This is a genomic window from Niabella hirudinis (assembly GCF_051201075.1).
In the GTDB taxonomy this organism is placed as follows: domain Bacteria; phylum Bacteroidota; class Bacteroidia; order Chitinophagales; family Chitinophagaceae; genus Niabella; species Niabella hirudinis.
The window spans coordinates 1-57,671 of record NZ_JBPEHJ010000005.1 but is presented as its reverse complement, the minus strand read 5'-3'; the positions used below and the strand labels follow the sequence as shown (position 1 = coordinate 57,671).

Here is a 57,671-nt window from a genome sequence, read left to right as displayed (position 1 = left end):
AAAGCTGTTGACGCCTAAACGTTTTTCAATATTGTACTGCTGCTCCGTATCTAAATTATAATGAAAAACATTCTTGCCTTCCAGGTTTTTTTGTTTTATAAAGTTCTCCCAGGCCTTCCCGGGGGTATTGTTGGCGAAGTAAATGAACACCATATTCTTTCCCTCCAACGCTTTTCTGGCGGTGGGTACATGCGCCATTTCGGCCACACAGGGGCCGCACCAGGTTCCCCAAAAATCAATATATACCACTTTGCCCTTGTGGGGGGCTAATATTTCGGCAAGCAGTTTGTCCGCGTCCTGCGAGCCTTTTAAGTGTTCGGTTCTTTTTAAATTTTCCCTGTATTTTAAGGGGCTCCCGGTTAGCGTTTTCAATTGATTATTGGCGGCAATAGTCTGTTGTTTTAAAAAGATGTTTTTTAGGGGCTTTAATGCAATGGCTAAATTTCCTTCGCTTATGGGTACCGGCCGGCTTTTGAACACAACCCCATTGAGCGCGGCCAGGGTAAACAGGTCGGTCATGGTTTGGGGCAGGTATTGGGAATACGCGCGCTGTTGTCTTATAACCCAAAGTTCCAGCAATGTTCGTTCCTCAATCAATGACTGGTTTTCTTTTTGGAGTTTATTGTAATTACCTGCAATGGCTGAATCCGCAGCAACAAGCAGTTCCATTTTTATTGAATCCCCGGGAGTAAGTGTTCCCAGGCTTTTCATGGCTTTAAATGCGGCGTAGCTTTTTACGTTCCCGCTTGCGTGTATTTGTCCTTCCTGTATCAGGATATTAACCACATCAGTATTGTAAACGGATCTTGACCTGCCAGGGAAATAGTCATCCAAGGTATAGTCGATATAATCTCTCAAAAAAAATGCATTGTGCTGTATTAAGCTAAGGGGGGCTACATTGTTATAAAAAAAGCGGTTTTTAACGGTTGCCATATACGCTGCCGGAAATCGTTCATGGTGTTTCCGGTCTAACTGAAAACGTTTTTGCATCAGGTCAAACGCAATACTCATATCCGTGCTTTTATTGGCAAAGTATTTCAGCTTTTGTGATGCCGCAGGATAGGCTGCCAGGTAGCGCTTGTTGATCTCCTGGAGGCTATCCAGCTGTGCCAGCTTCAGGTGCAGATAATCATTACCCTTTAAGGAGTTTTCATAATTGTATTTTGCATTCCAGCCTGCCGTTGTTTTAGGGTTGATGTTGTTTTTAGAAATAAAGTGCCGGTACTTTTCCAGTTCGTTTTGTATCCGTGCCGAGCCGTAATATACCGTTTCTTTTTTTTGCAGATCATGAAACAAAAAATACCTTCTGCCCGGCTCCAGTACCGTTGCAATATAACTTCGCTCCCAGTCTAAATATACCTCCGAAGTATTTAACAGCGGCACTTTCAATGTAAACCTTCCCAGGCTATCCACATCGCCAAAAAATTCTTCAGTTTCCCCTTTTGCCCAGTTTTGAACGCTCGCCGAAAAAGGCTTTTCCATACTGTTATTTCTAAGGTACCCGGTAATGAATGCCGTATCGGTTTTCTTAAATTCCGGGTTGTAAAAAGCAGTATGATCGGCTGTGGTATAATCCGGCAGGAACTGGTCCACTTTTTTATACCGGATATACTGGTTCCCGTCTGCTGACTTTATCATAATCCCCGCACTATCCCTTTTTATGGTTAACTTCCGCAAGGCGCCTGTTTGGTTTTGAAGCGTCAGAACAATATCGTTTTTTTTCTTTTTAACCGATTGGTAATTCCAGAAAGCACCTTTGATAATTGAGAAGTCTTCAAAAAAACCATAGCTCCATTCGTTCGTCTGCGGATGATACCAGTTGCCAAGAAAGGAATATACCTCAGGGTGTTTTGCCAGTGGCGCATAATAAAATGTTTTAAGGTCATACACCAGTTTCAGGCTTCTGCTCCCCGGTGTAAGGTAAAAGATCCGGTGCTGTTTGCCGTTGTGTGCCAGTATCCAATACTGCTCCTTAAATACCTGGTAATGACCCAGCTGATCAATGTCCCATTTCTGTTCATGAATGGTGATACTGTTTTGACCAAAAGCAAGGCGCTCGTCCGTATTGTTTGCACCTGCCCATTTTTTATGCAGCCATCCGGGCCCCGGGCTTTCTACAGCCGCCAGGTCGGGGTTCGAGGCAAATCTTTTGCAGGTTAATGTATCCTTGCGGGCGCTGAACTGAAATTTTCCTGCTTGCGGGTCTGGGTTTAATACCAATAGCTCCAGTTTTTTGTCATCGGCGGAGCGCAGGAAAAGTGTAAGATGATTTCCGGTCTGCCCCATACTATCCAAAGCGTAGGCCTGGTAATAATACTCCACGTAATCACTGGCAATTTGAAACCCGTTCCAGTTACCCGGTTTGTTTACAGAAAACTGCCAGTAGCCGTGTAGCGATGGTGGAATTTGTGCTTTTAAAACAGCAAAATGGCAGATAAGCAGCAAGGTTAGTATTTTGTATTTCATGTTGGTTTTTTGTTTTATTTCCGTGATGCTAAAAATTCTTCCGGCGTATAACAGGGCCGTTTTTTTGTCTGATGTTTGGCAAAATCCTTTTTATCAAATCAAAAACATAATATCACCTTCATTATTATGTATATATTATTAAATGAATATACGCAGAAACAGCGTCATTTCAAAATCGTGTTTTTAGGAGTGTGCAGGATAGGAAGGCGGCCTATTTTACAATCGCAACGGTAATTTCCCCGCTTTCTGTTAGTTTTGCGGCTATGGTTTCCAGACTGCTGATTATAATACCCTGCTTTAACGAAGAAACAACACTGCCCCAGCTTTTGGAAAAGTTGAAAAATACGGCTGTTCCCGAAGGATATGAATATGTGCCGGTGGTGGTGAACGACTGCTCTTCCGACAGGACGGCTGCCGTGGCAAAACAACACAATGTACGGGTACTCAACCTGGTCAATAACCTGGGAATCGGTGGGGCGGTGCAAACCGGCATCCGCTATGCGCTGGAGCAGGGCTTTGACCTGGCGATACAGATGGATGGCGATGGGCAGCATCCACCGGGGGAAATCGTGAAACACCTGGCGGCCATGAGCCGGTACAATGCAGATGTGGTGATCGGCTCCCGATTCCTTACCAGGGAAGGGTTTCAAACTTCTTTTCTCAGAAGAATCGGCATCCGGTATTTTTATGGCCTCAACCGGATCCTGACTGGCAAAAATATCCACGACAGTACTTCCGGTTTCCGGTTGCTTGGTAAAAAAGCCATTGCACTGGCTGCCCGGCATTATCCGGATGATTACCCGGAACCGGAGTCCCTGGTCTTTTTTTCAAGAGCCGGACTTTCCATTAAAGAAATTCCGGTGGTCATGAGCCCGCGGCTCGGAGGAAAATCATCCATCAACAGCTTTGCGTCCCTCTATTATTTTATAAAAGTGACCTTAAGCATGTTCTTTTCCTATATTAGAAAACTCTAAAGCCTGTTTTTATGAGCAGAATTCAGATTATAGCTATTGTACTTAATTGTTTATTCCTGGTTTATACTTCCCGGCTGATCATCAGGGGAAAGCTGAGAGAAGAGTATGCGCTGGTTTGGTGGATCTGCGGCGGACTTTTATTAATATTCTCTATATGGGCAGGGGGGCTTGAGGCGGTGGCGCATCTGCTGGGGGTATATGAACCGGTGAACCTCGGTTTTGCAACGATTATTTTTATTATTCTCATCTACCTGTTGCACCTTTCTATAGCTAACTCAAAACTGCAGCGTCATATAACCCGGCTTACGCAGGAAATAGCATTAATGAAGGCGGGCGCAGCTGAAAAAAAAGATCAACATAACATTCAGAATCCATCAACAACCGTCGAAAATGAAGCCTGATAAAAAATTACGGATAACCGGGTTTGTCTTACTGGGAATATTAATCCTTGTTTATGCCAATCATTTTAATAATGGTTTTCATTTTGACGATAGCCACACCGTTGAAGACAACGTAGCCATTCGCAAAATAAGCAATATTCCTGCTTTTTTTACCAATCCGGATATGTTCAGCAACAGCCCCAATCATAAATGGCTGCGACCGGTTGTGACCACTTCACTGGCGGTAGATTACTGGCTGGCCGGGGGACTTTATCCCTTTGCGTTCCAACTATCTACCTTTCTTTGGCATATCCTTCTTTGCGTCCTTCTTTTTTTAACCTATAGAAAGCTGCTGGCTGCTTCGATGCAGCACAAATGGGTGCCTTATATTGCATTGTTTGCCGCAGCCTGGTTCGGATTTCATACGGCCATAGCGGAAACGGTTAACTATATTATTTCCAGGTCCGATGTGTTGTCAACCACATTTATTGCGGCCTCTTTTTATATCTATATAGCTTTTCCTCAAAAACGGAAGTGGTTTCTTTACATGGTGCCCGCCATCCTGGCGGTGCTTACCAAGGAAACCGTGATTTCGCTTCTTGCCATTTTGTTTTTTTATATTCTTTTCTTTGAGAAGAACCTTTCTGTCCGGGCTGTTTTTCAAAAGCGGAATTTTCGGACCGTGCTGCGGATTTTTTATACGCTCCTTCCCATGATCCTCATCCTGGCGGCATTGCAGGTCTATACGCTTTCAAAAATATCTGCTGCATCAAGGGATTATGGGATGTCGAACCCGGCGGGCTATTACTGGCTTACCCAAACCTATGTATGGTTCCTGTATTTTAAATCGTTTTTTCTGCCGCTGCACTTAAGCGCAGATACGGATCTGCCCGTTATTACCAGCATATTTGATGGGCGTATTTTAACCGGTTTGGCTTTTGTGGTACTCCTGGTTATAGCCATTTTCAGATGCTCCAAAAAAAAGGAAACGAGGCCGGTGGCGCTGGGTCTCATCTGGTTTGCCGCTTCTTTATTGCCAACCTCAGTTAGCCCCATGGCCGAGGTGATGAACGATCACCGGATGTATTTTGCCTTTACCGGTTTATCGCTGAGCGTGGTAACGGCGCTGGCATTGCTGGTTCTAAAAGGGGCAAAGCAGGGCAGCAGCGTACGCATAAGTCCGCGTGTAGCAGGAGTCCTTTGCTGTCTGATTCTGGGTCTGAATGCCTATGGAGTTTATAAACGAAACCAGGTATGGAAAACGGAGGAATCCCTGTGGAAAGATGTTACGGAAAAGAGCCCTGGCAATGGAAGAGGCTGGATGAACTATGGTCTTGCACTTATGGGCAGGGGGAACTATGAGGAAGCGATGCGCAACTTTAAAAAAGCGCAGGAACTGACACCTGCTTACAGCACACTGTTTATCAACATGGGTATTGCAAGTGGGGGAATGAGCAGGGATGCCGATGCCCGCAATTACTTCAACACCGCCATTCAATTGGCGCCTGCCGAATTTACCCCCTACGCTTTTTATGCGCGTTATCTGCTGCAAATAGGAGCGCTGCAGGAGGCAAAGGCGAATGCAGAAAAGGCTTTGTCTTTAAATGCTAATTCTATGATTGCATTGGATGCGGCCATGGGCGCCTATCAGGCCCTGGGTTTGTGGAGCGATTTGGGCCGGACGGCTGCACATGTATTGTTGGTGAATCCCGGTGACCCGGAGGCGCAGCTTTTTTTAGAGGCTTCCAAAACAAAAAAAACAGTATCCCCCGCCAGTAGCGCGATGCCTGCAACATTAGAATCGGCTGAAGATTATCTCAACCTGAGTCTTGTGTACTACAATGCAGGCGCATTTGATCAATGCATTGAAACTTGTAAAAAAGCGCTGGCGCTGAAACCTGCGTACGCAGACGCCTATAGCAATATGGGGGCTGCTTATAACAGCCTGGGGCAGTGGGATAAAGGGAAGGCAGCCTGTGAGCAGGCTTTAGCGATAGATCCGCATCATAAGCTTGCGGCAGGCAACCTGCAATGGTCTATCAACAAACACCAATAAATTAAATTCTTTGTTGTTAAAAATAGGGTGCAATTTTGCCATTCAATTTTTATTATTGAATACGCTATGCGCATCCTGCTACAATACATAAAACCCTATCGCTGGCTGGTGGTGCTGGCATTGTTCCTCGCAGCGGTAAACCAGGTCTTTTCGCTTTTTGCCCCCATGATCAGCGGAAAACTGCTAGATCTTTTTGCCACCAACCCGCATTATTTCGATGCGGAAAAAACGGTGCCGCGCACGGAGCATCAATATCTTTTTGGAGGCAATGGCCGCCAGGGCTTGTTTTTTTTCCTGATGCTGCTGATTGGCACCGCCATGGTAAGCCGTATTGCAAAGGCCTTCCAGGACTATTTTGTAAACGTGATTATCCAGAAGTTTGGGGCTACTATTTTTACCGATGGTTTAAAACATTCCATGCGGCTCCCCTATCAGGATTTTGAAGACCAGCGAAGCGGGGAAACGCTTTCGATCCTGACAAAAGTGCGTACCGATACGGAAAAATTTATCACCAGCTTTATTAATGTTTTCTTTGTCATCATCGTAAGTATTGTATTTGTTTCTGTGTATGCATTCCAGCTGCACTGGTCCATTATGCCCGTGTATGCCATCGGCATTTTTGCCATTGCCTATGTTACCAGTTTGCTAAGCCGGAGGATCAAAGTGATCCAGAAAAACATTGTAAAGGAAACCACTGCATTGGCAGGAACCACAACCGAAAGTTTGCGCAATATCGAAATTGTAAAAAGCCTGGGGTTAACAGAACAGGAAGTGCAGCGGCTCAATAATAATACCTTTAAGATACTGGGGCTGGAACTAAAAAAGGTAAAAAGCATCCGCGCGCTGAGTTTTATACAGGGTACCATGGTGAACTTTTTACAGCAGGTGATTGCATTTACCCTGCTATGGCTCATTTTTAAGGACGCCATTACCCCGGGGCAGTATTTATCGCTTTCCTTTTATGGTTTTTTCATCTTTGGCCCCATGCAGGAAATCGGCAATATCATTATTTCTTATCGTGAAGCCGAAGCTTCTTTGAATAACTTTCATCAGCTGATGCAGCGAAAGGCAGAGCCAAGGCCGGCCAATCCGCGGGAGATCGGGATGATTGAAACCCTCGATTTCAACCACGTGGTGTTCCGGCACCAGACGGCGCATTTCAATGCATTAAATGACATTTCTTTTACGGTGCAGAAGGGAGAAACGATTGCCTTTGTAGGGCCCAGCGGGTCCGGGAAAAGCACGTTGGTAAAATTGCTTGTGGGGCTGTACCGTCCGGCAAAAGGCAAGATCCTTTATGACCATGTAGATGGCGATGCCATCGATTTTGAGCAGCTGCGGGTGCAGATCGGTTTTGTAACACAGGATACCCAGCTTTTTGCCGGTACCATCCGGGAAAACCTGTTGTTCGTGAACCCCCGCGCAACGGTTGCCGAGCTGGATGATGCATTGGAAAAGGCGAGCTGCACCGGTTTGCTGCAGCGTGCCGAAAAGGGGCTTGATACGGTGATTGGAGAGGGAGGGCTCAAATTAAGCGGTGGCGAAAAACAGCGCATTGCCATTGCCCGCGCGTTGCTGCGGCACCCGCATCTGCTGATTTTTGATGAAGCCACCTCCGCTCTGGATTCGATTACGGAAGAAGAGATTACCCGGACCATCAAGCTGGTATCTTCAAAAAAGAACCAGATCACGGTGCTGATTGCCCACCGGTTAAGTACCATTCTGCATGCAGACCGGATCTACGTGCTGGAAAAAGGCGAAATTGTGGAAACCGGAAACCATGCGGGGCTGCTGGAACAAAAGGGGCTTTATTATGCAATGTGGCGCCAGCAGATCGGAGAACGTAAAAAAGAAGCGACATTGACGTAGTGAATAGGCAATTTGAAAATTTGAAAATGTGGAGATGTGGAAATCCCGCAGAGCGGGACAGGTCTTGAAACGAAGCTGCGACCGGAAAGAACTATTTTGGGGGATGAATTTTTGCCTTTTAAATGGTGACATTGCGCTCTGATAGTCAATAGTCAATAGTTAATAGTCAATAGTATACAATCCGTTGTAACCTTCAACGATCTTCAACCACATTAAACCACCCTTCCGCAATCTTGAAACCGGAACGAAATAGCCAACAATCAATTATGTATTAAGAATCAACTATTTAAGAAAGGGAGGAAAAAAACATAGGGAAAAGTTAATATTTTTTTAAAAGTTGATATATATTGCACCTACCAATACGTTTTTTTCTGTTATGGGGTAAAGGTAGTGGGCTCGTTGGCATTTGTAAAACATAACTGCGAAAAACAATCATTTAAACAAGCTGTGATTATCTATGAGTTTTAAAATTCAGATTGTTGAAGAGGATAGGGTTTCATGGAACTTGCTGAAATTTAAAATGGAAACTGTAACCGATAGCCAATTGCAATTCCTGGAGTATTGCTCCTCTATGGAACAGGCTATTGGCGCTATTTTCATGCATCGCCCGGATATCCTGATCTTCGACCTCAGGCTTTTGAAGAACAAAGAATTTGAGATTATTGAAAACCTGGTCAACCAGAAGATTCTCCGGGTTAAGATCATGGTAACCGCATCCCCCAACCAGCTCAACCAGCTTCAGAATATCATCGACATGGGCGTTACCTCATTGATCATGAAGCCTATCAATTCCAATGATCTCCGGAAATCCATGGGCCGGGTAATTGGTTTGTTGCATGAGGAAGCAAAGGAAGTGATCGAGGATCATTTTATTACTTTAAAGGCTAATCGCTCCCTGCTGTATGTAAATCAGCGGGATATTCTTTTTGTGGAGTCCAACCGGAATATCTGCGAGATCACTTTTAAAGACGGAACTCAAAAAACCGTAAATGAAAACATCACGTTTATCGACCAGCGGATTCACCTCAAAGAATTGGTTCGGATTGATAAAAGCACCATTATTAACATTTCAAAAATCGTATACCTTGACAGTGATGTGTTTAACAAAGAATGTAAGTTAAAATTGAGCAATGGGGGTGAAATTAACAAATCGCTTAGCAAAATTGGCATGAGCCGTTTGTATAAAATCGTATCCCACAATCGTAAAAACGAAGGACGAATTGTTTTTTAATGTTGTTTCGTCCTTTAAAAATCACTTTATGTCCTTTGTTATTAAAAGTAAAAACAGAACATCGTATTCTTGTGCGATAATAAAAAAATCAACCCTGCGTAAGCCGAAAAGCAGTTTTTAGAGTAGGCATTATTTAATCATTAACTAGTCAATAAAATTAAATTAAACTTTTATGAGACGTACATTCTTATCCGTCCTAGTTCTGGCCTCCCTGCTTACAGGTCTGGATGCCTGTAAAAAAGGAGACACCGGTCCTGCGGGTCCTACAGGTCCTACCGGCGCTAAAGGCGACCAAGGCGCTGCTGGCGCGGTTGGCGCTGCTGGTGCTAAAGGTGCTGATGGAACAAAAATTTTTAACGGCACGACTGACCCAGGTGGTAACGTAGGCGACTATTGGTTCAACGCAACTACCAGAACGCTTTATGGCCCTAAAACTGCTACAGGTTGGGGTACCGGTACTGCTTTAAACGGCCTTGATGGTGCTAAAGGCGCTACCGGCGCAACTGGTGCTACCGGTGCAACTGGCGCAACTGGTGCTACCGGCGCAACTGGTGCTACTGGTGCTACCGGCGCAACTGGTGCTACCGGCGCAACTGGTGCTACTGGTGCAAAAGGTGCTTCCTTCTATTATGGCGCTGGCGCTCCTGTAGCCATGAGCTATGCCGAAGGTGATTTCTATTTTGACACGAATACTTCTACTTTCTACGGTCCCCGCTCTTCCAATGCTACAGGCGGTACATGGTCTGCAAACCAGGTTCCTCTGGGAACTGCTTATGCAGCCCGTACTTACTACCTGACCCGTGGTCTGGAAAATGTTAACGAAGTAGCTAATACAAGAAAGAACGGTCAAAGGACTTCTTATGTATGGGGTGATGTAAAAATCAGTTCCAGCTATTTCCTGAATGCTGACGATCTGAATCGCATCAGCAAATACCCGGGATGGGGTCTGAACCGTGAGATGATTTTCCAATCAAATCCTGTTGGCGCTCCTGGTGTTTATGATTATATCGTATCCAATGCAACAAGTGGATTATATGGATTTGGTGGGTTCCTTTCTCCTGCTAAAGTTGGTGCTAAGTTCCGTTATACTCAAAACTTCACTAATCCTTACCAGGAATTTACTTTAACACAGGATGACATCGATCGTCTGACTGTAGATAATGGTAATGCATTTACTTACCTTACGTATGCTGCTGTAGATCAGTCTGTAAATCTGGCTGCTGCTGCTGTTGGTGATCGTCTGGAGTTCCACAGAACTAAGAAAGTGGTAATTACTTCCCTGACTGATGCTCAGGCGAATGCAACCGGCGAGTATCATGTTAAGTATACGGCGCAAACGAAGATCAACATCAACACCATCCCTGGTTTGATGAATAAGATCGAATCTTACAAACAAGATGGTAAAGTATTCCTGAAATACCGTTATGTAGATGCAACTACAGGTACTCCTCGTTGGGAGTCTGGTGCAAATTCTCAAATCGGTTGGGTAGATCTTACTTCTAACTACCTCTATCAGTATACTGTTGGTGGAGCATGGTATGGTCCTAACATGAACAGCTACCAGACAGCAAACGTTCCAGGATTTGGCGGTTCTTATCCTTCTGGCGGTTTCGGAGCTAATCCGTTTACCTTAGGTGGTGCAAATGTTCACCCCAACAGTACCAATGGTAAAGCTTTGGGTGAAGTAGGTAATATCCTGAGCCTTGGTACTGACCAAGTTGTTACTGCCAATGCCACTCAGCAATTCAGAAGCGGTGAAATCGTTCTGAACTGGGATATCGCTTCTGGTTCTAACTGGTCCAATACTGCAACCCTGGTTCCTTACGGTCCGCTTACACTGGTTAACCCCAACAATTCACTGAATGTTGTAGGAGATAGCTATTATGGCGGAAGCCTTGGAAACTGGGCTTACAACACTACAAATACAGCCATTCCTCATTGGATCGCCGGTATTGCTAATAACGTATACTACCGTGCTCCAAACGAGTTAACAGCTACAATTGACGGTGTTACTTATGCAATCCCCACCAGCGGTGTAAATGCGAACACAGTTCCAAGAATTGATATCGTAAACGGTAAGCCTAAAGAATGGTTTAACCAGCCTTTGGTTCAGGTTCAGGTTCTGGCGGTTCCCGGAGAAATTGTAAAAAGCGCTGCTGCTAAAGGCATCAACGTAAATGATGGTGCTGCTATGGCTCGCTTCGCTGAGTCTCAGAAATAAGATTCATTCCAATCAGCAATCTCCGGATTGTTGACGAAAGAATAAGACTTAAAATAGAAAAGCTGTCTCTGTATAGAGGCAGCTTTTCTATTTTTGGTATAGTGCGACAGCCCTGAATGTCCGGGAATTCGCAACGCATGGAGTTACCGGTTTTTGTTATGAGCGGACCGGAACAAAAACAAAAAGATGGCTGAACGCTGAATGCTGAACGCAAAATGGGAAACGCTGAATGCAAAATGCCGTTTCCCTGAGGCCATTGATGCATAGATCCGGGGGAATTTTAACAGTGACCAAAAATACCTCAGGGACGGTGCCGCAGGCGCTATCAGTGGCAATCGCAAAAGTTATAACACAAGGAAGCAGTGTTTCAGTGGCAACCATGAAAATTGCTAAGGAACCGACATTGAATGCTCATAAGTCATCACATCTTGCGCAGTTCTGCGGCAGGGCACTGCACAGGAGCAGACCTGTGCAGTGCTGTTACTTTTTGCTATGCTGCGGTTTAATGACGGCTCCGCACAGACCGGGAGGTCTGCGCGAGATAAAACATAAAACATTCAGTGCTTCTGAGGCTCGGTGGTATAAGCATCATATTAACGCTGTCAGCGTCTCAATTGTGTGGTCGATCTCTTCCTTTGTATTATGCTTGCTGAATGAAAAGCGTACCGGGACCAGGTCCGCAGCAGTGTCTAAAGCTGCTATTACATGTGAGCCCTGGGCGGCACCGCTGCTGCAGGCACTGCCCCCGGAAACACAGATATTGTGAATATCCAGGTTGAATAACAGCATTTCCGAACGTTCGGTTTGGGGGAAGGAAACGGAGAGCACCGTATACAAACAACTGCCCAAAGCATCACCGTTAAAAATAACCGTAGGAATCTTTTCCTGCAGGCGCGTGGCCATATATTGCTTCAGCTCTTTAATATAGGCGGCCTCTTTTTCATAGTGGAGCATAGCCAGGTCCAGCGCTTTTGCAAAGCCCACAATACCATATACATTTTCGGTACCGGCGCGCATATTACGTTCCTGCCCGCCGCCGAAAATAAAGGGCTTTATCTGAAGCTTGCCGTTTACATATAAGATGCCCGCTCCTTTTGGCCCGTGAAATTTGTGGCCGGAGGCGGAAATAAAATCAACATCGATCCGCTGCAGGTCAATCGGGTAGTGACCCACGGTTTGCACGCAATCCGAGTGAAAAATGGCGCCATATTTCCGGCAGAGCGCACTTACGGCATTCATGGCCAGCAGGTTCCCGATTTCGTTGTTGGCATGCATCAGGGTTACCAGGCACTTGCGTTCCTGCAACGCCAGCTGTTGCTCCAGGTCCTTCAGGTCGATATGTCCGTCCGCCAACAGGTTTACCAGGCTGTGGGTAATGGTTTGGCCATCACAGTAGTGTTCTACGGTATGCAGCACCGCGTGGTGCTCGATGGCCGAAGTGATGATATGGGTACAGCCCAGGTCGTTGATGGCAGCGCTGATGGCGGTATTGTTACTTTCGGTTCCGCCGGAGGTGAAAAAAATCTCACCGGGCTTTACATTCAGATGACGGGCTACTGTTTTTCGCGCGGTTTCCACGGCAAGGCGGGTTTCTCTGCCATAAGAATAAACCGATGAAGGGTTACCAAAATAAGTAGTCATGTAGGGGAGCATCGCATCCAGTACTTCCTTGTCAAGGCAAGTGGTTGCGGCATTGTCTAAATATATCTTTTCCATTGAATTTTCCTTCCTTTTACCCGGTGGCAAAACGATCTGCAAAGTTAAGGAAGCTATGGCATATTGATTTTGTAGACTACACGGGTTGGAGTTTCAAGTTTTACGTTCCAGGTTTCAGGTTGGTTCCAACGTGAAACTTTAAACCTGGAACATGAAACGGCTTAAACGCTCCGTGTTACATGCATTCCTTAATATCCTGCATCAGTTTCTGTGCAATATTGCGGGCTTTTACCTCAAAATCACTTTCGGAATAAATACGGATGATGGGCTCGGTGTTCGACATTCTTAAATGCACCCAATCCTCGTTAAATTCAATCTTCAGGCCGTCCTCGTCATTCAGGGGGAGCTTGCTGTATTTCTCTTTAATCCGGGCAAAAATCGATGGGAGATCGGTGTCTTTGTCCAGCTCAATTTTGTTTTTGCTGATAAAGTAATCGGGGTACATGCCGCGGAGCGATTTGATGCCGCCCTTTTGGTTGGCCAGATGGCTCAGGAATAAGGCAATCCCGATCAGGGCATCGCGGCCGTAATGAAAATCGGGTACAATAATACCCCCGTTACCTTCACCGCCAATAACGGCATCCATAGATTTCATTTTGGCAACCACATTCACTTCCCCAACGGCAGAAGGATAATAAGCGCCACCGTGCTTAAGCGTGATCTCCTTTAATGCCTTGGTGCTGCTCATATTGCTTACGGTATTGCCCTTGCGTTGGGTGAGGACATAGTCTGCTACGGCCACCAGTGTGTATTCTTCTCCAAACATGCTGCCATCTTCATTTACAAAACAAAGACGGTCCACATCCGGATCTACGGCAATACCCAAATCTGCTTTTTCTTTCACTACCACACTTGATAGCTCTGTTAAATGATCGGGCAGCGGCTCGGGGTTGTGGGCAAAATTACCGGTAACGTCCCCGTTCAGGACAATCACTTCCGCTACACCCAGGGCTTTCAGCAAGGCCGGAACAAAGATGGCCCCGGTAGAGTTAATGGCGTCTACCACCACTTTAAAATGCTTCTTTGCAATGGCTTCTTTTTGCACGAGCGGGTAGGCCAGTATGGCGTCAATATGCTTTTGCATATAGGTGTCGTTCTGCTCAATTTTTCCCAGCTTGTCAACAGGGGCAAATTCAAAGTTTTCGGCTGCGGCAATCTCCAGCAACTCCCTGCCCAGTTCGGCCGAAATAAATTCGCCATCGCTATTCAGCAATTTAAGTGCATTCCATTCCTTCGGATTATGGCTTGCGGTTAAAATAATACCGCCATCGGCTTTTTCCAGGGGTACAGCAATCTCCACTGTGGGGGTAGTGCTGGGCCCAAGGTCTACTACGTCAATTCCCAAACCGCTAAGCGTTGCCGTAACCAGGCTGCTGATCATGGGGCCGCTGATGCGCCCATCGCGTCCCAGCACCACTTTTATTTTTTTTGACCCGTTCGCTGCTTTTTTAAGGATCGTTCCATAAGCTGCTGTAAACTTAACCACATCAACGGGAGATAGCGTTTCTCCAGTTTTGCCTCCAATTGTTCCGCGGATTCCGGATATACTCTTTATAAGCGACACGTTGTAGCGTTTTAATTTTTTGAATGGGGTTCTGTGCCGAACCCGGCCTTATTGCGGCTGCAAAAGTACGCCCCTTCCGCGAGATTATTTTAGTTATAACATTACTTTTATGGAAAATGTGCAACCCAGGGGGCAAAACATTGATTCTGGATTCTCGATTCTGGATTCTTGATTCAATGCCGTTTTCTTCAAGGTATGACTGGGAAAGCTGACCAGGCCCCCAGGTTTCCGCTGCCTGCCGCTTTCTGTGAAAATCTGAGTCCCCATCGATATCGCATAGGCGTCAGGTTAATTTTGCTAAAAGGAAAGCTGCAGCGCAGCGTTGCTCTTATTAGCAACGAACACAAAAAAAAATGGAGGTGCAGCGCACCGGTAATAACGCCCTCTGCATGCCATTACCGCCGCGCTGCGGCTGGGAATATCCGTTGTGTTACTTCAAACTACAGATACTATCGGCGCTCTGCGCCTCTGGCCATAACCTGTATAGCCGGGTGCTAAAAGTTGGTTAAGGCATTCGTTTATTATTGAGCAGCAGGTATTGTGCGGTTTGGTAATAAGCGTTAGTAAGGGCGCTCATTTTTTTGCGGACGGAGTCCAGTATCCGGCGGGGATAGCGGATTGTGGTATCAATAGGGGTCAGGTCTTCTTCGGCAAAATCAAGGCTTTTTACATAGTAAAACTGGTCGTTTACGATACCGATTTTTCCGGCGGTATTAGTAATAAAGGCGATATTTCCCTTTTTGTCCGGTGCCAGAAGATCGCGGCCCAATGTAAAATTTTCATAAGGACGTTGCAGCAGTCCTGCAATCGTAGGCAACACATCAATTTGGGAAACTGTTTCCTTTCGTAGTTGGGGCGCCACCAGGTAGGGCGCATAAATCAAGAAGGGGACGTGTTCGTCCGAAAGACGGTGGGTGGTCCAAACCGCGGGATATACGCTGGTGGCATTGCCGGCAACTCCGTGATCGCCTATAAAAACAAAGATCGTATTGTGGAAGTAATCTTCTTTGGTTGCGGCTTCAATAAACTTTTTAATGGCATAATCGGCATACCGGAAGGTATTGTATTCTTCGATGGATTCAAACCCATTCGTCAGAAGGCTGTCTTTTGAAATGTTTTTCTTCTCAAAATCCTGGTCGGTTTCGGGAATGGTGTAGGGCCGGTGATTATCAGAGGTTTGTATAATAGCAAAAAAAGGATTTTTTTCTGTTTTAAAAACATTGTTTGCTGCCAGGAAAAGATCCTTATCGCTGATACCCCAAACATTGATCCGGGGTGCCGGGATGGTTTGTTCCGTATGCAGCCGGAGGTTGTTGATATTCATCAGCAGGCCTTCAAAATTATTGAACCCCGGATCGCCTCCTAAAAAGTAATGCTTGGAATAATCGGTAAAATTATTGATGATCGTATTTTGGTCAATGGCTTCGGGGTTGCGGGTAGAAAACTTAAACAGCTGAACATCCGGCGTGCCTGTAAGAATTGCGAAAAGCCCTCTTGCGGTGGAAAAATGAGGAGTGAAACAACGTTCAAAGAAAACGCCCCTCCGGCTCAATGAATCAAAATAGGGAGAGGCATTGAGCCGGTTACCGCTCATACTGCTTTTGTACATGCTGTACGACTCACAAACGACCAGCACAACGTTTGGCTTGCTTTCCAGGCTTGAGCTATGAGGCGCTACCGTTCGTTTAAAACCAAATGGTGCTTTGGGCGGAAACTGCAAAAATTCAGCCATAAGCGGAAAAGCCTCGCGGGCACCTTTTTCGTTGATCACCGGCTTGCGGAACCGCATGGTTGAAAAAAAGTTTTGCAGGGGGTTAAGGGCAAGATAGGTTTTAAAACTGTCTTTAAGCGCAAAGGAATCCTTCCATTTTAAAGGAGTATCGTCAACTTTGCCATAAACAAAAAGACCCAGTAAAACCGCGGTAATCACAAAAGGATACCTGCGATGGGGGATGGCCTTGCCGTCTGTGAGGTTGATGACCTGCCAGTGACTTTTGTTGAGCGCCCATTTGAAGCATACAACTGCCGCAGCCAGGCCTACCAGTATCCAGATCAGCGGGTAGGTTTGCCAGATCATGTTGAGCGAAATGCCGGGATCTTCCACAAAATTCATGGCGCCCGCATCCAGCCGCGTCCGGTTATAAGAAAAACTCACCATATCGGCAATAAAGAACAGGAATAGCAGGAAGGTGATCGCGGCCAGGTACCAGGTCCAGATGCGTTTATTACGGGCGGAGTAAAACGGGGAAAAGCCGCGTTTGTAGCTAAACAGGACCACCGGCAGTAGGAAAATTGAAATCCACCGGAGATCATATTGAATACCCAGGGCAAAGGAAGGAATGCAATCTTCAAAGGAAATGCCGGGGGGCTTGAAGGCAAAAAAAGTAACAAACCGGAAAATAAAAAACAGGGCAAAAAGTACCAGCCCGGTGTTAATGACCCACAGGATCGTTTTTGGTATTTTCAGCCTCGATAACATAGAGCTGCAAACTTAGTTAAAGTTTCACGTTTAAAATTCAAGGTTTCATGGTTTCCCCGATGCCCGGTTTTTATTCCCGTGTTTTTACCCGCGATAATCATCGAAACATCGGGTTGCGGGTTGCAATGGGTGAAATGCTGCTGAATATGATTGAATGTGGTTGAATGTTGAGGTTTGCTGATCAGCCTCCGATTTTCACTCCCGATAGGAGCCATCGGGATCCACATTTTCACATTTTCAAATCTTCAAATTAACACATTGCCTAAATTTGCTCCATGACCCGTTTTTTGTATATCCCCTTCCCGGACTGGCTGGTAAAGGCCGACCGCTGGCTGTTTGAACAGATCAATATCAAAGCCGCCAATCCCTTCCTGGATGCATTGCTGCCGCTATTTCGCAACCCCTATTTATGGGCGCCACTTTACCTGTTTGTGGTGGTCTTTGTGCTCCTGAACTTTAAAAAGCACCGATGGCTTTGGTTATTGCTGTTTTTGTGCACCGCGGCCAGTACCGACCTGGTAGGATCGCACCTGTTTAAACATGTTTTTGAGCGGCTACGGCCCTGTAATGACCCGGAAATGGCCGGGCATGTGCGTATGGTGCTGGGGCGTTGCTCCGGGGGATTTAGCTTTGTATCTAATCACGCTATTAACCATTTTGGGATCAGCATGTTCTTTTTTGTAACCTTCCGCCGGTACTTCAGATATGCCTGGGCGCCGCTGGTATGGGCCGGCATTATCGGACTGTCACAGGTTTATGTGGGCGTGCATTATCCCTTTGATGTACTGGGCGGAACCGTTCTTGGAATATTAATTGGCCTGTTTTGGGGCAACTTATTTAATAAAAGGTCCGGATTTCATATCTTCGATAAGGAACCAACCGAAATAGATTAATGGAATTATTCATAATAGCCTTATTGATTTTACTCAATGGACTATTTTCAATGTCAGAAATAGCGCTTGTATCGGCCAGGAAAGCAAGACTGGAAGCCCAGGCAAATAAAGGGGATAAACGGGCAGAAGCAGCGCTGAAGCTGGCCAGCCATCCGGATGTTTTTTTATCCACCGTTCAGATCGGTATAACGCTTATTGGTATTTTGACCGGTATTTATTCCGGCGAAAAAATCACGGGCCGCATCGCTTCCTTCGTGGAGCAGTTTCCTGCTATTGCTTCTTATAGCAAAGGGATTGCCACTACAACCGTGGTCATCATTATCACTTATTTTACACTTATTTTTGGGGAACTGGTGCCCAAGCGCATCGGTCTTTCCCGCCCCGAAAAAATTGCAAAATTTGCCGCGCAGCCTATGCGCTGGGTTTCGATCATCACGTACCCGTTTATCTGGCTGCTTACAAAGTCGAGCGGACTAATAGGAAAGCTGTTCAATATCAAAAGCGAAAACAATCAGGTAACGGAAGAAGAGATTAAAGCGATCATCAGCGAGGGTACGGAGCAGGGCACACTGGAGGAAACCGAACAGGAGATCATCGAACGGGTGTTTCACCTGAGCGACCGGAACATTACTTCACTCATGACCCACCGCAGTGATATTGTGTGGTTTAAGGTGAATGATACGGAAGAAATGATTCGTGAAAAAATTTTAAAGGAGCCGCATTCTATTTATCCCATTTGTGATGAGGAGATCGATGATATCAAAGGTGTTATTTCGCTAAAAGATCTTTATACGAGTAAGGATACGGTTCCTTTTAGTGAACTGATGCGCCCGGCCCTTTTTGTACCCGAGAATAATACGGCATTCCGGGTGATGGAAAAGTTTAAAGAATCGCAGCTGCATTCCTGTTTTATTGTGGATGAATACGGCAGTGTGCTGGGAATGATTACGCTGAACGATATTCTTGAAGCGATCATTGGTGATATGCCCGAAGAAAATGAAGACGATTATGAAATCACCCGCAGGGATGATGATTCGTTCCTGGTGGATGCCCAGATTCCGTTTTACGATTTCCTGTCATATTTTGATAAGGCCGAATGGATGAATGAAGGAGAGCAGGAATTTGATACGCTGGCGGGATTCATCCTGCACCGGCTGAAGCAGATACCGGCCACGGGTGATAAACTCGACTGGAACGGCTTCGATTTTGAAATCATTGATATGGACGGTCACCGGATTGATAAGGTACTGGTGCATATTAGTGAAACATTAAAAGAGGAGATGGATGAGGGGTAGGGGAGTGAGATGTTGTTGGTGAGATGTAGATAGTGAAATGTTTTTAGTGAGATGTGGTTGGTGAGAAGTTGTTAGTTAGGGCTGGGATTAGGTAGGATTGGAGTGGTGATTTTTTAAGAGTGTAAAATAAATGGTGAAAACAGTTTAAGCAACTGCATTTAGAGCCAGCATCTGTTTTCAAAGATAGTTAAGAACTGATGGAGTATGAACCCCCAATTTTGGATGGGCATACTCCATTTTTTTTCGACATTAATAATGGCCATGTAAACAGCCTTTAAGGCGGCCTGATCATCGGGGAACTGCACTTTTGTTTTTGTGTATTTCGGATACCACGGTTCAGGTTTTCGATGGTATTGGTGGTATAAATGATTTTTCGGATTTTCAGCGGAAAATCAAAATAGTTGGTAAGACAGTCCCGGTTGTTGCGCCAGGATTCAATGGCGTGGCGATATTTATGCCCCCATTTTCGGATAATTTTTCCAAAGCAGCTATATCTCTGCCGCATCCCGATTTACAGCCCCATAAACCTCCTTTAAATCGGCGCAGAAGGGCTTTTTGGGTTCCGCACTACATACTTTCAGGAGTTGCGGATCTGGTATACAATATTGAGCTGGGTTACTGCATCGGGGAATACCCCTTTAATGGCGTCTGTAAGGCTTTTAATTTAAGATTATCTGTACAGTACAGGCGTAGTTGGGAGGTTGGCATTTTCAAGGATTTCAAGCGACATCTCACTATCTGCATCTGACTAAAAACATCTCACCAACTACTTCCCACTAAAAACATCTCACCAACAACATCTCACTAACTACTTTTCACCAACCTTACAGCCTCACAAAGCAAAATGATCAATGATAAGCCGGGCTTTTGCTCTTCCTACAACAACTGCCAGTTCGTCAAGCGATTTTTCTTTAACGTTCTTAACGGAGCGGAATTCCTTCAGTAACTCACCGGCTGTGCTTTTTCCGATCCCTTTGATATTTTCCAACTCATTTTTGAACGTACCCTTGCTCCTTTTTTGGCGGTGGAAGGTAATGCCGAAACGATGCACCTGGTCGCGTATAAACCGGATCAGCTTCAAGCTGGAGCTGTTGTACGGAAGTTTTAAGGACTCTTTATCACCTGCAAAAAAAAGTTCTTCCACGTTCTTAGCAAGTCCCACCAAAGTGATGCTTCCCTGTAGTTCCAGGTCTTCAATTGCTTCCAGCGCGGCGCCCAGTTGTCCCTTGCCACCATCAATGATCACCAGTTGCGGCAGCAGCTGCTGCTCTTCCGTCAGCCGCTTATAACGGCGGTATACGGCTTCCTTCATACTGGCAAAATCGTTGATGCCTTCCACTGTTTTTACGTTAAAGTGGCGGTAATCTTTTTTACTGGGCACCCCATTCTTAAAACAAACCATGGCCGATACGGGGTAGCTGCCCTGGAAATTTGAGTTATCAAAACATTCGATGTGCACGGGCAATTCCTGTAGTTGCAGATCGAGCTGTAATTGTTCCAGAACTTTTACATGATCCACATTCCGGTTGATCTTTATGCGCTCCTTGTTTTTAAGCTCTTCGATAAAATAGCCGGCGTTTTTTTCAGAGAGCTCCAATAGCTTCTTGCGGTCGCCCGCTTTGGGTACAATAATTGCCACACCGGCTTCGGGATAGTCTATTTCAAAAGGTACATTGATTTCTGATACCTGGCTGTTAAAAGTCATGCGCAGCTGGCTAACGGCATATACCAGGATCTCTTCCACCGGCTCATCAAGATGGGTTTCCAGCTTGTTGGTTTGAGTTTGCACCACGGTGCCGTTGCGGATCATGAGGTAATTAACATAGGCCACGGATTGGTCCTTAATGATGGAAAATACGTCTTTATCGCCGCCCCTGATGCCGGTGATTACGGATTTGGATTGGTAATAATCCTCCAGGTATTCGATTTTTTTACGCACCTGCTCCGCCTTTTCAAACTCCAGGGCTTCAGCATAGGTTTTCATCTCCCCTTTAAAATGCCGGATTACCGGCCCCAGGTTTCCCTTCAGCAGGTTGCGGATCTGCCCCGTATTGGCATCATAATCGGCCTGTGTTTGCAAACCTTCACAGGGGCCTTTGCAATTGCCCAAGTGGTATTCGAGGCAAACCTTGAATTTTCCCTTTTCGATGTTTTTGGGACTCAGGTTCAGGCTGCAGGTGCGCATAGGGATGGTGCGCTTAATAAATTCCAGCAACTCCCGCACTTTAAAAACGGAAGTGTAGGGCCCCAGGTATTCCGATCCGTCATCTACCGGTTGCCGTGTAAGATAAATGCGGGGAAAGGGCTCATTTTTTATAACAATATAGGGATAGGATTTGCTATCCTTCAGGTTGATATTGTACTTGGGCTGAAATTGTTTGATCAGTGCATTTTCCAGGAAGAAGGCATCGGGTTCGCTGTTCACGATCGTGAACTCAATATGCTCAATACGCTGTACCAGCTCATGCGTTTTGTAATTGGTAAAGGTCTTATTAAAATAGGAGCTTACCCGTTTGCGCAGGTCCTTTGCCTTGCCCACATAAAGGATCTTTCCAGCGCCGTCAAAATATTTATAGATGCCCGGCTGGTGGGGGATGGTTGTGGCGATATTTGAGAATGTTTCAGGTGCCATGATTGGGACTACTGGCAAATAGCTTTATTTTTTTGGCCTCACCAGGCTGTCTTTCGGATACTGCTGTTCCATTGCCATCTTTGAAGATTTTACCCAGTTCAGCAACTGCTGTTTTTCGGTTTCACTGAGCACCGCATCCTTATGGGCCCAGGTATAAGAAGCCAGGGGCATTTTATTCTTATCGATCATTTCCCGGATCTCCTCAAATTTGTGATATTGGTTCCAGGCCGGCCGGTTGGTAAATGCATCAAAATTCAGATGCCGTTTTCCATCTTTTATATGATGGTTCAGCCACCAATATACCGGTTGTATTTTACTATACCATGGGTAAACGGTATTGTTGCTGTGGCAGTCGTTGCATGCTTTTTTTAAAATACTGCGTACAGCTTCATCCGCAGGGTACTTTGTTTCAATATGAAGGGGCTGCGGGCCGGGCTGTTCATTTTTTGCGGGCCTTATAAACTGAATCACGATCAGCGTGGCAAGCAGCAGCAGTAGTATGTTCCTGAGCATAAATGAATTTTATGGTTTATGGGTTGATTGAATGGGTATCAACCAAAATCGTACCTGTCATTTCTTTTGGAATGACCAGCCCCATAAAGCTAAGGATCGTTGGCGCAATATCGCCCAGCTTGCCTTCTTTAATGGTTCCGTTCCAATTGCTGTCTATTATGAACAGGGGAACGGGGTTCATGCTATGCGCGGTATTAGGGCTGCCGTCTTCGTTTATGAGGTAATCAGAGTTACCATGGTCGGCGGTAAGGAAGATCACATAATCCTGTTTCAAGGCTTCGGTTACGATCTGTTCTACGCATTGGTCCACTGTTTCCACCGCTTTTACGGCAGCCGAAAAAACACCGGTATGGCCCACCATATCTGCATTGGCAAAATTGAGGCAAATGAAATCGGCCGTCTTATGGTGGATCTCCGGAAGAATGGCTTCCGTAAGCTCTCTTGCGCTCATCTCCGGCTGCAGATCATAAGTGGCCACCTTGGGTGAAGGTTTCAGTATCCGGCTTTCTCCTTCAAACGGCTTTTCGCGTCCGCCGCTGAAGAAGAAGGTTACATGCGGGTACTTTTCAGTTTCCGCAATGCGGATCTGTTTCAGCTGGTTGGCTTCAATTACTTCCCCGATAGTTTGGGTGAGGTCCTCGTTATGAAACAATACATGTATATTTTTAAACGTTTGGTCATAAACGGTCATGGTGGTATAATCCAATTGCAGTGTGTGCATGTTTTGCTCCGGATGGTCCTGCTGGGTTAATACTTCGGTAATCTCCCGGCATCGGTCGGTGCGGAAGTTAAAGCAAAGTACAGAGTCCCCGTTTTGAATAGTAGCTACCGGCTGGTTATTGCCATCCACGATCACCGTGGGTTTAATAAACTCATCGGTGATATTCTGTGCATAGCTGTTTTTAACGGCGGCTATTGCCGAAGTTGCGGTTGCGCCTTTTCCGTTTACCAGGGCCTCGTAGGCCAGGGCAACCCGTTCCCAGCGTTTATCCCGGTCCATAGCATAATACCGCCCATCTACCGTGGCTATTTTACCGGTTCCTGTTTGATCCAGGTGCTGCTGCAGGTCTTCTATAAAACCCAGCCCGCTTTTGGGATCCGTATCTCTTCCATCTGTAAAAGCATGGATGTAAACTTCCGGCAGTCCATTATCCTTGCAAATATTAATCAGGGCCTTCAGGTGATTGATATGGGAGTGTACGCCGCCATCGCTTACTAAACCTAACAAGTGTAAGGGTTTGCTGTTTTCTTTTGCGTGTGTAATGGCGCGCAATAATTCCTTATTGGTTGCCAGCTCGCCTGTTTTGATGGCAACATTAATGCGTTGAAGTTCTTGATACACAATACGTCCTGCGCCAAGGTTGAGGTGCCCTACTTCAGAATTTCCCATTTGTCCCTCGGGTAATCCTACCAATTCTCCAAATGTGGTGAGGGTGGTATGCGGATACCGGCTGTACAAAGACCTGGTAAAAGGCACATTGGCATTCTGGATCGCATCGGCTGATGCAACTTTTCCGAGTCCCCAACCGTCCATTATGAGTAATATTGCTCTTTTTTGTGACATGAACTTGCGATTTTAGTTAAAAAATTAAAGCGGTAAAATTAAAAAGATTCTGAGAATAAATGAAGGCGCTACGCTATTTATACTGAGTAAGGGATAAAAATATAAATTAATTGGTTATAACAGCTTACTGATCTATTCCTGACAAAGTATATAAACATTTGATCCAGGCCCGTTTTTTTAATATATTCGTGATCTTCTGAGAAGGGGAGTAATAACAAAATGAAGAAACAATGAAACATTTATTACGATTGTCCTTATTTGCTTTTGCAGTCAGTCTGTTGGCAGGTAGTGTGCATGCGCAAAGTGTTGATGGCGTCATTACCAGTTTGAAAACCGGCAATGCTGCCCAGTTGGTGGCTAATGTAGGCGAAAACATGCAGTTAACCATTGCTGATAAAACCAGCACCTATAATAAATCGCAGGCGGAACAGGCCCTGAAAGATTTTTTTGGAAAAGTAACGGTAAAAGGTTTTGAGCTCAAACATAAGGGAAGTTCTCCCAATGGCAACTACGCAATCGGCACCCTGCAAACGGCCGGTGGAAATTACCGGGTAAATATTTTTATGCGCAAGGAAAAAGGCGGAGAAGTGATCAAGGAATTGCGTTTTCAGTTGATTGAGTAATAATTCTGTGAAAATTTAATGATAAAACAGCCTCTCCTAAAGAGAGGCTGTTTATTTTTACAACCATGGACGCATTTCAGAAAAAACTTGATCACCTGATACAGGAAGCACTCCGGGAAGATATCGGGCCCGGAGATCATTCTACCTTGTGTTGTATTGACCCGGCGGAGAAGGGACGGGCTGTGCTAAAAGTAAAACAGGAGGGAGTACTGGCAGGGGTACAGGTGGCCGAAGCGGTTTTAAAATTTAAGGAGCCCGACAGTTCCATAACCTTCCTGATGCAGGATGGAGCTGATATGAAGCCCGGAGATATTGCTTTTGAAGTGGTTGCCCTGGAACATACTATTTTGCAATGCGAGCGGTTGCTCTTGAATTGTATGCAGCGTATGAGCGGTATTGCCACGCTTACCCGGAACTATGCCAACAAGTTAAAAGGGTACCATACCCGATTGCTTGATACGCGGAAAACCACGCCGAACTTTCGCTTGCTGGAGAAAGAAGCCGTCCGGATCGGAGGAGGCGTAAACCACCGGTTTGGACTGTATGACATGATCATGCTCAAGGACAATCATATTGACTATGCCGGAGGCATCGAAAAGGCTATTCAAAAGGCTTATGATTACGTGCAAGGCAACCAGCTCCGGATACAGATCGAAATTGAAACACGGTCGCTGGAGGATGTAAAAAGGGTGATGGCAACGGGCAAAGGAAAAGTATTCCGGGTGATGCTGGACAATTTTACCCCGGCACAGATCTCAGAAGCCCTACAAATAATTGATGGCAATTTTGAAACAGAAGCCAGTGGCGGTATTAACCTGGATACGATTGAATCCTATGCGGCAACCGGTGTGGATTTTGTGAGTGTGGGAGGTTTGATTCACCAGGCGCAAAGCCTTGACCTGAGTTTGAAAGCGGCAATATAGGTTTCAGGTTTCAGGTTGGGCACGTATTATGCATGATGTTGTTGACCATTGATGCGATCGGTAAAACAATCTTAAACGTCCCATAGGACAGATCTGGAACAGTATTCAGTAGTCAGCAGTTTGCTATCAGTTATCAGCCATTAGGAGTATAAATATCCAATTTTAACCGGGAACTCAACCTGAAACGTTGAACCTGGAACTTTAAACAAAAAAGAACGTGGCAAAAAATAAATCAGATCAGCATGGGTTTGTGTACAGTACCAACCCCGATTTTAACTTTCAAACGGATGGCGACCAGCAAGACACACTGCCCCCGGCGCAGCAGCGGTTGCGTATACAGCTGGAAACAAAACACCGGGGTGGAAAAACGGCCAGTGTGATACTGGGGTTCACCGGAACCGATGAGGATCTGCAAAATCTGGCAAAGAAATTAAAATCATTTTGCGGAACGGGTGGCAATGCCAAAGACGGGGAGATCATCATCCAGGGAGATCACCGGGATAAGCTGCTGCAGTGGTTTCTGAAGAATGGTTATACCCAAACGAAAAAGAGTGGCGGGTAACAGATGGGAAATGTAAAATAACGAGTAACCAATTTAGCATGTAGAAGTGTTGAGAAAGGTTTAAAGCCCGCCTGACCGGGATGGGCAGGTTTCTCGTTTAAAGTTCAACGCTGGATCCGTTTTACGTTCTATGATCTATTGCCCATTGACTATTCACTGTTTCACAAAGATCACAGAGCTGCAACGGAAATTTCTCATTTCTCCTGAAGTGGCGCGTGGAGATCCCGCATTGGCGGGACCACGGCTGGTCGCCCTGATTCCTGTTCCCACGAAGCGGAAAAATGTTATACACTCTTTGCATTTTACATTTCCTGAATCCTTGATAAAAGAACGGTTTTTGTAGCGAACCGATTCATTTTGTCGCATAAAAAAGCCGGAGCAATCGCCCGGCTTTTTTGAAAAGAATAATTTAGATGATCAGTATCCAAAAAGCTCCTCAAGGGTAAGGGTTTTTAGCTGCCCGATCTTTTGAAGATCTTCTGTTTTTATTTTTTTATCGGAACCCAGCACGCAGTAGGTATAGGGCTTGCCGGACAACTCTTGCTGGTGAAATCTCCGGATATTGTCAAAGGTAATGCCGCCCAGCTGTTCATATTTTGTTTTGCGGATATCGTAGTTCAATCCTTTGCGCTGTGCAGCCAGGTAGCTGAACAGGATCCCTTCGTTAGTAATGCGATCGGTTTCCAGGTCATTTTTTAAACTGGCTTTGGCACTTTCGAAGCTCTTGTCCGATTTTGGAAGTGTGGTAAGGAGCTCGTTCATGCCGGCGATGGCATCATTCATCTTATCGGCCTGGCTGCCTACATACGCCATAAAACTATAGCGGTCTTCTTTTTTGGAAGGCGTCAGATACAGCGCATAGGTAGAATAGGCGAGGGCCTTGGATTCGCGGATCGTTTGAAATACGATGCCGCCCATACCGCCGCCAAAATAATTGTTGAATACATCTGCGGTCAGTTCCTTTGCGGGGTCGTAGGCTTCGGTATTGCGCATCCACCGGACTTCGGATTGTACCATATCATAATTGGTAAATAGTACCTGGTTGGCTGTTTGAGTGGTGCGGTTAAAGGTAAGCCCCTTTGGGTAGTCGTTGAAGGCGGCGGGAACCTTATGAATCGCCGCTATCTTTTTAGAGGCTTCGGATATCGATACCGGTCCAAAATATAGGGCCATGTGTTTGTAACCGGTGAGCTGATGCAACGCATCAATAAGGGTTTTGCTATCAAGGTTTTTCAGCTCTTCATCGCTAAGGGTATAGTTGAACGGATTGTTAGCGCCATAGAAAGCGTAGGAGCTTAAACCTTGCATAATGGCACTTTTATCCAGTTTGCGGTTGGCCCTTGCTTTGGCCAGCCTCCCCTTTAATGCGGTAAGGGCGGCTTCATCTGCTTTGCAGTTTAACAGCAGGCTCTCAAAAAGACGCGCGGCTTTTTCGAAATTTTCCTGCAACCCGCTGATGGTAATGGTGGTGTTTTCGGTACCAACGTTTACCGAGTAGTTACAGGCAATATTATAAAAAGCCTTGTTAATAGCTTCTGCCGGATCTTTATCGGTGCCGATATAGGAAAGATAGCTGGCTGCTACGGGGAGTATCTTATTGTTCCAGGAGCCCATGTCAAACCGGTAATAAAGGCTGAACAGTTCGTTCTCTTTATTAGGAACATATAACAGCGCTGTAGTACCGGCTTTTCCTTTCTGAATGGCCTTGTTATAGTCGATCCATAAAGGCTTTACCGGTGTGGCCGGCATGGCGTTCACTTTTTTTACATAGTCGGATTCCAGATTATCGTTGGTGGCTACTGGTGTGATGGACGGTTTTTCTACTTTTGCAATGCTTTTGTCTTCACCCTTTCGTTTGTAAATAACGGTGTAGTTGCCGGCTTTAAAAAATTGGTTGGCAAAATCCACTACATCTTTTTTGGTGATCGTTGAAAGGCGTTGCAGGTAAGATACATTTTTGATCCAGCCCTCGCCCTTGTTGGCAATAAACGATTGCATCAGCTGGCTTGCCCGGCTGTCGTTGCTGGAGAGTCCGCGGATCTCATCTAACTTATAATTGGCGATAATGGCTTTTAAAAGATGGTCATCAAAGCTGCCTTTTTTAATGATATCGATCTGCTCAAACAAAAGATCTTTTACACTTTCAAGCGACTGGTCCTGCTTGGCCGTGGCATAAATATCAAAAACGCCGTAATCCTTATATTGTCTCAAATAAGCACCGCCCGAAAGGATCTTCTGCTGCTGGTTCAGGTTCAGGTCAATCAGGCCAGCCTTTCCATTGGCGAGAATGGTGGACAACAGATCGGCCATCATGGCTTCCCGGCTGCCTTCGGGGCCGCCACGGAAACCGATCTGGACATTCTCGGCGCTGGGGCCAAGGATTTCGGTAACTACAGGGCCTTTTATTTCCGGCTCCGGCGCGTGCTCATACCCCGCTACCGGGCTGGGCTTCATATAGGCAAACTGTTTATTAACCTCTTTTACTACGGCTTCGGTGTTAAAGTCACCGGCCAGGATGAGGGCCATATTGTTGGGTACATAATATTTATCAAAATATTGCCGGATGGCCTTTAATGACGGGTTTTTTAAATGTTCAACAGTACCAATGGTGGTTTGCTGCCCGTAGTTGGAAGTGGGAAACAGGTTGCGGTGCATGGCTTCCATTACCTTCCAGCCATCGTTATCCATGGTACGGTTCTTTTCTTCATACACGGCTTCCAGTTCGGTATGAAAGATCCGGAATACGGGGTCGCGGAAGCGGTCGGCCTGCACTTTCAGGAATTTATTCAGGGAGGTGGACGGGATATTTTCTTCATACACGGTTTCCTCCACCCAGGTGTGGGCGTTGGTACCCTGGGAGCCCATGGTAGCCATCAGTTTGGTGTACTCATTGGCGATGGAGATCTTGGCCGCTTCGCCCGAAACCTGGTCAATTTCCTTATAAATGGATCTGCGTTTTGCGGTATCGGTTGTTGCGTTGTATTGCTCATACAGGTTTTCGATGCGGTCCAGATAGGGCTTTTCTTTTGCGTAGTTGGTGGTGCCCATTTCGCTGGTGCCTTTAAATAGCAGGTGCTCCAGGTAGTGCGCCAGCCCCGTGTGATCTTTGGGGTCGGTGTTGCTTCCCGCTCTTACGGCGATCTTGGCGGTGATCCTGGGCTCCTTTTTGTTTTCGGTTAAAATAACGGTAAGGCCGTTTTTAAGGGTATAAAAACGGGTCTTCATAGGGTCATTGCTTACATATTTGTAAGGAACGCCATCAGTAGCGCCGGTCAGCCACTGGTAGTTTTTTTGTTGTGCCTGTGCACCAATTGCCCATAAGAAACTGGCGGCAATACAAGCAATTAATTTTAATTTCATAATCATGATATTGGAGATCGTTTCTGTAAAAATAATAAAATGAGGGTTGTTTGTTTAAAAATTTTTAAACGAAGAGGCGTTGCCTTCTGCGCTGTTGAATTTTTTCTAAATAAAGACCGGCTGATTTTTGGACTTAAAGCCCGGGGGGGTGGAGCAGCAGCTTTGGATGATGGGTGGAAACCCAGTCCGTTTGTGTCAGCCGGAACAGACAGGATGCTTCCTGGTCTCCCGGAAGCAGGAACATTCCATTTAATTTTAATCCCAGTTTTTCCAGGAGCCTTTGCGAGGCGTTATTGCCCGGCATGGTGATCGCAAAGATCTGCTGGAGGCGGAAGGTTTCAAAACCGGTTTCAAGGATCTTTTGCGCGGCTTCAAAAGCATAGCCCCTGTGTTCAAATTTAGGAAGAAGGGCATAGCCGATATCCGGCGCTGTTAACCCTTCCCGATGGTAAAGGCCGCAGGTGCCCATCTTCTTACCATCGGCTTTCCGGATAACGGTGAAGCTTCCAAAGCCCTGCCGCTGCTGTTGCGGCTGTATGCGCTGCAGAATATAGTTCCGGGCTTTTTCAAAAGAGGTGATCTCCCGGTTGCCGATAAACTTTAGCCATTTGGGTGAGTTCATCAAATAAAAAAGAAAAGGGGCATCATCTTCTGATGTGGGCCTTAGCAGCAGTCTTTCTGTTTCCAATAAACCGGGGATACTCATGCAGTCTCCTTTAATAGTCTGCCAAACCTACGTAAAATTTTTATCTTTGAAGGCATAATAACCTGTTTATGACAGATCCGATTCGCTATGTGGTAATTGATGATGACCTGGTAGACCAATTGGTGCTGAAGGAGTATGTGGCGGCCCACCCGGTTTTGCAAGCTGCCGGCTATTTCACCGATTCTTCAGAAGGGTTACTATTTGCGGAAGTTAACGAACCGGATGTGGTGTTTCTCGATATTGATATGCCCGGGCTAACGGGGCTGGATCTGATCAGCCGGATTAAAAATAAAGTACCCGCTTGTGTGTTTATTACTTCGCATGCGGAATTTGCGCTGGAAGGATTCAGACACTCGGCTCTTGATTATATTTTAAAGCCGCTTACTGCGGAGCGTTTTGCGCTTTGTGTACAGCGGATCAGGGAATACCAGGCGATTCGTAAAAAGGCTGCTGCTTATGAAGTGCTGGTTGAGAAAGAAAGTCTTGTAATTAAGGATGGGCATAGCCTTATTAAACTACCGCAGCATGATATTATTTATCTGGAAGCAATGCAGGACTATACCAAGGTAGTAACGGAGCATAAAAATTATATGACGCTGGCTACCTTTGCCGGGCTGCTGGAGCGGTTGCCGGGAAAAAAATTCCTGCGGGTGCATCGCAGCTATGCCGTGGCGATTCATAAAGTGCGGGAACAGCATGCGGATAAGCTCGTGTGTGGTACAACGGCGATACCGATTGGTAAGACCTATCGCAGTGCTGTTGCCCAAATGAGATTTTAATAAAACCGGAACTGATTTTAAGCATAAGCTCCGCAATATGAAACGAAACGTTGTCCGCTATATAACTGCCCTGGTGTGCTTTGCGCTGTTTGCATTTTACGGCCATGCGCAGCCGGTGAAAACAAGAGAGCAATTGCAGCATATTGCAGAGATCTGCGACTCATTAAACAAGGTAGAGGAGTACGGTAAGGCGCAGGCCCTGGCGCGTAGAACGCTTGCTGCGGTTGCTCCGGATGATAATGCTAACCTTTCCCTGTTCCATTTCTATATCGGAGTAGGCTACCAGGGAGTGCTATCCGATTCGGCCATCTTTTGTTATGAACGGTCGCTGCGCTATGCGCGCCTTGCCAAAAACAATAAGCGTATTGTTAATGCATTGCTTGAGTTGATGTATCTGTATAACTATACGGATGGTTATATTTCGGAGCGGGAGCGCACTGCTGCCGAGCTGAACAAAGTGGTTGATACCACAACCAGCACCTCCCTGAAAAAATCGTGTTATATAAAGCTGGCTGATTATTACGGAGTGATCGGCTGGCGAGAGCAGGAGCTGAATTACCGGCTTCAGAGTCTCGGACTGATGAAAACAGAAATGGAACAGGGCCGCTATAAAGACTCGGATGCTGATTCGGTTAATGTAGGGGTAGCTTATTTTAATATTGGCGACTTGTACGAAAAAATGAACCATTATACCAAGGCGCAGGAATTCTACCGCCAGGCGCGGCCACTGTTATGGAATTATAAGGCAGGTATTTGTGCTTACTACAAGGGAATGGCTACCTCGTATATAAGAATGGGAAATACCGCTGGCGGTCACCGGTATACAGACTCATTAAAAAATATGGTACAGCGTACTTACAATGTTACCGATGGATGGTCTGTAGTGTTCAATACGCAGCTTTCCAATGCAGAATATTATCTGGATCTGCAAAATACTGCAGCGGCCACTCCTTACCTTGCGGAGGCTGCAACGTTGATAGGCACAAAGGTTAAAGATGGAATAGAAATAGGTTCTTTTAACTATACAATGGGGCGGGCTTTATCGGTTCAAAAAAATTATGCAGCGGCATTACCTTACCTGATCAGGGCCGAAACGGTAGGCCAAGGCTTTAGTACGGATCTGTATGCAAAAGTATTGAGAACATTGGCCGCCTGTTATCAGGGACTGGGGAAATGGCAGGATGCAGATCTGTACTATGCAAAATACCTGCCGCTCCGGGACTCGCTGGACGCAAGGGCTGCGCAGCAAAGTATGGCCAACGCTGAAGCCCGTTTTCAGAATAAAGAAAAAGTAAAAGAGATAGCAGCACAGAAGGCACAGATCTCTTTTGCGCAACAGCAGCGGCTATGGCTGGTGGGCGGCATTATTGCACTTGTATTACTGGCAGGGCTGTTGTTTTTGTTTTACCGCAATAAAAAACGGAACGCCGATGTGTTGGGAAAACTGAACCTGGCCCTGGAGGAAGCTAACAAAACAAAGGCCAAATTGTTTGGAATTATCAGCCATGACCTGCGGAGCCCCATTAACCAGGTGTACCAGTTTTTGAAACTGCAGCAGCTAAATCCTGATGCGCTGGATGAAAATGAAAAAGCCGCGCTGAGCAACAAGATCCAGAATGCAACCGGGTCGCTGTTAGAAACGATGGAAGACCTGCTGCTATGGAGTAAAACACAAATGAATACTTTTGATGCCAAAATACAACCGGTAAATATGGGGACTGTTGTAACGGACTGCCAGCGCTTACTACAATTAAACAGCGATGCAAAAAATATTGAGTATGAGATAGCAATTCCAGGAGAACTGATGATACAGGCCGACACAAATTATTTGCAAACCATCCTACGCAACCTGCTGCAAAATGCGATCAAAGCAGCGCCGGAAGGAAGCCTGATACAAATTGATGCCAAACGGGAGAATGGAAAAACGCAGCTGTTGATCAAAAACCAGGGAACTGCATTTACCCAACAGCAGTATGAACTGCTGATTAGCCAGGAACCGCAGACTGTATCACTTTCGGGCCTGGGGCTGAAGCTGGTAGATGAGCTGAGCCGGAAGATCCATGCGGCCGTATCCTTTCATTATGATGGAACATATACTTTATCCTGTTTGGAATTTGAGGATCTCTGATGCCACTGAAACACTGAATGCTTTTGTTTTTGTCAGAGAGATGCTGAAGCACAGGAAAGACAGCAGTGATCTGCCGGGAAAACCGCTGCCTCCTTGCTCCCTTGCGCCGCCGCGAGAAATAAGAGCCACGAAGAAAGGAAGACACAAAGAAACACAGAGAAGGACATAACCTTAGTGCATCTTCGAGCCTTAGGGCCGTTGTGGCAACCAGCTAAACCGCTGCGCCCGTGCTCCTTTTTCAGATCAAAAATATTTCATCTTTTAATGACAAACAGGCGCAGCGCGCCGTTAACCCTTATAACCATGAACGCCCAAAACCGTCCGTAGACGCAGCGAGGCGGTAATTTCGTACGCCGGGCTTGTACAACCCGCCACAATTACCGGTGCGCTGCACCTTTATCATTCGTGTTGTCGCTTACCTACTAGGGTCAGCGCTGCGCTGCAGCTTCCAGGAGCAAAAATTAACCTGACGCCTGTGCGATAGCATCGGATCAAATCAGCAAATTTTCAAATTAACACAACAATTCCGTTCATCGATTATTCACCGCCATTTGTCGGGTGGTTTTGAGTATGCGCCAGGGTCTGTATTTCTTTGACATATAAACTTGGAAAGATGAAAAAGGCATGTTTGTTTTTTATTGTGGTCTTCTTTTGGCAGCCGGCATTTTCGCAGATCTGGAAAGAAAAACTGAACCGCGTAAGAGAAAGCGCTGCAGAGAAGGTAAATCGGAAAGTGAATGAAAAAATAAATGAAGGGGTGGATAAAGGTGTGGAGGCGATAGAGGACCTGGCCACAGGAAAAAAGACCAAAAAGAGAAGCCAGGAAAGGCAAGCCTCCGGACGAAACGAAGCACCGGATGCCACCGTTACCCGAACCGAATTTGAAGGCAGGGAGTTGCTTTTTCAGACTTCTATAACCACAGCAGCGGGTAAGGAAAAAATGGAGCATATACTAAGAGAAACGGATGGGGTCAGCAGCGTGAGCATCGACAGTGATACGGGCATCGTTTATGTAACACCTTCCTCTGGAAAGGATATAAGTGCTGCGGTGGCGGACACTATTAAGAAGAACGGATATTCCGTAAAAGCTAAAAACCCTAAGAAATGAGTAGTGTTAAAAAGATAATATACGCCATTGCCTGCTTTTGTATTGCACCGGTTGCGCTGTTTTCGCAGGAAAAAACCGATGGCCTGCCCATTAGCCTGGAGGTTGTTACCGGAAAAGTGTATACGGATGGCGCGGTGCGTTTGCAAGGCACTACTACCAGCCTGGATAAGGACCCCGGGCAGGTAGCCATTGAAATAAAAAAGCCGGATGGAAACAGTGATAAGCTATTTGTACGCGCTGATAAATCGGATGGGGATTTTTTTGTTAAGTATACACCCAAAGCTGTTGGTCGGTACATTGCCACTGCTTTTTCGCCGGACAAGCTGAAAACGGCTACAGCCGAATTTGAAGTGGAAGCGAACTGGGGCAGCCCGGAAGTAATAGAATCGGCCGGCAAGGAGGTGGAAGCAACCATGGCGGCCATAGAATCGGCCACGGAGCAGCTCATTGCTGAAAAGCTGATGAGACCGGATAAAGAGCCGGCTCTTAAGGAAAAAGTAAAGAGGGCAAAGGACCGGTTAAAAGAATACCGCACGGCATTGAACGATCTGAAAGAGGGTCTTGATAACGCCCATAAGATTATTTTAAAATTTCCCGGCTTTGGCCCCTATACAAAAATGCCCGAAAAAGCAGGGGCTGTGGATAGCTACCTGCAGGAACAAAACCAGGAGGTAAAGGGCATTCGTGAAAACCTGGGGTCTGCAAAACTAAAGGGCGAGGACGTTTGCGGACGGCTTCACGCATTGTCTGAAGGATGTGCCCTGTTTTCTTCACTGATGAATATAAAAAGCAAGAAAATTGCTGCGATTATTAAAAATATTGCGATCGATAAGGCCTGGCCGGAATTTTACAAACGGGAAGTGGCTTCTCAAAATCAGCGCGGGGATGCCGAAAACTTTTTGGCGGTACAGGCCGGCAAGGCAATGGCATCTGCCGAAGGGAAATTGTCCAACCTGGCTTCCTTTGACTACGGCGCCGGCGTAATTGGTGATCTAACGCAATTCATCAGCGATCAGGTGCGTAAAGAACTTTGCGGAGAATACAGCGGGGAGCTGGAAGGGGAATATGCGCTGGAATTTAAAAACAACGGTAAACGATACCTATACTACAAATACAAATACGCGGGCAAAATATCATTGATGGCCCGCAAGGAAAAAATGCAGCAGGAAGGCGCCAATTTCAGCGGATACCTGGAGGGAAATATAAATGATGTGGAGTTTGATGATAATATATGGGCGGTGGAAGATAAATCGAAATGGGATGAAGAATATTATAAGCGGCTAAAAATGGTCGTTGTGCCCATTAACCTTAATAAGAATGATCCCGGCTTTGGCGCTATTGTGCGGCAGGGAATGCCCGGAGCATTTTATTTTCCGCTAAAAGGCAAAATCGTTAAAGGAAGAATGATCATCGAACTGTTGCCTCCCATGATGGAACTAAGCGCCACCAATGCCAATCGGACAGCGATTATTGTATCGGATCCCAATAATGCATTTGCCAGGAGAGGCGTACTGTTTACCTATCCGGTTACCACGGCCCGGTTTATTATAACCCGGAGTATGCGGATGGATGATAAAAATCCCAAAACCGAATTGAGTATTAAAAACGAGGCGGAAGGTAATCGTATAGAAGGGAATTTTATGCGTACCGAAACACCCGCGGATACCAAAGTGGATTTTAAACTAAAATTTATAATGAAGCAGGAATAATATGAACAGCAAATTTATACTCCTGATAATCGTGATGTTATCCGGTTCACAGGCAGCGATGGCCCAGCCATCAGAAAAAACGAGGCTCAGTAAAATATCCTTTAAAGGCAATGATTTCATGTCTGAAACCAGCTACGAATATGATGCCCGCCTGCGGATAAAAAAAATAGTGTATAAACAGGACCGGAAACTGCACTACACTATAAGCAATTTTATGTTCAATGAAGAAGGGCAACTGAAGAGCTATATTAAAACATATAACCTGAAAGTTTCACCTCAGAAAACAGCGATTTACTATGATGGCAGCAAGCAGGTACAAAGAATAGAGATTGTAAACACGCAGAAGACGGATAAGCCTGATACAGTGCATGTCTTCAACTTTAGCAGGAACGGTAACCAGTTAGCGATAGAAAGCCGGGTTAGCACCACGGTTTATCACTATGATCCAGCTGGTAATATAAAAAGGATCGGGTTTTCTACCAATGGGGCAGACCCGTTTTTATTTGACCGGTACGATCATAGCCTCAACCCACTGGCGCTTATCGGCGGTTATATAGATGAAACACCTTTAAGTAAAAATAATCATAGCTGGCAGCAGTTGGGTAGTACCCGCTATATTTCGACCCGAAAGATCACCTATGAACAGGTGATGGTACATAAGTATGTGCCGGGCGGACCCAAGATACCTACGCAGTACAGGCAGGGGTTACCACTACAGATAGTGACAAGCTGGTATGATCCTGATGCAAAGAGGACGATCACAACAGAAACGGTTAACTATACGTATACAAACCCTGCCCCATGAACCGAAAACGAACGATATGGCTGGTGGCCTGCTTAATACTGACCGTTGCCGTCTTGTATTTCTCTATGTGTAACAGGAAAAAAGAAGTCATCACAGCGGTATTGCCGCCGCTTCATTTGCAGGGCGGTAGCGTAATGAGCTTTGGAGAAATGACCTGCAAAATATGGGATAACGATACAGAAGACGGGGACACTGTAAAAGTGTTTCTTGATGGTGCATTGATAAAAGATACAATTGAGCTGCTGAGCCAGCCGCTGGAACTGCATTTGGGCAAACTCAGCAAGGGGAAGCACCTGTTTGTAGTGGCTGCCATCAGCGAAGGTATGAGTGCGCCGGCTACGGCATCTATTGGTTTGAACAACGGAAAGGATGTAAGAGAATTTATAATGAACGCCACCAGGGATACCGCTGCGTCCTGGACAATCATCATTCAATAATTTTTAAAAACAGATAAAAAGCAAACAAATGAAACAAATCATTTTTCCCACACTCATTTTTTCGCTGCTGGTTGTAGCCTGCGGTAGCAGCAACTCGGATAAGAAAATAGATCATACGGTAAAAGAAGTCGCTGCAGGCAATGGAATTGAATCCAGCAGTGAAGCGGGCAAAACCGGTAAGTTCAGTTTCGATGGAAAAGAGGTGAGCGCGGAAGTTACCACGCAGTATTTTGGCAGCGATAAGGAAAAGTCTAATTTCTCTGTGTTGTGTCAGCACAATGAAGGCGATGCCGCCAATCCCAATTTTGAACTGCTGCAGGTTACCTTCATCAACGAAATGGATGCCACAGCCAACCCGGCTTTAAAGATCTATGATGGTGGCAGTATGCTCCCGACAACGGAACCGGAGCCGGGCATTGTATCGGTAGCGTTAAGCGGTGTTGGAAATGGCCTCGGCAGTAAAGAATTTACCGGAAGCGGAAAATCTACGGGGCGTATTGTCGTGAAGAACAAAACCGTTGAGCTTAAAGACCTGGTTTTGTTTAATGCCGATGGCGAAAAGAAAGTTGTAAATGCTGTGTTGCCGTTTTAGACTTTAGATGGCAGACTTTAGATGTTAGACGATAGATATTAGACAATAGACATCCGCGTCTAACATCTAACATCCAGCGTCTAATATCCAGCGTATAGTGCCCAGCATCTGTTCTTCATAGAAAATCTCCTTTCATCGATTTTTTATTTCCGTTCACCGGTTGGATTTGTGTGCGACCTCTGCGGCAGGTATTTTCGCTCTGATAAAATTAAAACCATCTGAAAATGAAAAAACTATTTATTGTATGCTTATTAGCCGGTGCCCTTACTGCCTGTAAAAAGGATAAAGATGTTGAGGCAGCACCAGAAAAGACCTGCCTGTTAAAAAAGCGCAGCCACGTGCAGGGCAGCTCTGCCTGGAGCATTGAATACACTTTTGACGCCGGCGGAAAAATGACACAATCGATCTCCTCTGGTTCTTTGGGCAATTATGTGTTAACAGCACAACGGGATAATAGCGGAAGGATTATTCGTGCCGATTTTGATAACGCCACTTATGGCTACAGAACCTATGAATACGATGCAGGCGGGAATCTGGCAAAAATGAATTTTTACAGCCTTCCGGGCGGCTCCATTGTTACCTATACAATTTTTAGCTACACCGCTACCGGTTACGAAGCAACGCGCTACAATCCATCGGGCGGACTTAATGGTAAGGATGTATATCAGTTTACGAACGACAGGAAGAATATAGCCGTACAAAAAAGCTATAACGCTGCCGGAACCCAAACCCAGGAAAAAACATTTACTTATACCAATAAAAGGAGTGAGTACTATGTAGAGCCGGAGCTAACGATGCAGCGGCTGAACTCCGGTTTCTGTAGTCAGAACGGAATTGCCACGGTCACTACCAGGAATCTGCAGGACGGTACAAGCTATACAGAAACCAGGACGCAGGGCTATAATGCTGCAGGGTATGCCATCACATCCAAAGCGGTGTATACAAACGGATTTGCCAACCTGGAGAATAATTTTGAATTGACTGAACGGTAAGCCAAAAAATACCAGGATAGCCATCCCTGGCAAAGCGGCCGCGGCGGATTTTCCACCCTGGTATACGGCGGCGAACAGTTTGAATTTGTTACACCGAAATAATGACAGGAAATGAAGCCGCATCTTTTTTTGATCCTATTGCCCCTGGTTGGCCTGAGAGTACAGGCTCAGAAGAGAACGGCACCTGCATCTCAATTGGTATGGATCAAACAGGTTGCTGTTCAAAACAAGGTAAATGTTTTAGTGGTGGACTATGTTACGATGCTTACCGGATCCAGGGCGGTAAAGGCCGCCCGCCTTGCAGGAGAGGCCGAATTTGAGCTGAGGACCAATGGAGATACGGCCTGGTATGTACCCAATGATTTTTACATTAAAAACCGATCGCGAAAACTCAGAACGCTGCCGGTGGCGGATAGCAGCGGAATACAGCTAATCCGGGAGGGGGGAAGCCGGTTGTATAAAAGTGACCTGGCGCAGTTGAAAAAAGGATATGCCGGCAAACTATACCGGCTGGAGATCGTGTTGGGGAAAATTGTAAAACTAACGGAGGTATATACGCCATAGGAACGTTTAATCAATCATAGATCAATGCCGGTTTTTTAGAGTCACAGACCATGCCGGGGGGTGACAAGTTGCGCAGACTGGGCGGCAGCTTTATCCTTTAAATTTACTGCACATTGGTGTTAAGAAAACCTTGTGCCTTATTGAGACAATCATACCAAATCGCGGGATCGGACCAGCCATGGGTTTGATTCTCATAATAGACGAGCTGGGTATTCACACCGGCACTTTTGAGCTTGGCTTCTAATGTGTAAGATTGTTCTTTGGGAACTACGTCATCCAGTCCGCCATGAAATATAATCGTAGGGGCTGATTGCGCGGTTACATAGTTGAAGGGGCTGCTGTCGTGATACATAGTGGGATTGCTGGATGGAGTGCCGCTCATAAGCATACTGATCAACAGGGCTTCGCCGGGGTCGGAGTTGTTGTATGAATTGTATAAAGCGGCCATGTCATTGGGGCCAAAGAGGTCGATGATCGCTTTTGGTTTAATGGGGCTATTGTATTTGTATCCCTGTAGCATTGCCAGGTGTGCTCCCGCACTGGCACCAGCGAATACCCATTTGTCCGAAATAGTAAAATCCTGACGCCGGTCGTAAATATATTGGATCGCTTTTTTTATATCTTCCTCCTGCGCGGGGAATTTATTCCTAAGGGTAACGCCCTGAAGGCCGGCAAGGCGGTAGTTTAAATTAAATATAGCCCAATCGGGAAGGCGCCTTTTTAGAGAGTCGATCAGCGGGGCATGATCTGCATCTGCTTTATCGCCTTCGGCCCACGCGCCACCATGTATAAAAATAAATACTTTGGTAGCCGATGCAGATCTGCCCGCGGGGAGGTAAATGTCCATTGCCTGAAGGGCGTCCGAACCGTAAGATACATTGGACTTATTATAGGCCTGGGATGGCGGTGGAATAAGGCTGTTATCCGGCTTAAAAGCGTCTTCCTTGTTGCATGCCGTAATGAGGACCGATAAGCAAAGCGTGTATAGAAAAATACGTTTCATTATGATGGGTTTAATAGTCAATGGTGAATGGTGAATAGTCAATAGTTAATGGGGAATGACTCAGGCTGTTTTTGGCTCTGATAGATATTTTACGAAAGATGTTGGGCTTGCTCGTCATGGCTTTGTTTTGATTCGTCAAGAAATTGATAGCTTTCGGCAGCGGGTTTAAGTATGCCAATGATCAGCATTAAAAAAGCAACGGCAAAAACAGTATAACTGATCAGTGAAAGGGTGCCGAGTAATTGCATCGTTCGGAGCCGTTCACCGATATCGTGCTGAATGGACATGGATTTCCGGATCTGAAGCTGACCGATCACATAACTTGCCAGGCAGCTGACAAAAAGGATAACGCTGAGTAGATCTCTTTTTTTGATCAGGTAGTAGAGCAGGGCTCCTAAAATGATCAGTTGTGGTATGCTCCGGAGCAATATTTGCAGCATGGTTTAATATTTGGTCTTAAAAATACAAAAATTTTAAAACCTGGATAGAAGGATGATTCGGTAGAGGTTTCTCGGCAAGCTCGAAACGACGTAAAATTGCTGTCACCTCGACCGCAGCGGAGAGGTCTCTCCGTTATCACCAGGCCGGAGGAATTTTGAGACCTGGTTAGAAGGATAATCACGTAGCGGTTGCCCGGCAAGCTCGAAACGATGGAAGAGTACCGTCACCTCGACCGGGAGCGGAGGGATTTCTCAAATTCCTTTCCGCGGGTTAACAGATCTGTCGTAACGTTGGACATAAAAAAGACCGGTGATCATCCTGATAAGCGATCACCACCGGTCCTACGTATTTGTTCTGTAATGCTGCCGAACGGGCAGCGGGTTATTTCAAATCGATCTTTATCTGCAATTCATCCAGCTGTTTGTTATCGATGGTAGCGGGGGCGTCCAGCATAATATCCCTTCCGCTGTTGTTTTTGGGGAAGGCAATAAAATCACGAATGCTTTCGCTGCCGCCCAGGATGGAGCACAGACGGTCGAACCCAAAAGCGATACCGCCATGCGGAGGGGCGCCATATTCAAAAGCTCCCAGCAGGAACCCGAATTTATGCAGTTGTTCTTCCTCGTCCATGCCCAGGGCCTCAAACATTTTTTGCTGCAGTTCTTTCTGATAGATACGGATACTTCCGCCTCCGATCTCGTTCCCGTTCAGGATCATATCATAGGCGTTGGCCTTGATATTGGCATACGGATGTTTGAGGTATTCTGCTGCATTTTCAATCCGGGGATTATTGCCGATCATGGTTGCAATATCCGATGGCTTGGGTGAGGTGAAGGGGTGGTGCCGGGCAACCCAGCGGTTATCTTCCTCGGCGTATTCAAAGAGCGGAAAATCCAGTACCCAAAGCAATTTGAATTCGTTTTCTTTCCGCAGTCCCAGGCGTTTGCCCATTTCGAGGCGCAGCTCGCTCATGGCCTTGCGGGTACGTTCTTCCGCGCCGGCCAGCACCAGTATCAGATCGCCCGGCCGGGCCCCCGTAGCTGTTGCAATGGCTTTGAGCCGGTCTTCATTGTAAAATTTATCTACACTGCTTTTGAAGCTGCCATCGGCATTGCATTTGATAAATACCAGGCCCTTCATCCCGATCTGGGGCCGCTTTACCCATTCGGTGATCTCATCCGTTTGCTTGCGCGTATATTCGCTGCAGCCGGGAACGGCGATGGCCAGTACGGTTTCCGCATCATCAAACACACCAAAGCCGGCGTCGGTAATCAGGTGGGTATTATTTTGTTTTCCGCCAAATACATGCGAGGGATATTTCAGGTTCAGCAGCTGCATGCCAAAACGGATATCCGGCTTGTCGTTGCCATATTGCCACATCGCTTCTTCCCAGCTCATGCGTTCAACGGCTTCGGTATAATCGATGCCTTTAACGGCTTTGAAAATATGTTTGATCAGGTTTTCGAACATATTCAGGATGTCTTCCTGTTCCACAAAGGCCATTTCACAGTCGATCTGTGTAAACTCCGGCTGGCGGTCTGCACGCAGATCTTCATCCCGGAAACATTTAACGATCTGGTAATACCGGTCGTACCCGCTTACCATTAGCAACTGCTTAAAGGTTTGGGGAGACTGGGGAAGGGCATAGAATTCACCCGGGTTCATGCGGGAGGGAACCACAAAGTCACGGGCTCCTTCGGGTGTGGATTTGATCAGGAAGGGGGTTTCAATATCCATAAAACCCTGCTCGTGCAGGTAATTTCGGGTGGCGCGGTTTACCGAATACCGTAACTCCAGATTTTTCTTCACCGCATTGCGCCGCAGATCCAGGAAGCGGTATTTCATCCGCAGGTCATCGCCGCCATCGGTATCGTCCTGGATGGTGAAGGGGGGCGTGATGCTTTTATTCAGGATGGAGAAGCGGTCTACGAGGATCTCAATATCGCCGGTGGGAATATTTTTATTCTTATTGCTCCGCTCATTTACTTTTCCGGTAATCTGCAACACAAATTCCCGGCCCAGCGGGCTGGCATCCAGCTGATCATTCAGGGTCTCAGAAAACAACAATTGTGTAATGCCATAACGGTCGCGAAGGTCCACAAAGGTAATGCTGCCAAACTTGCGGACGGTTTGTACCCAGCCGGCCAGCGTTACCTCATTATTAATGTCTGCGATTCTTAGCTCACCGCAGTTTTTAGTACGAAACATGCTTGAAAATTTCCGCAAAGATAGCGTTTTGAGGAACCGTTTAAAGTTTCAGGTTTAAAGTTTCAGGTTTGAGGCACGTATTTGTTCGGGGTTTGAAGTTTAAAGATTAGGGTTGGATTCGTTTTTATGCTTGAAGCCAGACACAAGATACCAGATATCTGTCATCTATAGAATATCGACCGGAGGAGGTTCATGGCGCTGTAACGGCATCTCAATTTTCACTCCCGATAGCCATCGGGATCCACATTCTCACATTTTCAAATTCTGAGCAGCCGGAAATCTGTAGGTTTGCAGTCAAAAAAAGAGTAGTCATGGACATTGCTAAATATATAGATCATACCATTCTGAAACCCACAACCCTGGTAAGTGATATAGAAAAATTGTGCAGCGAGGCAAAGGAATACGGTTTTGCCGCCGTTTGTGTACCGCCGCCTTTTGTAAGGCTGGCCAGGGCCCTTCTTGTGGATTCCGGGGTGAAAACGGCAACCGTCATCGGTTTTCCCTTTGGCTATTCCGCAATTGAGGCAAAGCTGGCGGAAGTATTGCTGGCTTTGGTAGATGGAGCCGATGAACTGGATATTGTCATCAACCTGATTGCGCTAAAAAATAACGACTGGCAGTACCTGGCTAACGAAATCAACCACCTGATGCCCGTGATCCGGGAAAAAGGCAGGGTGATCAAGATCATTATTGAAAGCGGTATATTAACCGATGAAGAAATTATTAAATGCTGTGAATTATATGGTGCGGCAGGCATCGACTATTTAAAAACCTCAACAGGGTATGCGGAAAAAGGAGCCAGTGTACATGCGGTGCAGCTATTTAAGAAACACCTGCCCCCCCATGTGCAGATAAAAGCCAGCGGTGGTATACGCGACTATGCTTTTGCAGAAGAGCTGGTGAAAGCTGGCGCCACCCGCCTCGGCTGCAGTGCCGGGGTTGCCATTGTGAAAGGGGAGCAAGGAATGGAAAGTTATTAACGGCGGATACCGGTAAATTGCTTTCAGCTACTTTTATAAAAAAAAGCCCTCCATCTTTGGATGCTATTAATTTTTTTTTATATTTTTGAACAGGCTTTTGAGATATCAATAGTGTACCCTTAATTTTTTTAGTCCAAAAGCTCCAAGCCTCTTTTTCAGATCACATAACCTTGAAGATGATAAGTGAAGTTCTACCTCCGGGAGCGTTGCGCTGTTATCTTTAATGGGCCTGCATGTATAGCAGAGAAACAGGGGGATAGGCCGGGATGTATTCTTCTTTGAGAACCCCCGGGCATTAGTGAATATTAACCTTTGCAGGAAACGCACAGTTGCTGATACGGATGGTATCGGGACTTAAAAGCCTTCTTTTCCGATTTTAGTAATGCAAAACTTTAAAGGTTAAGAAATGGAAACCAAAACAGATGAACCAAAAACTGTTGAGCGCCCCAAGGTTAAGGGGAAATTTATTTTTTGCGGCAATAAAAAGTACTTCATAAACGGGGTTACCTACGGAACCTTTGCGCCGGATAGCGAGGGACATCAGTTTCCCCCCCTTTGGCAGGTTGAGCAGGATTTCCGGTTGATGCAGGCCAGCGGTGTCAACAGCGTGCGGGTGTATACGGTTCCGCCGGTCGGATTACTGGATCTGGCTGCACAATATGACCTTAAAATAATGGTCGGTCTGCCGTGGGAGCAACATATTACTTTTCTTGATAAATATACCCGTGGGGAAATTATACAACGCGTAGGGAAAGCCGTAAAAGCTTGTAGGCAACACCCGGCCATCTTATGTTACACGATCGGCAATGAGATCCCTGCCACCATCGTGCGATGGTATGGGAAAAGAAAAGTTGAGGAGTTTTTACGCCTGTTATTTGACACGGTAAAACTTGCTGATCCGGAAGGATTAGTGACCTATGTCAACTACCCGACCACGGAATATCTCGATCTTGATTTCCTGGACTTTTACAGTATCAATGTTTATCTGGAAACGCCCGAGAAATTGTCGGGTTACCTGGCGCGCCTGCACAATTTGTGTGGCGACCGACCCCTATTGCTTGCGGAAATGGGACTGGACAGCCAGCGCAATGGGGAGGCGCAACAGGCGGCAACGATCGGCTGGCAGATACAGATGGTATTTGGAAAAGGATGCGCCGGACTTTTTGTTTTCAGCTGGACCGATGAATGGTGGCGGGGAGGGTTGGAGATCCTGGATTGGGATTTTGGAATTGTTGACCGGCAGCGAAGGCCAAAGCCGGCGATGGCCGTGGTTGCAGAAACCTTTTCAGCAATACAGAAAAGTATTAACCCCGCACCTATAAGTTTTTCCGTTGTTGTATGCTCTTACAACGGAGGAAAAACAATCGCGCAGTGCCTGGAGGGAATTCTGCAATTGAATTATGACAACTATGAGGTGATTGTGGTAGACGATGGTTCCCGTGATAATCTGGCCGAGATCGTGAACCGGTACCCTGTTCAACTGATCCGTACTCCCAACAAGGGGCTCAGTAATGCCCGTAATACCGGCATGAGGGCCGCAACCGGCGAAGTGATTGCATACATCGATGATGATGCTTACCCTGATCCGGACTGGCTGAATTATTTATCTTATGCCTTTACGCATGGTGATTATGTTGCCGTTGGCGGCCCCAACCTGGTGCCCGCTGAAGATGGCGATCTCGCGGCCTGTGTAGGCTGCGCCCCGGGCGGTCCCCTGCAGGTTTTGATTACGGATGAAATTGCCGAACATATTCCGGGTTGCAATATGGTGATCCGCCGACAGGCCCTGATGGACATCGGAGGATTTGATCCGCGCTATCGTGCCGCCGGTGATGATGTTGATGTTTGCTGGCGACTACAGGAGGCCGGTGGTACCATTGGCTACCATCCGGGTGCTATGGTGTGGCATCATCGCAGAAACTCATTTCGAGCCTACTGGAAACAGCAAAAGGGTTATGGAAAAGCAGAAGCCTTGCTGGAACAAAAATGGCCGGAGCGGTATAATGCATTGGGTCATTATAATTGGGGGGGGAGCATATACGGAGCGGGTACCACTTTCCCGATATCCTGGAAAAAGAAAAAGATCTTTTTTGGCAGCTGGGGCAGCGCACCCTTCCAATCGGTATACAGCTCATCCGGGGGGTGGTGGGGATTGATCCCGCTAATGCCCGAGTGGGGATTGCTGTGTGCCGTACTCGCAGCTGTGGGGTTTTTGGGCTTTGCATGGCCGGTGTGGTTTAGCGCGTGGATCGTATGGGCCATTTGTGTGGCGGCTTCATTCATACAGATCGTTTACAGTGCAGCAAAGAACTGGAAGGCCAGCAAAAGGCTGGGGAGCCGCTATAAATACCTATGGACCATTATGGGGCTTCATTTAGTGCAGCCGGCGGCACGCCTGATCGGCCGTGTACAGCATGGTTTAACGCCCTGGAGAAAACGCGGGGGAAACGCTGATGCTCCCACTGCTACAAAAACGGCAACGAGAGGATGGGCTGTCTGGTCTGAGACCTGGAAAGCTCCCCATGAATGGCTTACCGGATTGGAAACCAATTTGACGACATCGGGTGCACAGGTAAAGCGGGGGCATACGTTCGATCGCTGGGACCTGGAGTCTATCCATCATTTAATGGTTGCTATGCGTAGCACGGTACTGGTTGAGGAACACGGACAGGGCAGGCAATATCTTAAATTGAAATTCCGGCCTCGTTTTTTCCGTTTGCCGGTCGCGATCGGTATTTTGCTTTTGGCGGCAGGAACTTTCGCTTTGTTGCGGCAGCAATGGACAGGTGCTGCACTACTGACCGTGCTGCTGCTCGTGCTCATCAACCTGATTTGGAATGGATACCGGCAATCGCTGGGCAAAGTAACAGCTGCTTTTCATCAGTTGCAGTTTGATACAATTCCGGTGGCGCCGGCGGTGGGTGAGGTGGTCATTGTGCCAAACATTCAGCCGGAACCCGGAAAAACCTCGCCGGCACTGCTTTCCGTTGAATCTCAATAACAATAATTCCCCGTAAATGGCAACAAAAAAACGAGCTTTATTTATTCGGGTGCTTCTTCAGGCGCGGCCTTACTGGCCGCTCCTGAGTGTGATCGTACTGCTGAACGTTTTGGCCGTATCTCTTGTTCTGCTCAAACCGCTTGGATTAAAGATCCTGATCGACAGTGGTTTTAATCATGCGCCATTGCCCGGTTTCGTCACCCAATTTTTTCGGGGAAGTACTGATTTCAGAACAGTGGTACTGCTTTCGGTGGCTTTGGTAATGGGAATCGCATTACTGGAGAACTGTTACAAACTGGTAATTTGGCTGCTCAATACGGTCGCTGGTGAAAAGCTGGTACTCCGGTTTCGCAGCAGCCTCTTTGATCATGTACAGCGGCTATCGCTCGCACACCATGACAATATGGGTACTGCAGACGCTTTATACCGCATTCAGTACGATGCCGCCAACATCAAGACTTTGTTGATTGTCAACATTATGCCGCTCATAACATCTTCGGTAACCTTATTGGCCATGTTGGCTGTAATGTTTTCGATTAATGCCACCTTTTCGCTGATGCTGTTGGGAGTGATTCCCCCACTTGTATTACTGATCCGCAAATCTGCCACTAAGTGGAAACGGCAATGGAATGCTGTAAAGACGAGTGAAAGCAGTGCCATGTCGGTAATGAATGAGGTGTTGGGGGCCATACGGATTATCAAGTCGTTTGGCAGAGAGAGCATAGAGGCGGAGCGGTTTACCGATCGGGCAAATGAAGTGGTGGATGGCCAGATGCGCGTGGCACGTGCCAGCGCATGGTTCTATTTTGTGGTAGGGATGTTGTTTGCAATAGTAACAGCGCTGTTTATGTATGTAGGCGCTTATGATATTCACAATAATCGCATGACGCTGGGTGAGCTGACCATAATTCTCGCTTATGTAGCGCAGATATACGGGCCGATAGATGTTATTACACGAAACATATCCGATATCCAATCTTCACTCACAAGTATTAAACGTGCTTATACCCTGTTTGATGAGCCCCAGGAATTTAACGCTGCTATGCAACATATTCCCTGCCCGGCTATCGGGGGCCGGTTTTCACTGAAAGATGTATCGTTTGCCTATGATCCGGCAAAGACGGTATTGTCTGGCATCAACCTGGAATTACAGCCCGGCGACCGCCTGGGCATTATCGGCTCAACCGGCTCGGGGAAATCTTCGCTGCTGAGTTTATTGTTGCGATTTCATAGCCCCTCTTCCGGAACGATAGAACTCGACGGGACTGATATAGGCACCATCAAACTTTCCGACTACCGCAACCAGTTTGCTATCGTGCTGCAGGAACCCTTACTGTTATCCACGACTATTGCGCAAAATATTGCGTATGGCCGGCCGGAAGCATCGCGCGAAGAAATTATTAAAGCTGCCAAAAATGCCAATGCGCACGAGTTCATTATGAATTTACCTGCCGGTTATGATACACAAGTGGGCGAAAGAGGCGCAAAATTGTCGGGCGGCGAAAGACAACGCATTTCCATTGCCCGGGCCTTTATCAAAAATGCACCCATCTTGCTGCTCGATGAGCCTACCAGTTCCTTAGATATGCATACCGAGCAGCTGGTTATTGAGGCGATTGAACGGTTGGTGGAAGGGCGCAACACCTTTTTGGTTACCCATCGCCTTGATACACTACGGTTATGCAATATTATCCTGCACCTTGAGAAAGGAAAGATCGTTGATATCGTCAGAGATCCTGACCCTTCGTACCTGGAAGGCAAAAAAACGTTGTATACACAACAATTACAGCTCTGACCCGGCGTCCGCGCGATGCAGCATTACCGAACTTATTTCCAGCAGATTTGTGGGGATCCCGATGGCTCCTGTGTGGGTCAGGTTAAGAAAAGTAACCGGGTTTTATAGCGGCTATTAGGGTGCAGCGGATCTCAGCCAGAGTTGCTCTGTGGGGCAACCTGTCTAAAGCGGCTCCATAGGGCCTCGTGTTTGCGCCGGGAAAGCCTCCTGAAATACGTTTGCCTACGCTTTGCCATAAATAAAGCTGTTTTATATATCTTTGTTGCAATTGTAAAATCACCAGTAACGGTCCTCTAAAATGCAATTTCGGTACTGGCCCTCTTTTACATAGCACATTTATTTAATTTATATAGTTTAAAAAACTAAACTATGAAAATTTTACTTGTTGAAGATGCAACAGCTTTGTTGCGCGCTATTGAGTTGAAGCTGAAAAAAGTCGGGTATGAAGTATACCCGTGTTCGGACGGCAGGCAGGCACTTCAGGAGTTGGAGTCCTTTGCCCCGGACCTGGTTATTACAGATATTATGCTGCCCTTTGTATCCGGCCTGGAAGTATTGACTGCTGCAAAAGCCAAAAGCAAAAAGATGGCGGTTATTGTATTCTCTGCAATGGGGCAGGAGAACGCGGTGGAAGAAGCTTTTTTGCTGGGGGCAGATGATTATGTTGTAAAACCCTTTGGCCTGAAAGAGCTGGAGATGCGGATAAAAAAAGTAATGGGCGCCATGAATGTAGATGCTAACTCCTGATCATATAACCTTTTTTTATTGTTTTGTATTGGTTGTTATCCATATTTGACCTACTGGGCCCCGGGATGTTTTATGCAGTAGCCGCCCTCTTTGGGACGCTTATTGTTGTATTGCTTATTTTAATTTACTGGAATCTCTATCAGCGCAAACAGGCCTATTTTCGACCCGCGTCATTTCGCATGGGGTTTGAGTTATGGGTGAGCAAGCTGGTGTTGGAAGATGAAACCCCCGGTCCGCTCCGGATCCCGGCCAAGTTTAGGAAGCATTTGAAACAACGGGATAAACGCCAGTTTGCACTTAACTGTTTAATTGAATTAAGAAAGAGCGTTGCCGGAACGGTTGGTGATAAAGTTGCCGCCCTTTACCTGGAGCTGGGTTTTAAGGAGGATTCTGTCAGAAAACTTAACAGCCCGGTATGGCATGAGAAAGTGAAGGGCATCAACGAACTGTCCGTCATGAAGCAGGAAGATATGAATACGCGGATCTTTAAGCTGACCAACAACCGCAACAAATACATCCGGCGGGAGGCCCAAACTGCCATGTTCAATTTTTACGGATTCGGAGGACTGCGTTTCCTCAATGTGTTAACACATTCCCTTTCCGACTGGCAGCAGCTGAACCTGATAGAACAGCTGCGTCCGCTTAACCCGGAACCCATTCCCGGACTGGACGGCTGGCTGCAATCGGACAACGACACTGTCGTCATTTTTGCATTAAAACTTGCAGAGATCTACCAGTGTTTTGAGGTGCACGATGAAGTGGTAACCTGCCTGGCACACGAAGAAGAAGCGGTAAGAGGCCAGGCCGCAAAAACACTGAAGGAGATTGCTGAAGATGCCACCGCCGCTATCTTGTGCGGCCGTTATACTTCCGAAACTATAAGGAATAAGATCGTTATTTTAAACAGCCTGGTTACTATTGCCGGCGATGCACAGCTATCATTCCTTGTGAATGAGCTGGAAGCGGCAAACGATTTTCTGAAATTAGGGGCGGCCCGGGTAATCGCATCCTGCTGTACCGGTGGCTGGAGGCTGCTCGAAGAGAAAGCGCTGCAACAACCGTTGCCATACCGCAATGTTTATAATCATTTAAGATTTGAGCTAATAAGATGAACTGGTGGGTCTTTATATTGGAGGCATTTGCTTTTGGGATATTTTTATATTCCACGGTGCTTTTTGCTTTTTATGTTTTTATCGGCATTTTTTCCATTGGGGAAACCCGCAAATACATTCATCAGAACAGGATAACGGATTACCGGATAATTGCATCCTCTTTACACGCACCCTCCGTAAGCATTATTGCACCTGCCTATAATGAAGGCCTGACCATTGTGGACAATGTGCGCTCCCTGTTGTCGATCTATTACTATAACCTGGAGGTGATTATTGTAAACGATGGCAGCAAGGACGATAGCCTGCAAAAGCTGATCGATGCCTACCAGCTTGAAAAGGTCGATTTTTTTGTTCCCAGCCAGATACCTACAAAAGCGATAAGAGGCGTGTATAAAAGCCGGAACCCGGTGCTGCGGAAAGTAGTGGTGGTGGACAAGGAAAACGGAGGCAAGGCCGATGCGCTCAATGTAGGGATCAATATAGCGGGAAACGATTATATCATTTGTATTGATGTGGACTGTGTGCTGGAGCAGGACGCCATTTTAAAAATGGTAAAGCCCTTTATGGAAGCCACCAGCGAAAGGGTGATTGCATCGGGAGGAGTTATCCGTATTGCCAACTCATCTATTGTTGAGAATGGCAGTCTTGTAAAAGTGAAATTACCGGCGGAGTATCTTCCCCGGATGCAGACACTGGAATATATTCGTGCATTTTTGCTGGGGCGGATGGCCTGGAGCCGGCTTAACGGGCTGCTGCTGATCTCCGGCGCATTCGGCGCATTCGACAAGGAAATCGTCATTCAGTGCGGGGGGTACAATAAGAACACCGTGGGCGAAGATATGGAGCTGGTGGTACGCATGCGGCGTTATATGGAAGAACGGAACGAACCGTATAAAGTGACCTATATCCCTGATCCACTATGCTGGACAGAAGCTCCCGCATCTTATAAAGTGCTGGGCCGGCAGCGCAACCGGTGGATCCGCGGTACTTATGAAACATTAAAGTTTCACCGGGTTATGTTTTTTAACCCACGATACGGGTTGCTGGGTATGTTGAGCTATCCCTATTGGTTCTTTTTTGAACTGCTGGCCCCCGTTATTGAGTTTCTGGGATTTACCGCATTCCTGGTTATGGTATTTGCCGGATATGTTGATTGGGAACTGTTTTTTGCGATGCTTGCCGTGATTATCGGTTTCAATTACCTGTATTCCGTATTTGCGGTCTATATGGAAGTGAAAACCTATAACCAGTACCGGCGAAGAACGGATATTGCCAAACTATTGCTCACGAGCATGAGCGAGCCGTTTAATTTTCACCCCTTTGTTGTCTGGAGCAGTATCCGGGGACTGATTGATGTTTTTAGAAACCGGCATAGCTGGGGCGACATGGTCAGGGAGGGATTTGATAAAAAGCGTTCATAAAATGAAGCACTCCTACAAACCCGTTAAAAAAGAATCATTCTTCTACAGGCAATTAAAAAACTCCTGTAAAGATTTTGTGCCGCAGTTTATGGTGCTGGCCGGCTTATTTGTGGTGCTGCGTTTTATTGAAATGGGGTACGACAGTTACCGCCATGGCTTTAACGGGTTTTTCGCACGGGTGTTGTTGACCGGGCTGCTCAAGGATCTTGCTTTTTTGACCGGTATCGGCTTCCTGCTCTTTCTGGTTTATTTGGGATGCTATATGATCAGCCGGAAGCTGGCCTCCATTGTTTTTGTGGTGCTGGGCAGCGCCTTGTGCCTGGTGCAGCTGGCATTGGTCTTTTATTTTCAGCAGTCGCTCAATTTGCTGGGTGGCGACCTGTGGCAGTATAAGTTTTCGGATATCCGGCAAACCGTAAGTGCTGCGGGGGTAGGCATCGGAGCCCCGGTAGCCCTGGTAGCGATGCTGGGCCTGATCCTGTGCGGCCTTGTATGGCTACCGCGAAAGATAAAGCTGCCACCGGGCGCCGCTTACGGGGTGGTGCTGTTCTTTGCCCTGCTCCTGCCTTTTCATCCCGCTTTGCTTGCTTCAAAATTGCATCCGGGAAATGAATACGCCAATAACCTGTCGGCCAATAAATCGTATTATTTTTATTCGGGGTCGATGGGGTATTTCAATCCGCAGGAGCCGCCAACAGACATCTACAGCGATTTTTATTCGGGAGATTATAATACGGGCACAGCAACCCCGGACTCATTCCCGGCCTTTAAATATGTGGATGAAGCCCGCTATCCTTTTCTGCACCCGGAAGACACACCAGACCTGCTTTCACCATTTTTCAGAAAAACCGACAGCCTGCCGGACCTGGTGATTATCATCGTGGAGGGACTGGGTACCGCATTTGCCAACAGCGGAGCCCGCCTGGGTAATTTCACCCCGTTCCTGGATTCCCTTTCGCAAACGGGGCTTTACTGGGAGAATTGTTTGAGCACTTCAGGACGTACGTTTTCTGTGCTTCCCAGTCTTTTAGGATCGTTGCCCTTTGCAAAAAGTGGTTTTGCGGAACTGGGTGCATCCATGCCGCCGCACCTGAGTTTACTGTCCTTGCTAAAACACAATGGATACAACACGTCATTTTATTATGGCGGTGATGCCCGTTTTGATAATATGGATCTTTTTATGCAGAAGAATCATATCGGCGTTATCAGGGACATAAAAAGTTTTCCTGCAGGCTACCGGAAATTACCGGCGGCCAGCTCCGGGTTTTCATGGGGGTATGGGGATAAGGAATTGTTCCGTTGGTATTTAAATTCGCAGGAGCCCGCCTCACCAGTGCCCAGGGCTTCCGTATTACTTACCGTTGCTACTCATAGCCCGTTTTTGGTAAACGACCAGGAAGCTTACTATGAAAAGTTTGAACAGCGGTTGACAGACCTGCATTTTCCGGAATCCGAAAAACAAAACGCCCGCAACTACCGGGATCAATATGCCAGTATCCTGTACGCCGATGACGCCCTGCGCGATTTTTTTGCAGCATATAGCCGGAGAGCCGGTTTTGGCAATACCATCTTTCTGGTCACCGGCGACCACCAGATGCCGGAACTGCCTTTGAACAGTAAGATCGATCGCTATCACGTGCCGCTCCTGGTATGGTCGCCGCTCCTGAACAGGGCATCCCGGTTTTTACCGGTAGTGACGCATTTTGATGTAACCCCATCCCTGCTGGCTTTTTTAAAACAGAACTACTCCCTGCAGATACCATCGCTGGTTAGCTGGATCGGATCGGGGCTGGATACGGCGCGAATGTTCCGGAATATGCATTCCTACCCGCTGATGCAGGATAAGAATGACATGGTCGATTTTGTGGAGGGTAACTACATGATCGATATGAATAGCTTGTTTGAAATGAATCAGCGGCTTGACCTGGTACCGCGTGATTCAAAAGAGCTCCTAAACCGGCTTAGCGGCGCCTTTGACCGGTTTAAACGAAAGAACCGGCAGATTATTGACGGCGCTGGTCTGATCCCAGATTCCATATACCAGGCGTATACAACAGAAAAACAAAAATGATCCACTATGCCCATAAAATATCCTTTGCTATGGCTCCTGCTTTTTACCGGCTTACGGGTGGGTGCGCAGGCAGATACCACCACATCTGATGGTCTCTTCCAGGCTGCCCGGCATGCGGCTTTTGATAAAAAAGATTATCCGCTGGCAAAGCGCTATGCCGCAAAGGCGCTGGAGCTGAGCCCAAAATATGCAGAAGTGCGGGTTTTCCTGGGGCGGCTGTATACCTGGGAAAAACAGCCGGACAGTGCGCGTGCATGCTTTGATGATGTCCTCAATGATGAGCCGGGCTACGAGGATGCGGCCATTGCCTATACCGATCTGGAGTACTGGAGCGATAACAACGCCGCGGCCCTGGAACGGGCAAATGCCGGGTTGCAATACCATCCGGCCTCGGAAGAACTGCTGCTCCGGAAGGCAAAAGTACTTGCGGCCCTGCATCGCTACGGGGCCGCAGGAAATATTGTGGACAGCCTTCTGAAAAAAAATAACAAGAATGCGGCAGCCCTGGCATTGGGCAACAGCATCAGAGAAGAGCGCTCCTTAAACCGGGTGGGCATTTCCTACGACTATGTCTATTTTGATAAACAGTTTGATAACCCCTGGCATCTTGTAAGTATGGATTACGGACGGCGCACAGGAATCGGTACGGTAGTCGGACGGGTGAATTATGCAAACCGCTTCCGCGATGATGGTATCCAATTTGAAGCAGATGCCTATCCGCGGATTTCGAAGACCTTTTACCTGTATATGAATGCAGGCTACTCCAACAATGTAGGCGTTTTCCCCCGGTGGCGTGCAGGGCTTTCGGTGTACGCCAACCTGCCCAAAAGTTTTGAGGCGGAACTGGGTATACGGCACCTGTATTTTACATCGGCCACCAATGTTTACACAGCCTATCTGGGTAAGTACTACAGCAGTTTTTTGTTTGGCGCCCGGGCCTACTTTGTACCTTCCAAAACCAGTAAGAACTCCGTATCCTACAACCTGCTGGGCCGCTATTATTTTGGTGGGGCCGATGACTACATCGGGTTAAATTTAGGAACCGGCATTTCGCCGGATGAACGTTATCTGAACCCGCAGCTGAATATTGCCTACCCACTCAAAACATATAAAGCCGCCCTCGATTTCAGGCACGCTTTCAAATTGAATATTGTTACATTGAGCGCCTCCCTCATCAACCAGGAGTATATGCCGGATACCAAAGGAAACCAGGTTCAGGCCGGTATCGGATACATCCGGCGGTTTTAAAAAGACAGATATGAAACGGAATCGCAGGTATGCTTATTTTTTTCCCTGGGTGTTGCTCCTCATCCCGCTGCTGATGTGGTTTTTGTGGTTGCTGACACCCAAAAAACAACTGGTGGTAGCCATCATCGACAAAACAGTGCTGACGCCGGAAGGGCAGGAGCATATTTCGCTGACCTGGATCTTAAATCATTACCGGTTTACAAAAGATGCCCGCCATCTGTATAGCGTAAGCGATGACTACTTTGGTTTTTTCCCAAAGGAAAATGAAAAATTCAGGGTAAAGGGGTTGGAACGTTTTGACGCATCACTGCTCGACAAACTGAGCAACGATGCGGATCTGGCCTATTATACCGATGCTTACGGCATTTTCTCCAATGAGTGGTATCTGAAAAAGAATATGGCGGAGCGCTCCGGTACCGTATACGGAGGGCTCAGCGTGCAGGATATAGACTTTATGGAAAAAATGAAGCAGAAGAAAAAGCTGGTTCTGGCGGAGTTTAACACCATCGGGTCACCTTCTGCTGCTGCGGAGCGGTATCGTTTTGAACAGTTATTTGCGCTTAAATGGACGGGTTGGATCGGACGGTATTTCAGCCAGCTGGACACCGTAAAAAATAAGAATATTCCGCATTGGCTGATAAAAGGATATATGAGCCGGCACAATAACAGCTGGCCGTTCAAAAATGAGGGCGTTGTTTTTGTGGGCGAAGGCAATACCATTGTGGTATTGGAGGCTGGTAAAGACCTTTTGTCGCCCCTGCCATATATGGTTACCGAAAAAACATTCCGGGAGCATTATCGCCTTCCGGAGAAGGTGAACTATTCCTACTGGTTTGATATTGTGATTCCGGACAGCAGCGTCAACAAGGTTCATGCAAGCTTTACCCTGGATCTTACGGATGCGGGAAAGGAGGCATTGCGGCGCAACGGTATTCCCACTGTCTTCCCCGCCGTTCAGTCGCACAGGGGAAAGGATTACCAGTTCTGGTATTTTTCGGGCGATTTTTGTGACAACCCTATATCGTTTAATACCTCCTATTTTAAGGGGATAGAGCTGTTTAAATTTTTATTTATGAACCGGATGGATCACACACAGCGCAAAAGTTTCTTCTGGCGCTTTTACCGGCCGCTTGTTGGCACGATCCTGAAGGAATACTATGCTGAAAAAAGCAAGTCTGCGCACTAAGCTGGTCTTATTTCTTCATATCGTACCATGATTTTATATGGTGTACAGATACACCAAAGTTGCTGTTGCCGCAAAGCGCCGGTAGCTTTTGAAATTCCCTGTACATATAGGCTTTGCCTTCTTCAAAATAAGTAACCGCATCGCCTTCTTTTGAAGAAGCTGTTTCGGCGCCTAAAAAGATTTGTTTGTTTTGGGTGCCTGCAAAAGCGAGCTCCTCTTTTGATACATCATACATCTTTGCAGCCGTATCGCGGTACGACATAATAAAGACGCGGGTAGCTGCACTGATCACCGCTTCGTACAGCCGGCGCTGCTGACCCTGGTATTGTACCATATCATCCAGCCAGAAGGGGATGTCAAAATCAAGATTCCCGGCTCCGGTGTATTGTGAACAAACCCAGCTTACAAAATCGATATATTGTTGCATGATCGTTGCCCGCTGCTGGGCGAAGTCGGGGTCCTGGTGCGGTTCTACATCCAGGTGAACACCCGAGAAGCGTTGGGCGCTGCTTACTGAATTCTGGTATTGTGTATATTGGTTCATTAGGGTAATAAAGCCCGTACGATCATGGATCCAGCGGTAATCGCCTGCAAGAAGAAAAACTTTGATGCCCTTGCCGGCCGCCTTTTCGATAAACCCGCTGGTTGCTGATGAAAAGTCAACTGTATAAAAATAAATTTCGGTAACGCCGTTTTGTCCTGCAAAATCTAAATAACGATCCCAGTAACGCTTGTTTACGCTCCACCACCAGGTACCCAAGGGGGCAATTCCGGCCGACAGCGCCAGGCTAACCGGTTTGTTTTTCAGCTGCATTTGGGGGGTATTGCCCGATGCGGGATCATGTATTTCCATTACATCTCCCGGATGCTTGCTACAGGCGGTTAACAGGAGCACGGCAAACAAACAATAACATAAGCCCGTTGCGGCTGTTTTCTTAATATGCTTTTTATACATAAGATTTGCAGTTGATTTTTTTTACAGTGGTTACATAAAAGGCATTGCATAATGCAATCGTTTGGCGAAGGTACTATAATCCCCGAATCTGAATACCAAATACCAAAGCCGATGTCTGATGTCTGATGTCTGATGTCTGATGTCTGATGTCTGATGTCTGACAAGACCTACTAATATACGAAGAACCCGGTTAATATTGACTCAAACTTCAAATATCAAACTACTGGTGTCCGGTAAAATTATTAAATGTGGAAATCAGGGTGTCAAAATTCAATAAATACGGGTTTTGTCTGCTGTAAAATAATTTACAAGCCCCTATGTTGGAGCAAACAGGTTGCATTGAGATGTTTTCCCGTGATTTT

The 57,671-nt window shown here is 46.6% G+C and carries 42 protein-coding genes and 1 pseudogene (1 of these 43 running past the window's edge); 29 read left to right on the top strand and 14 right to left on the bottom strand.

The genetic code is table 11. From position 1 onward, the window contains the following. A protein-coding gene (locus tag GGU45_RS11090; RefSeq protein ID WP_435224708.1) for a TlpA family protein disulfide reductase crosses the window boundary here: on the bottom strand, window positions 1-2,466 show its 5' portion. It extends 114 nt beyond the left edge of the window; only the first 2,466 of its 2,580 coding nucleotides appear in the window; its start codon is at window positions 2,464-2,466; its stop codon lies beyond the left edge, outside the window. A gap of 191 nt (window positions 2,467-2,657) precedes the next feature. Here GGU45_RS11090 and GGU45_RS11085 point away from each other — a divergent pair, with 191 nt between their 5' ends. The 6 genes from GGU45_RS11085 to GGU45_RS11060 all read left to right on the top strand — a co-directional run bounded on the left by GGU45_RS11085 (window position 2,658) and on the right by GGU45_RS11060 (window position 11,197). Continuing rightward, on the top strand, window positions 2,658-3,440 hold the full coding sequence (locus GGU45_RS11085; protein ID WP_435224707.1) for a glycosyltransferase family 2 protein: 783 nt from the start codon (window positions 2,658-2,660) through the stop codon (window positions 3,438-3,440). 11 nt (window positions 3,441-3,451) lie between these two features. Continuing rightward, window positions 3,452-3,841, top strand: coding sequence for a DUF2304 domain-containing protein (locus tag GGU45_RS11080; protein WP_435224706.1), 390 nt, complete (start codon window positions 3,452-3,454; stop codon window positions 3,839-3,841). After that, on the top strand, window positions 3,831-5,876 hold the full coding sequence (locus GGU45_RS11075; RefSeq protein ID WP_435224705.1) for a tetratricopeptide repeat protein: 2,046 nt from the start codon (window positions 3,831-3,833) through the stop codon (window positions 5,874-5,876). The genes GGU45_RS11080 and GGU45_RS11075 overlap by 11 nt, the downstream gene beginning before the upstream one ends. Window positions 5,877-5,942: 66 nt before the next feature. After that, window positions 5,943-7,745, top strand: coding sequence for an ABC transporter ATP-binding protein (locus GGU45_RS11070; protein ID WP_435224703.1), 1,803 nt, complete (start codon window positions 5,943-5,945; stop codon window positions 7,743-7,745). A 457-nt stretch (window positions 7,746-8,202) separates the two neighbouring features. Beyond that, window positions 8,203-8,976, top strand: a complete 774-nt coding sequence (locus GGU45_RS11065; RefSeq protein ID WP_435224701.1) for a LytR/AlgR family response regulator transcription factor — start codon at window positions 8,203-8,205, stop codon at window positions 8,974-8,976. 172 nt (window positions 8,977-9,148) lie between these two features. Next, on the top strand, window positions 9,149-11,197 hold the full coding sequence (locus GGU45_RS11060; RefSeq protein ID WP_435224700.1) for a hypothetical protein: 2,049 nt from the start codon (window positions 9,149-9,151) through the stop codon (window positions 11,195-11,197). 588 nt (window positions 11,198-11,785) lie between these two features. Here the strand turns inward: GGU45_RS11060 and GGU45_RS11055 are convergent. The 3 genes from GGU45_RS11055 to GGU45_RS11045 form a co-directional block, all read right to left on the bottom strand. After that, a complete protein-coding gene (locus GGU45_RS11055) occupies window positions 11,786-12,913 on the bottom strand; it encodes a cysteine desulfurase family protein (protein WP_435224699.1) in 1,128 nt (375 codons plus the stop codon). 175 nt (window positions 12,914-13,088) lie between these two features. Further along, the gene (gene glmM, locus GGU45_RS11050) at window positions 13,089-14,477 is read right to left on the bottom strand and encodes a phosphoglucosamine mutase (RefSeq protein ID WP_435224698.1); all 1,389 of its coding nucleotides are present in this window, start codon (window positions 14,475-14,477) and stop codon (window positions 13,089-13,091) included. A 505-nt stretch (window positions 14,478-14,982) separates the two neighbouring features. Next, window positions 14,983-16,956, bottom strand: coding sequence for an LTA synthase family protein (locus GGU45_RS11045; RefSeq protein WP_435224697.1), 1,974 nt, complete (start codon window positions 16,954-16,956; stop codon window positions 14,983-14,985). A gap of 275 nt (window positions 16,957-17,231) precedes the next feature. Here GGU45_RS11045 and GGU45_RS11040 point away from each other — a divergent pair, with 275 nt between their 5' ends. Together GGU45_RS11040 and GGU45_RS11035 are read left to right on the top strand one after the other, a co-directional pair. Beyond that, the gene (locus GGU45_RS11040; RefSeq protein ID WP_435224695.1) at window positions 17,232-17,849 is read left to right on the top strand and encodes a phosphatase PAP2 family protein; all 618 of its coding nucleotides are present in this window, start codon (window positions 17,232-17,234) and stop codon (window positions 17,847-17,849) included. Beyond that, the gene (locus tag GGU45_RS11035; protein ID WP_435224693.1) at window positions 17,849-19,144 is read left to right on the top strand and encodes a hemolysin family protein; all 1,296 of its coding nucleotides are present in this window, start codon (window positions 17,849-17,851) and stop codon (window positions 19,142-19,144) included. The genes GGU45_RS11040 and GGU45_RS11035 overlap by 1 nt, the downstream gene beginning before the upstream one ends. Before the next feature lie 158 nt (window positions 19,145-19,302). Here the strand turns inward: GGU45_RS11035 and GGU45_RS11030 are convergent. From GGU45_RS11030 to gpmI, 4 genes and pseudogenes are all read right to left on the bottom strand, one after another. Continuing rightward, window positions 19,303-19,808: pseudogene (locus tag GGU45_RS11030) on the bottom strand (transposase); the annotation flags it as partial. A gap of 168 nt (window positions 19,809-19,976) precedes the next feature. Beyond that, window positions 19,977-21,776, bottom strand: coding sequence for an excinuclease ABC subunit UvrC (uvrC, locus tag GGU45_RS11025; protein WP_435224691.1), 1,800 nt, complete (start codon window positions 21,774-21,776; stop codon window positions 19,977-19,979). Window positions 21,777-21,800: 24 nt separating this feature from the next. Further along, entirely contained in the window at window positions 21,801-22,289 is a 489-nt protein-coding gene (locus GGU45_RS11020; RefSeq protein WP_435224689.1) for a heme-binding domain-containing protein, read from the bottom strand. A gap of 16 nt (window positions 22,290-22,305) precedes the next feature. Continuing rightward, window positions 22,306-23,853, bottom strand: coding sequence for a 2,3-bisphosphoglycerate-independent phosphoglycerate mutase (gene gpmI / locus GGU45_RS11015; RefSeq protein ID WP_435224688.1), 1,548 nt, complete (start codon window positions 23,851-23,853; stop codon window positions 22,306-22,308). Window positions 23,854-24,083: 230 nt separating this feature from the next. On the opposite strand from gpmI, the gene GGU45_RS11010 reads away from it, so the two are divergent. From GGU45_RS11010 to GGU45_RS11000, 3 genes are all read left to right on the top strand, one after another. Further along, a complete protein-coding gene (locus GGU45_RS11010; RefSeq protein WP_435224686.1) occupies window positions 24,084-24,476 on the top strand; it encodes a DUF4783 domain-containing protein in 393 nt (130 codons plus the stop codon). Window positions 24,477-24,541: 65 nt separating this feature from the next. Then, window positions 24,542-25,399: a carboxylating nicotinate-nucleotide diphosphorylase gene (gene nadC / locus GGU45_RS11005; RefSeq protein ID WP_435224685.1), complete on the top strand. Its 858-nt coding sequence runs from the start codon at window positions 24,542-24,544 to the stop codon at window positions 25,397-25,399. A 217-nt stretch (window positions 25,400-25,616) separates the two neighbouring features. Next, window positions 25,617-25,961, top strand: a complete 345-nt coding sequence (locus GGU45_RS11000) for a translation initiation factor (RefSeq protein WP_435224683.1) — start codon at window positions 25,617-25,619, stop codon at window positions 25,959-25,961. 417 nt (window positions 25,962-26,378) lie between these two features. Here the strand turns inward: GGU45_RS11000 and GGU45_RS10995 are convergent, their stop codons facing one another. Both GGU45_RS10995 and GGU45_RS10990 read right to left on the bottom strand, forming a co-directional pair. Next, window positions 26,379-29,321, bottom strand: a complete 2,943-nt coding sequence (locus GGU45_RS10995; protein ID WP_435224682.1) for a M16 family metallopeptidase — start codon at window positions 29,319-29,321, stop codon at window positions 26,379-26,381. A 133-nt stretch (window positions 29,322-29,454) separates the two neighbouring features. Beyond that, the gene (locus GGU45_RS10990) at window positions 29,455-30,027 is read right to left on the bottom strand and encodes a GNAT family N-acetyltransferase (protein ID WP_435224680.1); all 573 of its coding nucleotides are present in this window, start codon (window positions 30,025-30,027) and stop codon (window positions 29,455-29,457) included. 68 nt (window positions 30,028-30,095) lie between these two features. On the opposite strand from GGU45_RS10990, the gene GGU45_RS10985 reads away from it, so the two are divergent. The 9 genes from GGU45_RS10985 to GGU45_RS10945 all read left to right on the top strand — a co-directional run bounded on the left by GGU45_RS10985 (window position 30,096) and on the right by GGU45_RS10945 (window position 39,141). Next, on the top strand, window positions 30,096-30,806 hold the full coding sequence (locus GGU45_RS10985; protein WP_435224679.1) for a LytR/AlgR family response regulator transcription factor: 711 nt from the start codon (window positions 30,096-30,098) through the stop codon (window positions 30,804-30,806). Window positions 30,807-30,843: 37 nt separating this feature from the next. Continuing rightward, entirely contained in the window at window positions 30,844-32,934 is a 2,091-nt protein-coding gene (locus tag GGU45_RS10980) for an ATP-binding protein (RefSeq protein WP_435224677.1), read from the top strand. 613 nt (window positions 32,935-33,547) lie between these two features. Continuing rightward, complete coding sequence (locus tag GGU45_RS10975) at window positions 33,548-34,042, top strand: hypothetical protein (protein ID WP_435224675.1); 495 nt, start codon at window positions 33,548-33,550, stop codon at window positions 34,040-34,042. Further along, entirely contained in the window at window positions 34,039-35,751 is a 1,713-nt protein-coding gene (locus GGU45_RS10970; RefSeq protein ID WP_435224673.1) for a hypothetical protein, read from the top strand. Before GGU45_RS10975 ends, GGU45_RS10970 begins: the two co-directional genes overlap by 4 nt. Window position 35,752: 1 nt before the next feature. Further along, window positions 35,753-36,556 carry a hypothetical protein gene (locus GGU45_RS10965; protein ID WP_435224672.1) on the top strand — a complete coding sequence of 268 codons (804 nt, stop codon included), beginning with the start codon at window positions 35,753-35,755 and terminating at the stop codon, window positions 36,554-36,556. Continuing rightward, on the top strand, window positions 36,553-36,993 hold the full coding sequence (locus GGU45_RS10960; protein WP_435224671.1) for a hypothetical protein: 441 nt from the start codon (window positions 36,553-36,555) through the stop codon (window positions 36,991-36,993). Before GGU45_RS10965 ends, GGU45_RS10960 begins: the two co-directional genes overlap by 4 nt. Before the next feature lie 28 nt (window positions 36,994-37,021). Continuing rightward, window positions 37,022-37,585 carry a hypothetical protein gene (locus GGU45_RS10955; protein ID WP_435224669.1) on the top strand — a complete coding sequence of 188 codons (564 nt, stop codon included), beginning with the start codon at window positions 37,022-37,024 and terminating at the stop codon, window positions 37,583-37,585. Window positions 37,586-37,809: 224 nt separating this feature from the next. Further along, entirely contained in the window at window positions 37,810-38,577 is a 768-nt protein-coding gene (locus GGU45_RS10950) for a hypothetical protein (protein WP_435224668.1), read from the top strand. Window positions 38,578-38,688: 111 nt separating this feature from the next. After that, the gene (locus GGU45_RS10945) at window positions 38,689-39,141 is read left to right on the top strand and encodes a hypothetical protein (RefSeq protein ID WP_435224666.1); all 453 of its coding nucleotides are present in this window, start codon (window positions 38,689-38,691) and stop codon (window positions 39,139-39,141) included. A gap of 103 nt (window positions 39,142-39,244) precedes the next feature. On the opposite strand, the gene GGU45_RS10940 is transcribed toward GGU45_RS10945, so the two are convergent. From GGU45_RS10940 to aspS, 3 genes are all read right to left on the bottom strand, one after another. Then, on the bottom strand, window positions 39,245-40,144 hold the full coding sequence (locus tag GGU45_RS10940) for an alpha/beta hydrolase fold domain-containing protein (RefSeq protein ID WP_435224665.1): 900 nt from the start codon (window positions 40,142-40,144) through the stop codon (window positions 39,245-39,247). An 89-nt stretch (window positions 40,145-40,233) separates the two neighbouring features. After that, entirely contained in the window at window positions 40,234-40,584 is a 351-nt protein-coding gene (locus tag GGU45_RS10935) for a hypothetical protein (protein WP_435224663.1), read from the bottom strand. Between the two features lie 382 nt (window positions 40,585-40,966). Continuing rightward, window positions 40,967-42,793, bottom strand: a complete 1,827-nt coding sequence (gene aspS / locus GGU45_RS10930; protein WP_435224662.1) for an aspartate--tRNA ligase — start codon at window positions 42,791-42,793, stop codon at window positions 40,967-40,969. A gap of 311 nt (window positions 42,794-43,104) precedes the next feature. On the opposite strand from aspS, the gene deoC reads away from it, so the two are divergent. The 9 genes from deoC (at window position 43,105) to GGU45_RS10885 (ending at window position 56,354) form a co-directional block, all read left to right on the top strand. Further along, window positions 43,105-43,773, top strand: coding sequence for a deoxyribose-phosphate aldolase (deoC, locus tag GGU45_RS10925; RefSeq protein WP_435224661.1), 669 nt, complete (start codon window positions 43,105-43,107; stop codon window positions 43,771-43,773). Window positions 43,774-44,179: 406 nt separating this feature from the next. Then, a complete protein-coding gene (locus tag GGU45_RS10920; protein ID WP_435224659.1) occupies window positions 44,180-46,774 on the top strand; it encodes a glycosyltransferase in 2,595 nt (864 codons plus the stop codon). Between the two features lie 16 nt (window positions 46,775-46,790). After that, on the top strand, window positions 46,791-48,569 hold the full coding sequence (locus tag GGU45_RS10915; RefSeq protein ID WP_435224657.1) for an ABC transporter ATP-binding protein: 1,779 nt from the start codon (window positions 46,791-46,793) through the stop codon (window positions 48,567-48,569). 369 nt (window positions 48,570-48,938) lie between these two features. Further along, window positions 48,939-49,316, top strand: coding sequence for a response regulator transcription factor (locus GGU45_RS10910; protein ID WP_435224655.1), 378 nt, complete (start codon window positions 48,939-48,941; stop codon window positions 49,314-49,316). Between the two features lie 23 nt (window positions 49,317-49,339). Next, window positions 49,340-50,428 (top strand): hypothetical protein, encoded by a 1,089-nt coding sequence (locus tag GGU45_RS10905; protein WP_435224653.1) that lies wholly within the window; start codon window positions 49,340-49,342, stop codon window positions 50,426-50,428. After that, window positions 50,425-51,849 carry a glycosyltransferase family 2 protein gene (locus tag GGU45_RS10900; RefSeq protein WP_435224651.1) on the top strand — a complete coding sequence of 475 codons (1,425 nt, stop codon included), beginning with the start codon at window positions 50,425-50,427 and terminating at the stop codon, window positions 51,847-51,849. Before GGU45_RS10905 ends, GGU45_RS10900 begins: the two co-directional genes overlap by 4 nt. Before the next feature lies 1 nt (window position 51,850). Beyond that, entirely contained in the window at window positions 51,851-53,920 is a 2,070-nt protein-coding gene (locus GGU45_RS10895) for an LTA synthase family protein (protein ID WP_435224649.1), read from the top strand. A 6-nt stretch (window positions 53,921-53,926) separates the two neighbouring features. After that, window positions 53,927-55,168 carry a YaiO family outer membrane beta-barrel protein gene (locus tag GGU45_RS10890; protein ID WP_435224648.1) on the top strand — a complete coding sequence of 414 codons (1,242 nt, stop codon included), beginning with the start codon at window positions 53,927-53,929 and terminating at the stop codon, window positions 55,166-55,168. Window positions 55,169-55,178: 10 nt separating this feature from the next. Beyond that, on the top strand, window positions 55,179-56,354 hold the full coding sequence (locus GGU45_RS10885) for a hypothetical protein (protein WP_435224646.1): 1,176 nt from the start codon (window positions 55,179-55,181) through the stop codon (window positions 56,352-56,354). 7 nt (window positions 56,355-56,361) lie between these two features. Here the strand turns inward: GGU45_RS10885 and GGU45_RS10880 are convergent, their stop codons facing one another. Further along, window positions 56,362-57,309 (bottom strand): hypothetical protein, encoded by a 948-nt coding sequence (locus GGU45_RS10880; RefSeq protein WP_435224644.1) that lies wholly within the window; start codon window positions 57,307-57,309, stop codon window positions 56,362-56,364. Window positions 57,310-57,671 lie beyond the last annotated feature (362 nt).

Coding starts and splice junctions, on each gene's coding strand:
- GGU45_RS10965 (WP_435224672.1), top strand. CDS start 35,753: ATGAACAGCAAATTTATACTCCTGATAATCGTGATGTTATCCGGTTCA.
- GGU45_RS10980 (WP_435224677.1), top strand. CDS start 30,844: ATGAAACGAAACGTTGTCCGCTATATAACTGCCCTGGTGTGCTTTGCG.
- gpmI (WP_435224688.1), bottom strand. CDS start 23,853: ATGTCACAAAAAAGAGCAATATTACTCATAATGGACGGTTGGGGACTC.
- GGU45_RS10885 (WP_435224646.1), top strand. CDS start 55,179: ATGAAACGGAATCGCAGGTATGCTTATTTTTTTCCCTGGGTGTTGCTC.
- GGU45_RS10985 (WP_435224679.1), top strand. CDS start 30,096: ATGACAGATCCGATTCGCTATGTGGTAATTGATGATGACCTGGTAGAC.
- GGU45_RS10915 (WP_435224657.1), top strand. CDS start 46,791: ATGGCAACAAAAAAACGAGCTTTATTTATTCGGGTGCTTCTTCAGGCG.
- GGU45_RS11035 (WP_435224693.1), top strand. CDS start 17,849: ATGGAATTATTCATAATAGCCTTATTGATTTTACTCAATGGACTATTT.
- GGU45_RS10900 (WP_435224651.1), top strand. CDS start 50,425: ATGAACTGGTGGGTCTTTATATTGGAGGCATTTGCTTTTGGGATATTT.
- nadC (WP_435224685.1), top strand. CDS start 24,542: ATGGACGCATTTCAGAAAAAACTTGATCACCTGATACAGGAAGCACTC.
- GGU45_RS11040 (WP_435224695.1), top strand. CDS start 17,232: ATGACCCGTTTTTTGTATATCCCCTTCCCGGACTGGCTGGTAAAGGCC.
- GGU45_RS10910 (WP_435224655.1), top strand. CDS start 48,939: ATGAAAATTTTACTTGTTGAAGATGCAACAGCTTTGTTGCGCGCTATT.
- GGU45_RS10975 (WP_435224675.1), top strand. CDS start 33,548: ATGAAAAAGGCATGTTTGTTTTTTATTGTGGTCTTCTTTTGGCAGCCG.
- GGU45_RS10960 (WP_435224671.1), top strand. CDS start 36,553: ATGAACCGAAAACGAACGATATGGCTGGTGGCCTGCTTAATACTGACC.
- GGU45_RS10970 (WP_435224673.1), top strand. CDS start 34,039: ATGAGTAGTGTTAAAAAGATAATATACGCCATTGCCTGCTTTTGTATT.
- GGU45_RS11045 (WP_435224697.1), bottom strand. CDS start 16,956: ATGTTATCGAGGCTGAAAATACCAAAAACGATCCTGTGGGTCATTAAC.
- GGU45_RS11010 (WP_435224686.1), top strand. CDS start 24,084: ATGAAACATTTATTACGATTGTCCTTATTTGCTTTTGCAGTCAGTCTG.
- GGU45_RS10955 (WP_435224669.1), top strand. CDS start 37,022: ATGAAACAAATCATTTTTCCCACACTCATTTTTTCGCTGCTGGTTGTA.
- GGU45_RS10890 (WP_435224648.1), top strand. CDS start 53,927: ATGCCCATAAAATATCCTTTGCTATGGCTCCTGCTTTTTACCGGCTTA.
- GGU45_RS11055 (WP_435224699.1), bottom strand. CDS start 12,913: ATGGAAAAGATATATTTAGACAATGCCGCAACCACTTGCCTTGACAAG.
- GGU45_RS10950 (WP_435224668.1), top strand. CDS start 37,810: ATGAAAAAACTATTTATTGTATGCTTATTAGCCGGTGCCCTTACTGCC.
- GGU45_RS10920 (WP_435224659.1), top strand. CDS start 44,180: ATGGAAACCAAAACAGATGAACCAAAAACTGTTGAGCGCCCCAAGGTT.
- deoC (WP_435224661.1), top strand. CDS start 43,105: ATGGACATTGCTAAATATATAGATCATACCATTCTGAAACCCACAACC.
- GGU45_RS11075 (WP_435224705.1), top strand. CDS start 3,831: ATGAAGCCTGATAAAAAATTACGGATAACCGGGTTTGTCTTACTGGGA.
- GGU45_RS10995 (WP_435224682.1), bottom strand. CDS start 29,321: ATGAAATTAAAATTAATTGCTTGTATTGCCGCCAGTTTCTTATGGGCA.
- GGU45_RS10935 (WP_435224663.1), bottom strand. CDS start 40,584: ATGCTGCAAATATTGCTCCGGAGCATACCACAACTGATCATTTTAGGA.
- GGU45_RS11070 (WP_435224703.1), top strand. CDS start 5,943: ATGCGCATCCTGCTACAATACATAAAACCCTATCGCTGGCTGGTGGTG.
- GGU45_RS11020 (WP_435224689.1), bottom strand. CDS start 22,289: ATGCTCAGGAACATACTACTGCTGCTGCTTGCCACGCTGATCGTGATT.
- GGU45_RS11080 (WP_435224706.1), top strand. CDS start 3,452: ATGAGCAGAATTCAGATTATAGCTATTGTACTTAATTGTTTATTCCTG.
- GGU45_RS10940 (WP_435224665.1), bottom strand. CDS start 40,144: ATGAAACGTATTTTTCTATACACGCTTTGCTTATCGGTCCTCATTACG.
- aspS (WP_435224662.1), bottom strand. CDS start 42,793: ATGTTTCGTACTAAAAACTGCGGTGAGCTAAGAATCGCAGACATTAAT.
- GGU45_RS10945 (WP_435224666.1), top strand. CDS start 38,689: ATGAAGCCGCATCTTTTTTTGATCCTATTGCCCCTGGTTGGCCTGAGA.
- GGU45_RS10895 (WP_435224649.1), top strand. CDS start 51,851: ATGAAGCACTCCTACAAACCCGTTAAAAAAGAATCATTCTTCTACAGG.
- GGU45_RS11060 (WP_435224700.1), top strand. CDS start 9,149: ATGAGACGTACATTCTTATCCGTCCTAGTTCTGGCCTCCCTGCTTACA.
- uvrC (WP_435224691.1), bottom strand. CDS start 21,776: ATGGCACCTGAAACATTCTCAAATATCGCCACAACCATCCCCCACCAG.
- GGU45_RS10990 (WP_435224680.1), bottom strand. CDS start 30,027: ATGAGTATCCCCGGTTTATTGGAAACAGAAAGACTGCTGCTAAGGCCC.
- GGU45_RS10880 (WP_435224644.1), bottom strand. CDS start 57,309: ATGTATAAAAAGCATATTAAGAAAACAGCCGCAACGGGCTTATGTTAT.
- GGU45_RS11065 (WP_435224701.1), top strand. CDS start 8,203: ATGAGTTTTAAAATTCAGATTGTTGAAGAGGATAGGGTTTCATGGAAC.